Below are 54,021 nucleotides of genomic sequence, written 5' to 3' on the forward strand. Positions count from 1 at the left end.
GCGTCGGACTGGTCGATGCCGACCTGCTGGTCGCGCGTGCCAGCATGGTTCTGTGGTCGACCGACGGCAGCGCCGAATGGCTGCTGCCATGGACCTGGTTCTCCGCCGCGCGATGGGACCGGATCGGAACCGGCATATGAGCGCGCTCGATCCCGAGACACGCGAGTGGCTGGAAAAGACCGGCTTCTCCGTCCAGGACGAAGCGCTGTGGCAAGCCGCGCTCACCCATGGCAGCATGGGCGAGAAGAACGATTACGAACGGCTCGAATTCCTTGGTGACCGGGTGCTCGGCCTGTCGATCGCGCACTGGCTCTATGGCGAGAGCGAAGCGCCCGAGGGCAAGCTCGCCCAGCGTCTCAACGCCATCGTCAGCCGCGAAATGTGCGCCACCGTGGCGCGCGGGATCGACCTGTCGGAGCATATGCGCATTTCCAAGCAGGCGCGCGCCGATGGCGGCAAGGACAGCGACAACATCCTCGGCGACGTGATGGAGGCGCTGCTCGGCGCGCAATATCTCGACAACGGGTTCAAGGCGGCGCGCACTCTCATCCACGTACTCTGGCGCCCTGCGCTCGAAAGCGGTGCCGGCGAGAGCAAGCATCCCAAGAGCGCGCTGCAGGAATGGGCCGCGGGCAACCGCCGCAAGCCGCCCGAATACGAAGTGGTAGAGCGCTCGGGCCCCGATCACGCGGCCAAGTTCACCGTCAAGGTCAGCGTACACAAGGTCGGCGAGGCCACCGCCACCGCCGGGAGCAAGGGCGAGGCCGAAAAGGCCGCCGCCAAGGAATTCATGGAGAAGTTCGGATGACCCTTCGACAGGCTCAGGACGGGTCGGGAACGCGGTGCGGCCTAGTTGCCGTCATCGGTGCCCCGAATGCGGGCAAATCAACGCTGGTGAACCAGCTTGTCGGCCAGAAGGTCGCGATCACCAGCGCCAAGGCGCAGACGACGCGCGCGCGAATGCTCGGCATCGCGCTGCATGACGATACTCAGATGGTGTTGGTCGACACGCCGGGTATCTTCTCGCCCAAGCGCAAGCTCGATCGCGCCATGGTCAGCGCAGCGTGGGACGGGACGGAAACCGCCGACGCCGTGCTGCTGATGGTCGACCCGATCAAGCAGCGCCGCCACGAACTCGACCCGCTGGTCGAAGCGCTTGCCAAGCGCCCGGAACGCAAGATCCTCGTCCTCAACAAAGTCGACGCGGCGAAGAAGGAGCCGCTGCTCGCACTGGCGCAGGAGCTGGGCGAGAAGGTCGCGTTTTTCGAAGTGTATTTCGTATCGGCGCTGACCGGCGATGGCGTGCCTCAACTGAAAGAGGCGCTCGCGGGAATGATGCCCAAAGGTCCGTGGATGTATCCCGAGGACCAGGTCTCCGACGCCAGCGAACGCCTGCTCGCCACTGAAATCACCCGCGAACAGCTCTACAAGCAGCTCCACGAGGAACTGCCCTACGACAGCGCGGTTCGGCCCGAGAAGTACATCCAGCGCCCGGACGGCAGTGTGGAAATTCACCAGCAGATCGTGGTCATGCGCGACAACCAGCGCGCCATCGTGCTCGGCAAGGGCGGCAGCCGGATCAAGGCCATCGGCCAGGCTGCGCGCGAGGAACTCTCCGAGCTGTTAGGCCAGAAGGTCCACCTCTTCCTCCACGTGAAGACCGATGAACGCTGGAGCGAGGATAAGGAGATCTTCGAGGAACTGGGCCTGGAGTGGAAGGGCTAGTTAGCGCTTCTTCGCCACCTTGATCTTATTCTTCTTGGCGAAATCCTTCGTCGATTCCTCGCTGCGGTTCAACGCCTTGGCAATCTGCTTGAGGCCCTGACCCTTGGCGGCGAGGGTGCGGAGCTGGCCCGCCTCCTCGCCTGTCCAGGGTTGCTTGTGACGCTCGAAGCGTTCCTTGCCCATCAGTCGGCCTTCTTCTTGGCCGCGGGCTTCTTCTTCGCCGCCGCCTTCTTTGCCGGAGCCTTGCGCTTCTTCTTCGCCGGCCCCTTGGCCGCGCGGGCATCGATCAGTTCGATCGCCTGCGCCTCGGTCACGTCCTCGGGCTTCACGTCCTTGGGGATCGTGGCGTTGGTAGTGCCATCCGTGACATAGGGGCCGTAGCGGCCCGGCATGACCTTGATCTCGCCGCCGCTGGTCGGGTGTTCGCCGAGCGTCTTGATCGGTTCGGCCTTGCCGCGTCCGCCGCCCTTGCGGTTGGCCGCTTCGGCGAGCAGCGAGACGGCAGCATTCATACCGGTCTCAAAGACATCGCGCGTACTGGTCAGCTTGGCGTATTTTCCGTCATGGCGCAGGTAAGGACCATAGCGGCCGATATTGGCCTCGATCTCCTTGCCCGTTTCGGGATGCGCGCCGACGATGCGCGGCAGGCTGAGCAGCTTCAACGCCCATTCGAGGTCGAAATCGTCGAGGTCCTTGGGGATGCTCGCGCGCTTGGCGTCCTTGCCCTCGCCCAGCTGGACATAGGGTCCGAAGCGGCCCGTCTTGCGCTCGACCGGGAGGCCGGTGTCCGGATCCTCGCCCATGACGCCGTCGTTCGCGCCATCGTCACCCTCGCTGCCGGGCTTGGCGAACTGGCGGGTGAACTTACATTCGGGATAATTGGCACAGGCGACAAAAGCGCCATAGCGGCCACCGCGCAGCGCGAGGCGTCCGCCTTCGCGGCCCTCGGTCTCGCATAGCGGGCAATGACGTGGGTCCTTGCCGTCGGCGCGTTCGGGAAAGAGGTAGTCGGAGAGGAAATCGTCGAGCACCTCAGTAACTTCCGAGGGCTTCTTCTCCATGATCTCTTCGGTCTTCGGCTTGAAGTCCTTCCAGAACTCGGCGAGCAGCTTCTTCCACTCCTCGCGCCCATCCGACACCGTATCGAGTTCGTCCTCCATCCCGGCGGTAAAGTCGAAGGACACGTAGCGCTCGAAGAACCGTTCGAGAAACGCCGTTAGGAGACGCCCCGATTCCTCTGCAAAAAAACGGTTTTTTTCCATCCGCACATAGTTGCGATCACGCAGCGTCTGGAGCGTCGAGGCATAGGTCGACGGCCGCCCGATGCCGAGCTCTTCCAGCCGCTTCACAAGGCTCGCTTCGCTGAAACGCGGCGGCGGTTGGGTGAAGTGCTGGTTGGCTTCGACCACCTTCTTCAGCGGGCTGTCACCCTTGTTCATATTGGGCAGCAGGCCGTCCTCATCGTCCTCCGAAGGCTCGTCGCGGCCTTCCTGGTAGACGGCGAAATAGCCGGGGAATTTCACCACCTGGCCGGTCGCGCGCAGCTCGTGCTTCCCGGTCCCGTCGCGCAGGGTGATGGTGGTGCGTTCCAGATTGGCCGAGGCCATCTGGCTCGCCATCGCGCGCTTGAAGATCAGGTCGTAGAGCTTCGCCTCGTCACCAGAGCCGGCGCGGTCCTTCCTGAAATCGGTCGGACGGATCGCCTCATGGGCCTCCTGCGCGTTCTTGGCCTTAGTCGCATAGAACCGCGGCTTGTCGGGCAGGTAATAGGCGTCGTAGCGGTCGGCGATGGCTTTGCGGCAGGCATCGATCGCGCTTGGGTCCATCTGCACACCGTCGGTACGCATATAGGTGATGTGGCCCGCCTCGTAGAGCGACTGGGCAAGGCGCATGGTGTGGCTGGCCGAATAGCCGAGCTTCCGGGCGGCTTCCTGCTGCAGCGTCGAAGTGGTGAACGGCGGCGCGGGGCTGCGCTTCAGCGGCTTGGTCTCGATTTCTTCAACTGTGAAGCGCGCATCCTCGACCGCTTTCTTCGCGGCCTTGGCGCTGCCTTCATCGCCCAGCGTCAGCTTCTGCAGCTTCTTGCCGTCGAACTTGACCAGCCGCGCGTCGAACTCGGTCCCGTCCTGCTCCAGCTTGGCAAGGACCGACCAGTATTCATCCGCCTTGAAATGCTCGATCTCGATCTCGCGGTCGACGATGAGGCGAAGCGCCACCGACTGCACGCGGCCCGCGCTCTTTGCACCCGGCAGGCGGCGCCACAACACTGGCGAAAGCGTGAAGCCGTAAAGATAGTCCAGCGCGCGGCGGGCGAGATAGGCGTCGATCAGGTCCTGATCGAGTTCACGCGGGGCCTTCATCGCGTCGGTGACGGCCTGCTTGGTGATCGCGTTGAAGGTTACGCGGTCGACCTTCTCGGGCAGTGCTTTGCGCTTTTGCAGCAACTCGCGAACGTGCCAGCTGATGGCTTCGCCTTCGCGGTCAGGGTCGGTCGCGAGAACAAGGCGGTCGGCCTTCTTGGCGTTGTCGCTGATTTCCTTGAAGCGGCTCTGTTTGTCCCGATAGAGCTCCCAGTCCATCGCGAAATCCTCGTCCGGGCGCACGCTGCCATCCTTGGGCGGCAGGTCGCGGACATGGCCGTAGGAGGCGAGGACCTTGAAGTCCTTGCCGAGGTATTTCTCGATGGTTTTCGCCTTTGCCGGCGACTCTACGATGACCAGTTGCATGAGGTGGTAAAACGTCCCTTACGTGTGCGTATGCGTATACGCGCGAAAATGGGGACCGCTCCTGAGACCCGTCAAGCGACAAAAAACCCGGAGCGGCCCGAGGGCACGCTCCGGGATAAAGGAAAAGGACTTGCTCGAAACCGATCAAGCCCTTCGGGTCGCAGAGCCTGCCTAACCGGCCCTGCCCCTCAGGACCCCACCCAATTGGGTGGGTTTCGAAAGATTATCCCGCTTTGTCCCGATTTGAGCTTTGCGCGAAGTCGGGCGGGAGGATGCATTTGCCGGCATCGTACTCGCCGACCGCGCGGATGACCTCGTTCTTCTCCGGCTCGATCCGGCGGCCCGAGATCTGGCTGTCGATCACGCGGCGCAGGAGCTGGTCGAGGCGGGTGACGAGGTAGCAGTCGATCGCCGGCTTGGCATGCGGATTGCCGATGCCGCTGTCGTCGGTGAGGAAGGTGTAGCGCGACTGGGTGGCCGCAGCCATCGCCCGCATGACGTATTCGGCCACGTCCGCCACACCCGAAGCGCCGACCGGCACAACATGTACGCGCTCGGCGCGTAGATGTTCGGCCGCGAGCCAGGTCTGCGGGATATCGCGATCATGCGGCGGGGCGTCACCTACCAGTAAGAGCGATTTCACCGCGTCGTCGCGCCATTCGAGCTGGGCGGCGCGCACCAGGGCATCCTGCATCGCTTCTTCGTAGTCGCCACCGCCGCCGGCGTGTTGGGCCGCGAGACGGGTCTGCGCGCGGGAGACATCGCTGTCGAAATCGAAGGTCTGGGTAATGAAGTCATCGCCTTCGTCGCGATAGAAGCTGAAAGCGACGCGAATATCTATGTCGCGATGGCGCGCTTCGAGTTGGTCGATAATCGAGCGCAGTTCCGCCTGGAGGTAGCGCAGCTCGTCGCCCATCGAGCCAGTGACGTCGACCACCAGCGCGAGGTCGAGCTTGCGCACGGCTTGCGCGGCCCGGTCGGAACGGATGGTGACGCTCTGCGCGCCCTCGTCTGCCGACAAGCGCACCATGCGCCATTCGCTGCGTCCGGCGCGGACCCACACGGTATCGCTCAGCCGGTCCAACGCGGGGAAGAACACCGCGCTGCCATCGGCGACCGAGTTGAGGGTGATCGAATTGCCATCCTCGCAGCGCAGTTCGATGGGCATGAAGGGCACGGCCTGCCCGCGCGCGTCCTTGGCCTCCACCCGCAGGATGCGGGAGGTGTCGAGCACGGGAAGCGCGGCAATCCGCTGGCCGAGGTCGGACTTGCGGACATAGTCGGCGTAAAGTTCGGGGTTGAGCAGATCGTCATGCTCGCCCGCAGTCAGGAGCCCGCTTTGCGGACGCGGCTGCGGCGGGCGCGGCGGATAGGGCGGCGGCGGATAGCTGGGCATAGCACTGCTGGCCGGTGGAGGCGGAGCGACGGCAGGCGGTGCAGCGCGCGCGGCATCGACGGTTGTGACAGGGCTGGCGCTCTCCATGGTCCCGCGCTTGATGCGCGAGCCGGTCACGACGATGCTTTCGCCCTCATCTGCGACCGAGGCGGCGGGCGGAGGTGGCGGAGCCGGCGCGACTTCCATTGCGACCGGCGGCGGCGGAGGAAGGCGGCGGAGATGTTGCTGCTGATCGACCAGCGCTTCCTTCCCGAGATCGGGTAGAGGTGCCGGGGTGCGGCAATAACCGAGATCGCGCAACGGCGGCGGCACACTGGTTCCGGCTTCCGCCTGCTCGCCCTGCGCCTGCAAAACGGCTGGGCCCGGAGCCAACAGAGAAAGGGCACAGGCCCCGGCAATCATCTTCTTCATCACGACTCTCCCCGATCGAACGCGAAATGATACTGCATCACATTTGATCGAGGAAGAAAGATGAACGGTTGCTGACGGGGGATGATCTGTTAGGCATATCCAATCAATTTTATGCCAACCCTAAAGTGGCGCGTGGGTTTCCGGCGACTTCAAGCCGACCTGGAAGTTGGCAATGGTAGGCAGTTTGGAAAAACATGAAGAGCCGTTGACGCCTCGTCCGGTCGAAGTCAGGTTTGCAAAATGAGTGTTCAAACGCCAACATCGCAGTTGCTACCTTTGCTAGTAAGCAGCCAAATTTTAATAGGCTGCTTGCCAGTTGAGGAAGGGAAAGAGGTCGAGACAGACGTTGCGAAGGAAGCGGTTGCAATGGGTGAACAGCTCTCGGGCGCGATGCTTGAGCAATTAATCGTCGGCAAAGTCATCTCCAATCGTGAACTTACTAAACCGAATTTTGTGATGTTCGGTGAGAGGTTCGAAGTTGACGGCACTTGGTTCGCCGCGTTCCAAACACGCGGGCCGACTCAACTGACCGGACGATGGAGGATCATAAACGACGAGCTGTGCATCGAGCCTAAGGGGGGCGCTGAGCAATGCCGAATTGTTCGTGTCGGTGACGAACCCGGTGTTTATGAGATTACAAGTAGCTTAGCCTCGTTCGACAACGATCGAGTTCGGTTTGAGATTTTTGATCACTGACTTATCCGCGCCAGATGTAGGGATCTTCGTTCAGGCTGGGGTCAAAGTCACCCGCCCCGCCGCATGCCGCTCCAGCCGCCCGGCAATTTCCAGCTCAAGCAGCGCCAGTTGCACCGCGGCCGCGCTTTCGCCCGATTGCCGGATGAGTTCGTCGATGGCGACCGGTGCGGTGGTCAGGAGCGAGGCGATGTCGGCCGGTTCGGCCTCCGCCATCTCGGAAGGTTCGAAGTCGAATTGCTCCGAGGGTTCGCGGAAGGTCGAGCGCGGGCTGCCATCGAAACCGGTGAGCAGTTCGGCGACATCCTCAGGCGATTGCACCAGCACGGCGCCTTCGCGGATGAGGTGGTTGCAGCCGTGGCTGCGCGCCTCCAGCGGGCTGCCGGGGATCGCCATGACCTCCCTCCCCGCCTCGCCGGCCAGCCGGGCGGTGATGAGACTGCCGGACTTGACTGCCGCCTCGACCACCAGGGTGCCTGCGGCGAGCCCGGCGATGATGCGGTTGCGGCTGGGAAAGTGGCTGCCGCGCGGTTCGGTGCCCGGCGGCTGCTCGGCGATGAGCAGGCCGTCGCGCGCGATCCGCTCCTGCAAGTCGCTGTGCTGCGGCGGGTAGGCGATATCAATCCCGCTGGCGATCACGCCGATGGTCTGCGGAAATGCACCCTCATGCGCCGCGCCGTCGATCCCGCGCGCCAGTCCCGAGACCACCGTGAACCCGGCCTCGGCCAGCCCCTGCCCGAAATCGCGCGCCAACTTGACCGCTGCCGCGCTGGCGTTGCGCGCACCGACCATGGCGACGCAGGGCCTGGCGGCCAGCGAGAGGTCGCCTCGCCAGGTCAGGATCGGCGGGGCGCTGTCGATCTCGCCGAGCAGGCGCGGATAGTCAGGCTGGTCGTGGAACAGGTATTTCGCGCCCGCAATGCGCACGCCGTCGACCTCGCGCTCGATCTTATCGCGGGGCGCAGCGCGATACTGCCGCCCGCCCTTCTTTCCCAGCTCCGGCAGCGCCTCCAGCGCCTCAGCCGCGGTGCCGAAGCGCGCCAGCAGCATGGCGTAGCTGACCGGGCCGATATTGGGCGAGCGCAGCAGGCGGATGCGGGCAAACGCCTCGTCCTGCGTGAGCGTGGCCGGCGCGGGGTGGACCGCCTCGTTCACCCCTTGGAGCCGACCTTCGGTTCGGTCCCGGCGGCGAGGCGCTTGATATTCTCGCGGTGCAGCCAGATCACCAGCACGGCGACCAGCGCCAGCGCCTTGGCGAAGGTCCACCAGCCAAAGAACACGGCGGCCAGCGCGGCGGCCACGACCGCGCTCATCCCGGCAAGCGAGCTGATCCGCGTGATTGCGAGCATACCGAGCCAGACCACGGCGTAGACCGCGCCCAGCGGCCAGGCGAGGCCGAAGCACACACCCGCATTCGTCGCCACGCCCTTGCCGCCCTTGAAGCCGAGCCAGACGGGGAAGCAATGGCCGATCACCGCGAACAGCGCGGTCCAGCCCACTTCCTGCCAGAACAGGTTCCATGCGATCAGGACCGGTACCAGCCCCTTGGCAAGGTCGAGCAGGAGGGTGGCAGCGGCCAGCCCCTTGCTGCCGGTGCGCAGCACATTCGTTGCCCCGATATTGCCGCTGCCCTGCTGGCGAATGTCGCCCTTGCCCGCCAGTTTCGCCAGGATCAGGCCGAAGGGGATCGAGCCGAAAGCATAGCCCAGCAGCGCGGCCCAGAGGACAGTGATCGAAAAGTCGGTACCGAAATCCATGCAAAACCCCAAATTCCGTTCGGACTGAGCTTGTCGAAGTCCGGCATTTTCTTCTAGCGATGGTCTTAAGGTGAAATACGGCCCTTCGACAAGCTCAGGGCGAACGGAAGGTCCAGTTTGAACTCATCTTCCCCCATACTGATGTTCGATTCCGGCGTCGGCGGGCTGACCGTGCTGGCGGAACTGCGCAAGCTCATGCCCAAGGCGCCGGTCATCTACGCCGCCGACATTGCGGGCCTGCCCTATGGCGCGAAAAGCGAGGCGGAAGTGGCCGCGCGCGTCGCAGGGCTGCTGGGGCGGATGGCAGAGCGCTACGACCCGCGGCTGATCTGCATCGCCTGCAACACGGCGAGCACGATTGCGCTCGGCATGGTGCGCGAGGTGCTGGAAACGCCGATTGTCGGCACGGTCCCCGCGATCAAGCCAGCCGCCAAGGTCACCAAGACGGGAGTTATCGGCCTCCTCGGCACCGAAGCGACCGTGCGGCAGGGTTATGTCGACGATCTTGCGCGCGAGTTTGCAGACGGAAAAACACTGCTGCGCCACGGGTCGAACCAATTGGTTGCGTTGGGCGAAAAGAAGCTGCGCGGCGAGACTGTCAGCGTGGACGAGGTCGCCAAGGCCGCTTCGGGCCTGATCCTCCAGCCGGGTGGGGAAAATCTCGATACGGTGGTGCTGGCTTGCACCCATTTCCCGCTGCTGGAGCCAGAACTGCGTGAAGCCTTCGGCAAGGATGTCGCCTTTATCCACGGCGCAGCGGGTATTGCGCGGCGGATCGCCCACCTCCTCGAAGGCCAGAGCTTCGGCTTCTTTGCCCGGAGCTTCGCCGTCACCACGGGCGAGATCGACGATTTTAAGCGCCTTTCCGGCGCCTTCGAGCGGCACGGCATCACCCGCCTGCGCAAGTTCTGACCCCTTCCGCCGAGGCTTGCACCGCGCGGCATAGGCCTTGCCAAATACGGAATTGAGAAGCCGCGCCGCATCGCGTATGGGGCGCCCACACGCCGTATTACGACGGATATAGAACCAATGGCCAATGGCGGCCCTAGGCAGTTTCCGATACCTCAACAGGCATAGGGGATTGCCGCTAGGGATTGAGCGGCTATAGGCGAGGGCATCATGAACTACGGACAGGTTTTCGACGAAGCGATCGGTCGTCTTCACAAGGAAGGCCGCTACCGTGTGTTCATCGACATCATGCGCAACAAGGGGGCCTTCCCCAACGCGCGCTGCTTCCACGGTCACAACGGCCCCAAGCCGATCACCGTGTGGTGCTCCAACGACTATCTTGCCATGGGCCAGCACCCCAAGGTCATCGAAGCGATGGAAAACGCGCTTCACGATGTCGGCGCAGGGTCAGGCGGCACCCGCAACATCGGCGGCAACACGCACCTCCATATCGAGCTGGAACGCGAACTCGCGCAGCTGCACGGCAAGGATGGCGCGCTGCTGTTCACCAGCGGCTATGTCTCGAACGACGCGACGCTGTCGACACTGGCCAAGCTGCTTCCGGGCTGCGTGATCTTCTCCGACGAATTGAACCACGCCAGCATGATCGCCGGCATCCGCAATTCGGGCTGCGAGAAGCGCGTCTTCCGCCACAACGATCTCGAGCATCTGGAACAGCTGCTCGCGGCCGAGGATTTCGACACGCCGAAGGTCATCGCCTTCGAGAGCGTCTACTCGATGGACGGTGACGTCGCCCCGATCCACGCGATCTGCGACCTTGCCGAGAAGTATAACGCGCTGACCTATATCGACGAAGTCCACGCGGTCGGCATGTATGGCGACCATGGCGGCGGCATTTCGGAACGTGACGAGGCTGCGCACCGCATCGACATAATCGAAGGCACGCTGGGCAAGGCATTCGGCGTGATGGGCGGCTATATTGCTGCCGATACCCGCGTGATCGACTGCATCCGCAGCTACGCACCCGGCTTCATCTTTACCACTTCGCTCAGCCCCGTGCTGGTCGCAGGGGTGCTCGCCGCGGTGAAGCACCTGAAGTCCTCGAGCGAGGAACGCGACGCCCAGCAGGCTGCCGCTGCCCTGCTCAAGGAAAAGATGCGCAAGGCCGGCCTGCCGGTCATGCCCTCGGTCACGCATATCGTGCCGCTGATGATCGGCGATCCGGTGCGTGCCAAGCAAATCAGCGACATCCTGCTCGCCGAATACGGCGTCTATGTCCAGCCGATCAACTTCCCCACCGTGCCGCGCGGTACCGAGCGCCTGCGCTTCACGCCGGGCCCGGCGCATACGGCGGAAATGATGGACGAGCTGGTCACCGCGCTGGTCGAGATCTGGGACCGGATGGACATGGATCTGGCCAAGGCGGCCTGACCCCTTCCCTACCGCAGAAAATTCGCAAGACCGGGCTTGTCCGGCCTGCGCTTCCCGCTAGTCTCCCCGGCGAGAGAACTTCGTCCGAGGGGGATGCCTTGCCTAAATTGTTACCTTCCATCGCCGCACGCCTGCTGTGCGTCGGGGCTGCGCTGATCGCTGCGCCGCAGCTCGCCGCGCAGGAACGCCCCATCGCCTTTACCGGGGCGACGATCATGCCCATGTCGGGCGCGCCGATCGAGAACGGCACTCTGGTGATCGAAGACGGCAAGATCCGCGCAGTCGGCGCCGATGTACACATCCCGTCGGACGCGGAACGCCGCGATGCGAGTGGCATGGTGATAATGCCCGGCATCGTCGATACCCATTCCCACATCGGCCAGGTTCAGGGGGCCGATCGCAGCGCCCCGATCCAGCCCGAAGTGCGCGCGATGGATTCGATCAATCCGCGCGACCACAGCCTCGACAAGGCGCGCGCAGGCGGTGTCACCTTTGCCAATGTCATGCCCGGATCGGGCCACCTCATGGCGGGCCAGACCTTCTACATGAAGCTGCGCGACGGCGAGACGATCGAGGATGTCGCCATCTTCTCGCGCGACGGGCGCATGATGGGCGGCATGAAGATGGCCAATGGCACCAACCCGATGGGCTGGGTCAGCGGCGGCCCCGGCACGCGCGCCAAATCGGCGGCGCTGGTACGGCAGGCTTTCATCGAGGCGCAGCCCTATTGCCGCGGTAAACGCGAGAAGCGCGACCTTGGCAAGGACGCGCTGTGTGAAGTTCTCTCGGGCGACAGGCTGGTCCACCACCACACGCACCGCGCCGACGACATCATGACCGTCCTGAGGCTCCAGCGCGAGTTCGGGTTCCGCCTATTGATCCAGCACGGTATGGAAGCGGGTGATATTGCCGACCGGATTGCGGCCGCCAATGTGCCGGTGTCGCACATCCTTGTCGATGCGCCGGGCGGCAAGCTGGAAGCGCAGAACTCGCGCATCACTTCGGCGGCCGATCTCGAACAGGCCGGCGTGCTCGTTTCGCTCCACTCCGACGATCCCATCGTGGATTCGCGCATGATGCTGCGGCAGGCGGCGCTGGCCGTGCGCGGCGGCATGACCCGCGACGGGGCGCTGCGGGCACTAACCATCAACGGCGCGAAACAGGTCGGTCTCGACAGTCGCATAGGCTCACTCGAAAAGGGCAAGGACGCCGATTTCATCCTGCTCGATGGCGATCCGCTGTCGATCTACACCAAGGTCATGGAAACCTGGGTCGAAGGGTCGCTGGTCTTCGACCGCAGCGATCCGGAGGATGCCAAGTTCGCCACCGGCGGCTTTGGTACCGCCAGCGACGGGCGCGCCGCCCACCACCATCTCGACAAGGAAGCCGCCAGCCTGGAGGGAGCACGATGACCCCTATCGCCAAATCGCGCCGCGCCTTCGCGGCCCTCACCGCCAGCCTCGCCGCCACTCTTGCTCCCGCGCTTGCCGCGCAGGATGTCGCCGTGCGCGGGGAAACCGTCCACACCATGGCCGGCGCCCCGATCAGCGACGGTGTGGTGGTCATCGAGGACGGTGTGATCACTGCCGTCGGCCCCGCCGCCACGACAGCCATCCCCGAAGGCATGCGCGTCCTCAGCGCGCCGGTGGTGACGCCCGGCCTTATCGATGCGCATTCGACGGTCGGCCTTGCCGGCTATCTCAACCAGGACGGTGATCAGGACCAGCTCGAAAACTCGGCCCCGATCCAGCCGCACTTGCGTGCAATCGACGCCTACAACCCGCGCGACCGGCTGGTCGAATGGGTGCGCGAACTGGGCGTCACCACGCTCCACACCGGCCATGGTCCGGGCGCGCTGGTCTCCGGCCAGACCATGGTCATCAAGACCCACGGCGCGACGGTCGAGGACGCGGTCCTCGTCGAACGCGCGATGATTGCGGCCAATCTCGGCGAGACTGCCATGGCCGACGGGCAGACCGCGCCCGGCACGCGCTCGAAGCAGATGGCCATGCTGCGCAGCGCTCTGGTCGAGGCGCGCAACAACTTGGCGAGCCTCGAAAATGTCGACGGCGACGGGGAGAGCGACGACAAGCCTGCCAGGCGCGATCTCGTCAACGAGGCGCTGCGCGATGTGCTCGCCGGCAAGGTGCCGCTGATGGTCACCGCCTGGCGCGAACGCGACATCCTCAACGCCCTGCGCCTTGCCGAGGAGTTCGACATCCGCGTGGTGATCGACGGGGCGGCCGAGGCCTATCTCGTCACCGACCAGCTGCGCGAAGCGGGTGCTACCGTGCTGCTCCACCCGCCCCGCGCGCGCCAGTACGGCGATCTCGAAAACGCCAGCTTCGACACCGCGGCCAAGCTGCGCGCGGCAGGCGTGCCTTTCGCCTTCCAGTCGGGTTACGAGGGCTATGTCCCCAAGACCCGCGTGGTCCAATGGGAAGCGGGCGTTGCGGCGGCCAACGGTCTCGGCATGGAAGCCGCGCTGGAGGCGATCACCATCGATGCCGCCCGCGCGCTGGGCGTCAGCGACCGGATCGGCTCGCTCGAAGTCGGCAAGCATGGCGATGTCGCGCTGTTCGAAGGCGATCCCTTCGAGACGGTCAACCGCACCCTCGGCGTGGTCATCGACGGCGTCGTTGTCAGCGATCAGCCGCGATGAGCGACCCCGTCTACGGTTCGCCCGAAATGACCTATGAAGAGGTGGTCCGCTCGCGGCGCTCGATCCGCGGCTATCTCGACAAGCCTGTCCCGCGCGAGCTTATCGAGGAGGTGCTCGAAATGGCCATGCGCTCGCCCTCCTCGATGAACACCCAGCCCTATCACTTCCACGTGATCACCGGTGAACCGCTCGACCGCATCCGCAAGGGCAACACCGAGCGTATCCTCGCCGGCGAGCCCGACAGCCGCGAATTTCGCCGCGGAGAGGCCTTTGCCGGCAAACATCGCGACCGCCAGATCGCCTGCGCGGTGCAACTGTTCGAAGCCATGGGCATCGAGCGCGACGACAAGGAGAAGCGGCAGGACTGGGTCCTGCGCGGCTTCCGCCAGTTCGACGCGCCCGTCTGCGTCATCGTCACCTACGACAAGGAATTGTCCGGAAGCGACGATACGCCGTTCGACTGCGGCGCGGTCACCACGGCGCTGGTCAACGCCGCTTGGAGCCGTGGGCTCGGCTGCGTGATCAACTCGCAAGGGATCATGCAGTCGCCGGTCGTGCGTGAAAACGCGCATATCCCCGATGACCAGGTGATCATGAAGGCGGTGGCGATGGGATGGCCGGACGAGGATTTTCCCGCCAACCCCGTCCGGATAACGCGCCGCTCGGTGGAGGATGCGGCCCGCTTCGTCGGGTTCGACTAGGGGCAAGCAAACCCGAATTTAACCTTCGACATAGCTGCAAACGGGTCAGTTTCGTCCCACCGCATCCTCCCATCGGCTCGCCGAACTAACCTTGCCTCTTGATGCCGAATTAAGGCCGGTAGGCGAGGTAGCCGAAGGGCGCGCAGCTAGGGCGCGTCACGGCTCGATGGAGGGTTACAATAATGAAGAAACTGAAACTGGTCGCACTGCCCGCGGCGTTCGGCCTCGCGATCGCAGGCCCCGCGCTGCTGGCGCAAGAAGGCGGCGACGGGAAGGATACGCCCGATGGCACGGAAACGGAAACCGAGGTCGTCGAATCGAACGGCGCCGTGGTCACCCGCACCGCGATCACAGAAGAGGTCGCCGTGGTCGACGAGAACGGCGAGCCCCTGCTCGACGAAAATGGCAATCCGACTTACGAAACGGTCGAAACCGGCGGCTGGGTGCAGACGATCGAAACCCCCTCGGGCAATCGTCACACCATCACGAAGGAAGAGGGCCAGCGCGCCATCGTGACGCATGAGCGTGCCGAGCGCACCGAACGCGTGGCGCGTGCCGAAAAGCCCGAAAAGCCCGAGCGCCCGGAAAAGCCGGAGCGTCCCGAAAAGCCCGAACGTCCGGAGAAGCCCGAACGTCCCGGCCGCGGCGGCTGATCCGCTGACTTTCCGGCGCGTGGCCTCCCGGTCGTTCAGGAGACCGGAGCAGGCGGCGCGCCTCCCCATTCAGGAATGACCACAATGAACCGCTTGATTGCCGGTGCATGCGCCGCATGCGCCCTCGCCCTGCCCCACGCTGCTTCGGCGCAGGATTACGTCCAGCTCAGCACCGGCGTCGACTATTCGAGCGGCGATTACGGCGCGGACGAAGACACCACCATGCTGGCCGTACCGGTCGGCGTGAAGCTCAAGACGGGCGATCTCAGCCTGCGCGTCTCGGTTCCGTGGGTCACGGTCGACGGCCCGAGCGGCGTGATTCCCGGCGATGGCGGCGTGCGCGGCGGTGGTCGGGGCGGCGGTGGTGGCGATCCGGTCGAAACCGTCTCGCGCTCCGGCCTTGGCGATATCGTGGCGGCGGCGACCTATTCCTTTGCCCTGTCGGACGCGACCTATTTCGACCTCACCGGCAAGGCCAAGCTACCGACCGCTTCGGTCGAGAAATCGCTCGGCACCGGGACGACCGACTTCACGCTTCAGGGCGAGGTCCTGCAGGTCTTCGGCGATGTCAGCGCCGCCCTGCGCGCCGGTCGCCGCTTCAACGGCGAGAGCGACGATTTCGCGCTCGACGACGTGTGGCTGGGCGGCGCGAGCCTGTTCTACGTCAACGGCCCCACCACCTGGGGTCTCGACTACGACTGGCGCGACGGATCGCTGCCCACCGCGCCCAATCGGAGCGAAGTGACCGGCTCGGCGACGCACAAGCTCAGCGATGCGATCCGCCTCCAAGGTTACGCCTATACCGGCCTGTCCGACGGCAGCCCCGATCTCGGCGCAGGCGCGCAGGTGCTCTATCGATTCGGCAGCAACTGACGGTCCGCCTGCATTGCCGAAAATGGCGAAAGGCCGGGGGCGACCCCGGCCTTTTTCTTTTCCGGCCACGGCTCATCGCAAACGGCCTGGCAGCGAGCGGTTGCGTCCCTGCGACGGATGCATTTTGCATTAATCTGGAATTCACTCCCGGAGGCCGACCGCCTTTTCATCGAAGCCGGAAAAGCCCCCGTTCCGGCCCAGAGTGGAGACACCCATGAAGATAAATATCCTTCTCGTCGCAAGCGGCTCGTTCCTGGCACTGTCCGGCGTATCTGCGGCTGCACAGGACGCTCCTCCCGCCGAAGTCGAAACGGCCGCACCCGCATCCGATGACTCTGCAACGAAGGATGCTTCCTCGCCAGCACTAGACGAGGTTGCCAGCGAGCTCGACGCCATGGACGCGGAAGAAGGCTCGAAGAACGACGCGGTCATTGTCGCTGCCGAGGCCTCTACCGATGCCTCCCTCGACCACGACAAGATAGACCATGCGCCGCAGGGCGAGGAAATCGAGCCGGATGCCGACGACGCAGAAGCCGATCCTGACGACGACGATTGAACACGGCTGACATTTAGCCAAAGCAACAGACCAAGGCGCCTGCCCCCTCTCCCCCTAAACCCCAAGCAGGCGCCAACGCCGGTAACTTTCCGGCTTGCGGCCCGCGCCCTGTGCGCGGGCCGTAATCGTTTGACGAATGGCGATCGGAGGCGCTCGCCGGGAAAGAACATCGCGGAGAATGGTTCGCTATGCAGGAGGACCGCTATGGCTGGTGCGATGACGAAGATTGGTGAAGATTTCTGGCGGCTGGACGGCGACTTCCGCATCGGAGGATTGCTGAACGTCGGTACACAGGCGTCCCTTGTCCGGCTGGGCGACGGGCGTTTCGTTTTCCTCGACAGTTACACCCCGTCGGACAGCGTGAGGGCCGAGGTGGACCTTTTGACCGACGGCGGCAGCAAGCTAACGGCGATCCTCAACCTGCACCCCTTCCACACGCTCCATTGCGAATGGATGCACCGTGCCTATCCCGAGGCGGCGCTCTACGGGACGGCCCGTCACCTGCGGAAGCTGCCAGATTTGCCGTGGCAGGACGAGCAGTGCGAAAGCGGTGTGCTGGCCGAACGCTTCGGGGCGGATTTTGACTTTGCAATTCCCGAAGGCGTCCCGCTGGTGTGCGAGGACGAGAGCGTGCATTTCTCCTCCATCCTCGCGCTGCATCGCAAGAGCGGGACGATCCATGTCGACGACACGCTCGTCTATCTCGACAAGGGCTTTCCCTTCAGCCTCCTACCGCTGAACCAGCGCGTCGATTTCCACCCGACGCTGGCCAAGGCGCTGGAGCCGCGCGCCGGTGCAGCCGAAGAATTTCGCGAATGGGCGATTGCGCTGGGCGTCGAATGGGCTGGTGCCAAGCGGATAGCCGCCGCTCACAACGCGGTGCGCGATTTGGGACCGGAAGAATTTCCGGACCTGATCGGAGCGGCGCTCGGAAGGGTAAAATCCGTGCTCGACGCGCATAAGGCCGAGCACGGATAAAAGATCAGCGCAGGCTCACCACATTGTCCGCTTCGGGGCGGACGCGGCTTCCGTCGTAAAGGCTTGCCATGGGTTCATCGGTGACGATGATGCGTTCGGCGGCGCCAAAGCCGTTGAAGTCGGTCTTCATCGCCGCGCCATAGGCGCCGAGCATGCCGATCTCGATATAGTCGCCGGCCTGGATATCCTCGGGCAGGCCGAAGGGACCGGGCATGTAATCGGCGTCGTCACAGGTCGGGCCGTAGAAGGCGAAGTCCATCTCCGGCTTGATCAAGTCGTCCTCCAGCGCGCGGACCGGGAATTTCCAGTCCACATGCGCGGCATCGAACAACGCGCCATAGGCGCCGTCGTTGATGTAGAGCTCTTCGCCGCGGCGCTTTTCGACCTTCACAGCAAGGCTGCTGTATTCGGCGCACAGCGCGCGGCCGGGTTCGCACCACAGCTCGGCGTTATAGGCCACAGGCAGCGCGTAGAAATGCTGGTGGATGATCTTGAAGTAATCTTCCAGCGGCGGCGGCTCCATGCCCGGATAGACGCTGGGGAAGCCCCCGCCCACGTCGATCATGTCGATGACGACCGAAGCCTCCGCAATCGCCGCACGCGTCCGGTCGAGTGCCTGCACATAGGCGAACGGGCTCATCGCCTGGCTGCCGACGTGGAAGCACACGCCGAGCCAGTCGGCGTACTGACGGGATTCCTGCAGCAGCGCAGGCGCTTCGGTGAGGTCGCAACCGAACTTCGCAGCAAGGCTGAGCGCTGCATGCTCGCTCGAAACGCGCAGGCGCACGCAAAGGCGCAGGTCGGTGGCTGGCTCGCCATCCTCGCCGCGGGTCGCCTCGACAATCTTCAGCAGTTCTTCCGACGAATCGAGGCTGAACGTCTTCACGCCATGCTGAAAATAGGCTTCACGGATGGCGCCGGGCGATTTGACCGGGTGCATGAAGCACAGCGTCGCATCGGGCAGGACCGAACGGACCATGCGCACTTCCGCAATCGAAGCAACGTCGTAATGCGTTACACCGTTATCCCACAGGATCTGCACGAGATCGGGCGAAGGATTGGCCTTCACCGCATAGAGCGACTTGCCCGGAAACTTCTCGACGAAGAAACGCGCCGCGCGCGCAGCGGCGTGCGGTCGGTTCAGAATTACGGGTTCGTCCGGCGCGAGAGCGCGAACTACGGACCGGGCGTCAGGGAAATGCTGCAACTCAAGGGACCCCCTAAACAGTCCTTGCGGACCATGAAACGACAAGCTGCCTTGCGGTTAGGAAGTCCCCTTGGGGCAGCAGGAGCAGCGCAAATAGAAGGATTCGGTAAGAAAGCAAGCCAAATCGGCGGTGCAAATGCTCCGGACTTGCTTAGTCAAAGACTGGCGAAACCGCCTGTTCCCACCTTCCGTCGCCGGCCTAGCTCAACCGGTCGCGAAAGGTGTCGTAACCGAACTCCTTCACCAGCTCGAGCTGGTCGGTTTCGCTGTCCCACATGTAGATGCCGGGCAGCTGGACACCGTTGAAGGTGTTGGTCTTCACCATCGAATAATGCGCCTGGTCGAGGAAGGCGAAGCGCTTGCCCACCTCTGCCCCGCCCTGAATGCGGTAGTCGCCGATCACGTCGCCTGCGAGGCAGGAGGGGCCGCCGATGCGGACTTCGGGCGTCTCGTGGTCGCTCGCCTCGCCCAGCATGGCGGGGCGGTAGGGCGCCTCGATCACGTCCGGCATGTGGCAGGTCGCGGAAACGTCCGCGATGGCGACGGGCAGGCCGTTGAAACCAATGTCGAGGATGGTGCCGACGAGGATGCCTGCGTCGAGCGCCACGGCCTCGCCCGGCTCGAGATAGATTTCCGCGCCGGTATCGTCCTTCGCGTCCTTGAGGAATTCGATCAGCTCCTCGCGCTGGTAATCGGCGCGGGTGATATGGTGCCCGCCGCCCATGTTGATCCACTTGAGCTGGCCGAACCACGGCTCGATTGCGTCGAACACGCGGTCCCAGGTCTGGATCAGCGGCTCGAGGTCCTGTTCGCACAGATTGTGGAAGTGGATGCCCTCGACACCTTCCATGATCTCCGGTGTCAGCTGGTCGAGCGGGAAGCCGAGACGGCTGCCCGGACTGGAGGGATCGTAGCGGGGAACTTCGCCGGTCGGCACCTGCGGATTGATGCGCAGGCCGACTTCGAAATCCTGGCCGGAGGCGCGCGCGTTGTCGAGAATGAGAGCCGCGCGCTGCATCTGGCCGGGCGAATTGAAGATGACATGGTCGGACAGGCGGCAGACTTCGTCCAGTTCCTCCGGCTTGTAGGCCGCGCAATAGGTGCTGATCTCGCCATCGTAGAACTCGGATGCCAGCCGCGCTTCCCACAGGCCCGAAGTGCAGACCCCGTCGAGATATTCGCCAATGATCGGCGCCGCGCTCCACATGGAGAAGGCCTTGAGCGCGGAGAGCACCTTGATCTCCGCCTCGTCGCGGATTTCGGCGAGTATCTGGCAATTGGCGCGCAGCTTGGCCGCATCCACCACGAAGGCGGGGCTGTCGACGCGGTTCAAATCGAAATGGGCAAAGGCGCCCGGATCGCCGGCTTTTGTTTCCATGGCAGCGCATCTAGGCGCGCCGGCGCCGATGCGAAAGGGGGGAGATGTCAGTCGGGGTCCGCCTCTTCCACCCCGGCACGGGAGAGGTCGAACTTGATCACCCGGTTCGCCCTGTTGTCGACCATATAGGCGCTGCCGTCGGGTCCGATGGCGACATCGTGGCCGAGGCTGGTTCCCGTGCGCGGATCGACGCCTGCATCGAACACCCGCTCAAGGCCGCCGTCGGCGCGATAGATGCGCCCGATCGCCGTGTTGCGCCCTGCCCGGTCGCGTCCCTCGATCACCAGCGCATAGCCGCTGCCGATTGGCTTCACCGCGTAAGGGTGGCCCGTGCCGTCCTGCCGCCACTGGGCGAGCGGCTCACCGTCGAGCGAGAAGACCTGCACCCGCGCATTCTCGCGGTCGGCGACATAGATGCGCTCGCTATCGGCGGCGATGGCGTGGGGCAGGTCGAACTCGCCAGCATCCTCGCCCTCCTCGCCCCATTGTTCGAGGAAATTGCCCGAGCGGTCGAACACCATGATGCGGCGGTTGAGATAGCCATCGGCGACCAGCACGCGGTCGCCGACAAAGGTTACATCGGCAGGGCGCCCGAAGTGGCTTTCGTCCTGCCCGGTCTCGTCGCGCGTGCCCAGCACCAGTTCCTCGGCACCCTCATGGCTGAAGCGCAGGACCTGTTCGCGCGCGACGTCGGTGATCCAGACCCTGTTGTCGTCATCGATGGAAAGGCCGTGCGGCATCACCAGTTCGCCAGCGCCCCATTTCCCCAGCAGCTTGCCGTTGGCGGCGAACATAAAGACGGTCGGCTCGGGAATCGGATCGGTCGGGAACGGCTGTGTCCATTCGCGCCCCGCGCGGTGCAGCACGAAGATGTGCCCGTGGCTGTCGACATCGACGGCGGTGGGCTCGCCGAACACCGCGCTCTCGGGAATGTCGGGCCAGCTTTCGTCGATGGCGACGGGCGGAGCCTCCTCGCGCGCGGGCTTGCCGCCGCTACAGGCGGTCAGCGCCAGCGCAGCCGCAGCAAGGATCAGTCGACGCACAGCCCCGCCTCGATGGTGCCGTCCTCGACGATGCCGAAGCAGCCGAACAGGCGATCGTCGCGCTGACAGATGCCGGTGACGGGTTCTCCGGGAGGCGAGCCGACCTGCCCTTCGGCGATGCAGCGGCCTTCGCACTGGTCGCCATCGGTGCAGGCCTTGCCCGCATCGGCATAGGGCGTGACGCACTGCTCGATCTGCGCCATGCCGCGCTTCTCGACCGTGCCGCCCTGCTCCTCGCAGACGCGGCGGTCCTCGGCGGATAGGGCGCTACCGGGCAGAAAAGGCATACCCTTTGATACCGTCGTGGGCTCGTTCACCGTTTCGTCCTGCGCGCCCGCTTCCGGCTCGGGCACGACGCAGCCGGACAGGGCCAGCGGCGCTACCAGGACGAGACCGGTCAGCCGCATCAGAAGTCGACCGGGCCGTCCATTTCCTTCACCTGCCACGGCAGGCCGTGCTCGTTGAGCATGTCCATGAAGGGATCGGGGTCCATCTCTTCCATGTTGAAGACACCGTCGCCCGACCATTTGCCGGTGACCATCATCGCCGAACCGATCATCGCCGGCACGCCGGTGGTGTAGGAGACGGCCTGGTTGCCGGTTTCCTCGTAAGCCGCCTCGTGGCTGCAGATGTTATTGATGTAGAAGGTCTTATCGCCCGATCCATCGAGCGCTTCGCCGGTGGCGATCACGCCGATGTTGGTGTTGCCCTTGGTGGTTTCGCCCAGCGTTTCGGGCTTGGGGAGCACGGCGGCGAGGAACTGCAGCGGGATGATGTCCTTGCCCTGGTAGCGCACCGGGTCGATGCGGGTCATGCCGACGTTCTGCAGCACGGTGAGGTGCTTGATGTATTCATCGCCGAAGGTCATCCAGAAGCGCGCGCGCTCCAGTTCGGGATTGAACTTGGCGAGGCTTTCCAGCTCCTCGTGATACATCATGTACATGTTCTTCGGGCCTACGCCTTCGAAGTCGAATTCGACCTTCTTGCCCATCGCCGGGGTCTCGACGAATTCGCCGTTCTCCCAGTGACGCGCGGGCGCGGTCACTTCGCGGATATTGATTTCGGGGTTGAAGTTGGTGGCGAAGGCCTGCCCGTGGTCGCCGCCGTTGCAGTCGAGGATGTCGAGCTGGCGGATGGTCTTCAGCTTGTGCTTCTTCAGCCACATAGTGAAGACGCTGGTCACGCCCGGGTCGAAGCCCGAACCCAGCAGCGCCATGAGGCCGGCGTCCTTGAAACGGTCGTGATAGGCCCACTGCCAGTGGTATTCGAACTTGGCCTCGTCCTTGGGCTCGTAATTCGCCGTGTCGAGATAGGACACGCCCGCTTCGAGGCAGGCGTCCATGATGGGAAGGTCCTGATAGGGAAGCGCGAGGTTGACGACGAGGCTCGGCTGGACCTTGCGGATGAGGTTCACCATCGCAGGCACTTCTTCAGCGTCGATCTCGTAGGTTGAGATGTCCACGCCGGTGCGCTCCTTCACGCTCTTGGCAATGGCGTCGCACTTGGACTTGGTGCGGCTGGCGAGATGGATATCGGTGAAGATGTCCTTGTTCATCGCCATCTTGTGAACGCAGACCGAGCTGACGCCGCCCGCACCGATGACCAAAACTGTCGACATGAAGAAACCTCGTATGTGAATTCGAATCTTGCGCGCCCTCTAGCGAAATGCACTAGGCTAGCCAAATGGTCCGGGACGATATGAGAAAGCCGACGCGGCAGGGCGTGCTGGACGCCGCCGCATCGATCGGCGCGATCCTCCCCGCAACACCGCTGCTGCCGGTCGAGATTGGCGGGGTGCGGCTCCACGTGAAGGCGGAGAGCCTGCAACCGGTGGGCGCGTTCAAGATCCGCGGCGGTTGGTGGCGGCTCTCCAACCTGTCGGATGAGGAGAAGGCGCGCGGCGTGGTCGCGGTGTCTTCGGGCAATCATGCGCAAGGCGTCGCCTGGGCCGCGCGGCGGCTGGGGATCGACGCGGCCATCGTGATGCCGCGTAACGCGCCCAAGGTGAAGCTGGAAGCCACCCGTGCGCTGGGCGCCGAAATCGTCCTCTACGACCGTCCCGGCGAAGACCGCGACGAGGTGGCGGCGCGCGAAGTGGCGGCGCGCGGCGCGACGCTGGTCCACGCCTTCGGCGATCCGTGGGTGATCGAGGGACAGGGCAGCGCCGGTATCGAGATCGGACGCCAGCTCGGCCGCGCGCCCTCGCGGCTGGTCGTATGCTGCGGAGGCGGTGGTCTTGCCGCAGGGCTCGCCCTTGCCTGCCCCGACAGCGCGATTCATGTCGTCGAGCCGCAGGGGTGGGACATGGTCGGACAGGCGCTTGAGGCCGGCGAGATCGTGCGCGTGGGCGCCAATCCGCCCTCCACCATTTGCGACGCGCTCCAGCCCGATGCGACCAAGCCGATCAATCTTGATGTGCTCCGGGACCGCGCCGAGCCGGGCGTGACCGTGACCGACGAAGAGGTCCGCGCAGCCCAGCGTTTCGCTTTCACGCATCTCAACCTCGTCGTCGAACCTGGCGGCGCGGCGGCGCTGGCGGCGGCGCTGGCGGGCAAGGTGCCGCTCGACGAGGACACGGTGATCATGGTCACGGGCGGCAACACCGATGCGGATAGCTTTGCCGAGACGCTGCGCGCGAATTGACACCAGCCAGCGCGCAATTATCGTCGCAGCGCAGAAGAAGAGGGGAATTCCATGCAGGCTCAATTGCTGGCACCGGCCGCCGTGCTCGTGCTCTGGTCGCTCATCATGCTTTACTGGATGGCCTTCACGCGCCTGCCCGCGCTCAAGAAGCTGGGCGGCGGTGGCGGCCTGCGCGACGCCAAGCCCGGCGGGCGCGGACAGGATCTGGAAGGCGTGATTCCCGACCAGGTGCAGTGGAAAGCCCACAATTACGCGCATCTGATGGAGCAGCCGACCATCTTCTACGCCGCCGTCCTGATCCTTGCGGTCATGGGGCCGGGATCGTGGGACGTGCTGCTGGCGTGGATCTACGTCGGCCTGCGCATTATCCACTCGGTCTACCAGTCGACGGTCAACGTCGTGAAGGTCCGCTTCCTACTGTTCCTTGTCTCCAGCCTCGCGCTCACCATCCTTGCCGTGCGTGCCGTGATGGCGACGTTGCTGCACGACCCTTCCCTCGCCCCCGCCTAAGCGAAAGACGATAGATCATGATCGAAGCCGAAATCCTCCAGCCGGTCGTCGTCCTGCTAGCCTGGACCATGGTGATGTGGGTGTGGATGTACGCCACACGCATCCCGGCAATGAGCAAGGCGGGCATCCAGCCCGACGATGCGCGCCAGACCAAGGGGCTCGACGAGGCCCTGCCCGCAGAAGTCCAGTGGAAGGCGCATAATTACAACCATTTGCACGAACAGCCGACCGTCTTTTACGCGGTCTGCCTCGTGCTAGCCATGGTGGGCATGGGCGATGGGATGAACGCCCTGCTCGCGTGGATTTACGTGGGCCTGAGGATCATTCACTCGATCGTGCAAGTCACGGCGAACAAGGTGATGGTCCGCTTCGTGCTGTTCGCCCTGTCGAGCCTCGTTCTGATCGCGCTGATCTTCCACGCCGTGATCTGGGCGTTCGACATTCACATCTAAGGACACCGGGGCTCGTCAAAGGCGAGCCCCGTTTCCGACCCTTACTCCGCAGCCTCGGCCGCGTGGGCGTGGCCGTCGGCGTCGATTTCGAGGTTCGCAAGGAAGCGTTCCGCATCCAGCGCGGCCATGCAGCCCATCCCCGCAGCGGTGACCGCCTGGCGGTAGACATGATCGGTCACGTCGCCCGCAGCAAACACGCCGGGAATATCGGTCTTGGGCGAACCCGCTTCGGTTAGCAGGTACCCACCCTCATCCATCGGCAGCTTGCCCTTGAACAGCTCGGTGGCCGGCGCGTGGCCGATGGCGACAAAAGCCCCGTCGGTCTCCAGCGTGCTGCTTTCGCCCGTCACCGTATCGCGCAGGTTGAGATGGTGCAGCGCGCCGTTGTCGCCGGCCTCGAAGCTGTCGACCGTCTTGTTCCAGATCACCGTGATCTTGGGGTGGTTGAGCAGGCGTTCCTGCAAAATCTTTTCCGCGCGAAGTTCGTCGCGGCGGTGGATGAGCGTGACGTCGTCCGAATGGTTGGTGAGGTAGAGCGCTTCCTCGACCGCGGTGTTCCCGCCGCCGATCACCGCGACCTTCTTGCCGCGATAGAAGAAACCGTCACAGGTGGCGCAGGCCGACACGCCCTTGCCGCCAAGTTCCATTTCGCCCGGCACGCCCAGCCACTTGGCCTGCGCGCCGGTGCAGATCACCAGCACATCGGCAATGTATTCGTCGCCGCTGTCGCCAATTGCCTTGAAGGGCGAACCGCCCGCCACATCGACGTCGACGATCGTGTCCCACATCATCCGTGTGCCGACATGCTCGGCCTGCTTCTGCATCTGCTCCATCAGCCAGGGGCCCTGGATGACGTCCGCAAAGCCCGGATAGTTCTCGACATCGGTGGTGATGGTCAGCTGGCCGCCGGGCTGCAGGCCCTGCACGACGATCGGCTCCATCATCGCGCGCGCGCCGTAAATGGCGGCGGAATAGCCAGCGGGGCCGGAGCCGATGATGAGCATCTTGGTGCGATGGGTAGCCATGGTCTGAATCTCTTGGGGACGTAATGCGAATAAGTGTGAAGCGGCTATATGGGGACTGCCCCCGCCAGAGTCACGTCAGGTAGCGCGCGCGCAGGGCGTCCTTCAACAGCTCGTCCACACCTATGGCGTTTTCGAGCCAGGAATCGAGGCTCCCGTGGTCCTCCTCGACCTCGTGCCAGAAGGTGTGGAGGTAATCCTCGTGGACTTCGAGCAGCGCCTTCACCGCCTCCTCGTCCAGCTTGCGTCCGAGCCGCGCTTCGATCCCGGGGACGGACTGCGCGGCGAGGACTTCGAAGGTCGGCGCTTCGTTGGTGCGCAGGAACTCGGCCATCTGCCGTTCGCGATCGACGCCGAGGATGTGGAGCAGCAGCATGGCGGCGACGCCCGTGCGGTCCTTGCCGGCAAAGCAATGGACGAGGCTTGCGCCTCCGCGTTCCGCGAGCAGCGTGAGATAGCGCGAGAACATCGTGGCCATCGCCGGATTGCGCGGCATCCGCGTATAGACCGCCATCATCCGCTGGCGCGCGAATTCGGCCGTGGTGATGGCCTCGTCCACATCCATATGCGGCGGGCTCGAGGTAGTTTCGCCCTCGTAGAAATGGACTTCGCCTGCAAAGCCGTCGGGCCGCTTGCACGGATTCCTCTCGCGCTCGGACAGGCCGCGCAGGTCGATGACGGTGCGGATGTCGAGCGCGTGGACGGCAGCAAGGTCCGCCTCGCTGGCGCCCACATGCTGGCCAGAGCGCCACAACAGGCCGGTCTTAACCTGCCGTCCGTCGGCTGTCTCCCAGCCGCCGTAATCGCGGAAATTGTGAATGCCTTGGGTGTCGAGGAAGGGATCGCGAATCATGGGCGGCAGCGTGGCAGCGGGCCGCTCTAGGGGATAGCCCTTATTGCGCCGGAAACCGCCTTTTCTAACCTTGTACCCTACTCCCGACACGGGTCGGAGGGACAAGCCTGGAGCCGAAGAAATGCCGCATATCCTCATCGTCGACGACGACGAAATGATCGCCCAGCTGGCCAGCGACGTGCTGATGGACAGCGGCCACGCCTGCGGTTGGGTGGGCGACGGGGAGAAGGCGCTGGACCTCTTGCGGTGGCGGCGGCCCGATTTGCTGCTGCTCGACCAGGACATGCCCGGCCTTACCGGCGCGCAGGTCCTTCGCTCGCTGCGCAGCTCGGCCCAAACCTACGACCTTCCTGTCGTCATGTTCACCGGCATCAGCGGTGTCGAGGATGAGCATGTTGCTTATCATAACGGGGCGCAGGCATACTTGCGCAAACCGTTCGAAGCCGAGGCGCTGATCCGCGTAGTCGACGAAGTTCTCACCCCGCGGTCGGAGCGGCCACAGCATGTCAGCCTGATGGATCATCTCGAACAGGCCACCGGGCGCTGGCGCGATGCACCGACCCGCCGCGCCGTATCCTAACAGCCGGGAACGCAGTCGAGGTCGGTCAGGAAAGTCTCCGTCCAGTCCTGCACATTGTCGTCCCGGACCGTGACGATGAGCGCCTCATAACGGCGCTTGCGTTCTTCCAGCGGCATATCGAGCGCGGTGCGAATTGCGTGGGCGAGATCGTCCGGACTGTGCGGATTGACCAGCAGCGCGTCCTGCATTTGCGCCGCCGCGCCCGCAAAGCTGGAAAGGATCAGGACGCCGGGATCCTCCGGATCCTGCGCCGCGACATATTCCTTGGCGACGAGGTTCATGCCGTCGCGTAGCGGGGTGACGAGTCCGATCTTCGCCGCGCGGAAGAAACCGAACAGTTCGGCATGGCTGTACCCGCGGTTCACGTAGCGCACCGGCACCACGTCGACTTCGCTGCGCGCGCCGTTGATCTGGCCGGCCTTCTGCTCGAGCGTGGCGCGGATCGCCTGGTAGCTGTCGACATCCTCGCGGCTGGGCGGTGCGATCTGCACGAAGACGAGGTCGCGGACCCGTTCGGGATGCTTGTCGAAAAAGCGTGAAATGCCGTCGAGCCGCTCGGGCAGACCTTTGGAATAATCGAGCCGGTCCACCCCGATCATCGCCGTACGGCGCCGGGTCGAGCTCATCAGTCGCTGCTGCGCCTGCCGGGCATCGCCGGTTTCGCCCAACGCGCTGAAATGGTCCCAGTCGATACCGATAGGATAGGCGCGCGCGATGGTGGTGCGCCCGTCCAACGTGACGCCTCCGCTTTCCTCGTCCACTTCGGCGCCCAGTTCGGTGCGGCAATAGTGGAGGAAGCTGTCGAGCCATTCCTTGGTCTGGAAACCGACGAGGTCGTAATGCAGCATCGTGCGCACCAGCCGCTCGTGATAGGGCAGCGACACGAAGAGCCTCGTGGCAGGCCAGGGGATGTGTAGGAAGAAGCCGATCCGGTTCTTCGCCCCGCGCGCCCGCAGCCGCTCGCCGAGCGGGATCAGGTGGTAGTCATGGACCCACACCACATCGTCGTCTTCGAGCAGCGGAGTGACCAGTTCGGCAAAGCGTTCGTTAACGCGCTCATAGCCCTTGCCGGTCTCGCGCTCGTACTTTGCAAGGTCGAGGCGGTAATGGAACAGCGGCCATAGCGTCGAATTGGCGTAGCCGTTGTAATATTCCTCGACGTCGCGCTGTGACAGATCGATGGTAGCTGTTGTAACCCCGTCGCTCGTTTGCGTGGCGATATTGCCGGTGCGGCCGCTCTCGCTTTCTTCACCGGACCACCCGAACCAGAGGCCCTTGCGGCTCTTGAGGGCCGAATGCAGCGCTCCTGCAAGCCCGCCCTGCGCCCCCGCCGCGCCGCGCGCCTTGGGCACTGCGACACGATTGGAGATCACGACAAGGCGGGCGTCGGTGCTCACCGCACCTCGCTCCAGCTTTTCGAAAGATGACCGGCTGAGTTAATGATACCTACCAGCGAATAGGTCTGGGGGAAGTTCCCCCACAGCTCGCCCGTGTCGTAATCAAGGTCCTCGCTCAGCATACCCGAACGGGTGGCGTGGCTGAGCATGGAAGAGAAGAGCTCGCGCGCTTCCTCGCTGCGACCGGTCAGATGCAGCGCCTCGATCAGCCAGAAGGTGCAGACGTTGAAAGCGGTTTCGGGCGCGCCGAAATCGTCCTCGGCCGCATAGCGCAGCATGTGTTCGCCCCGGCGCAGGTCGCGTTCGACTGCCTCGAAGGTCTTCAAGAAACGCTCGTCATCGGGCTTGAGGAAGCGCAGTTCGACCATCTGCAGCAGGCTCGCGTCGAGATAGTCGCTTTCGAAACTGGCGCCGTAATGCTGGCCTTCCTCGTTCCAGGCCTCGCTCTCGATCTTGGCGCGGATCGCTTCGGCGCGATCCTTCCAATAAGTGACACGGTCCCCCTTACCCAGCCGCGCGGCGACATTGGCGAGCCGGTCGCAGGCCGCCCAGCACATGACCGCAGAATAGGTGTGAACTTCCTGCCTCGTACGGAATTCCCACAGGCCGGCGTCGGGCTTGTCGTGCTTGTCCCATGCGGCCTCGCCAACCTCTTCCAGATGTTCAAAATCGCGCTCGTCGGCCATGCGCAAAAGGCGCGTGTCGAAAAATGCCTGTGCGGTCGGCATCACGATCTGGCCGTAGCAATCGTATTGAACCTGCTTGTAGGCCGCATTGCCCACCCGCACGGGTCCGTTGCCGCGATAGCCGGCGAGGTGCTCCGCCTCGAATTCGTGCAGCTCGGCATCGCCCATCACCGAATAGAGCGGCTGGATCTGCCCTCCGCCCGCACGGTCGATGATGTTGCGCAGGTAGGCGAGGTACTTCTCCAGCACGTCGAGCGCACCGAGGCGGTTAAGCGCCTGCACGGTGTAATAGCTGTCACGTATCCAGCAGTAGCGATAGTCCCAATTTCGCTGGCTGCCCGGGGCCTCGGGAATGGATGTCGTCAGCGCAGCCACGATCGCGCCCGTCTCCTCGTGCTGGCAGAGCTTCAGCGCGATGGCGGCGCGGATGACCTCTTCCTGCCATTCGAGCGGGATGTGCAGCCCTCGCACCCAGTGCTGCCAGTATTTCTTCGTATTGGCCTCCATCCGCCTCAATTCGCTGCGGATATTGCCGACAAAGGGCTCGTCGGGGCCGAGGAAAAAGTGCTGGTCGCTCTCGACCCGGTAACTGCGACCCTCGAGGATATAGCCCACCGGAGCATCGGTGGAGAGCCGCATGGCCTGCTCGCCGACCAGATAGCGAATGTGATTGGTGCCATTCGTCGTCGCCGCAGGTTTCTCGCCGTAATTCGTGAGCGGTGCGAGACGGACCTTGAGGCGCGGAGCCCCGGCTACAGGCCGGACGATGCGGATATAGGCGACCGGGCGGTACATCCTGCCCGAGCGTTCGAAACGCGGCGCGAAATCGTGAATTTCCAGCGCGCTGCCGTCTTCTGCCTCCAGCCGCGTAACAAGGATCGGCGTGTTGCGGATATAGTGCTGGGTGGCGGACACCTGCCCTTCCAGCTCGAAGCGCCACACGCCTTCGTCCCGCTTGTCGCCGTTAAGCAAAGAACAGAAGACCGGATCGCCGTCGACCCGCGGGATGCAGCCCCAGACGAACCCGCCTTCCTCGTCCACCAGCGCGCTGACCTGGCAATTGCCGATGGGGGAGAGTTCAAGGTTCGCTTGCGTCATATGTCCAGCCAATCGTGCACTGCCTCTACGTTCGGTAAGTGATAGCGCGCAGCCTCGCTAACCCGTTCCCCGACGGCAATGCCGAAGCCTGAGAATTCGATTGCAGCGCGCATTCCGTCCTCGTCAGTCACGTCGTCGCCGACGAAGATGGGCGTGCTGCCGGAGAAGGGCGCAATCTCCATAAAGGCGTGGAGCGCCGCGCCCTTGTTGGCGCCCGGCCGCACGAGTTCGGCCACGCCCTTGCCGCTGGTGACATCGAGGGAATGCCGCGCCGCCACTTGCCGGGCGAAGGCGAGCGTCTGCTCGGCCTTGTCCGCTTGGCCACGAAAATGCAGCGCGCCGCCATGGCTCTTGGTTTCGTAGAAGAGGTCGTGCTCTTGCGCGTAGGAGCGCAGCTCCTCGACAGCCTCATCCGGCAGGCCCTCGGGCGCGCGTCCGAACCGGCTTCCATCGGCGAGGAAGCGCGAGGCGCCGTGCGAGCCCGCGCGGGCAATAGCGACCGGACCGAGATGCGTTTCCAGATCGTCCAGCGCCCGGCCGCTTACCAGGGCCAACCGGCCATCGAGGCGGCTTCGCAATTGGTGCAGGCGCTCTGCCAGATCGGCAGGCACGTGGATATCGCCCGGTCGCGGGGCGATCCCCACCAGCGTTCCGTCGAAATCGAGGAACAGCGTGTGCGGCCCCTCCTCGAGGAGCTGCGCCAGATGTGGCGGAGATGGGAGCGAAGTGGGGCCTGCCATCGAGGCCCCGCCTTAGCGGCTAGGCGCCGCGCGTCAAAGCTTCACTGTGCCGCAACCCTTCCGGGCGTGAGGATCAGGTCGCCATTGGCAACGCGCCAGCCTTCGAGCCGTGAGAGGAAATTCATGCCCAGCACATTCGTTTTACCGAGGTTAGGCGCAATAACCGCGTCGATCCCCTCGGCCTCGATATTGCCGAAGCTGAGGTTCTCCACCGTGGTCAGGTCGGCGGTCACGGTTCCGTTCGCCGTGTTGAGCATGACGGGCAGGCCGCCGGTGCGCGGAGCAAGCCCGGCCGCCTCGGCGCTGGCGGTAGAGAATGCGGTCAGCGTGGCGCCGGTATCGACGAGAAACCGCGTTGGCACGCCGTTCACCTCGGCCACGAGCCAGTAATGCCCATCGGGCGCGAGCGGGATGATCGTCTCCTCGCCCACGATCTTCTGTTCGGGCATGCCGAGATCGGTGACCACATCGAGCCGCGGGTCGAAGCGGGCGAGCTGGAGGAATACGGTCAGCAGGATCCCCATCAGCGCCAGCGTGCTGACGGTCCGCACCAGACGGCCGCCGGCGACTTCCTTGCGCAGCATCAGCGCGCCGATCCAGCCGAGCACCAGCGCGCCAATCGTACCGGCGAGAAGGCCCGAACGCGGGATCGCGCGGATCACTTCAGCCAGGGCATCGAGAGCGCTCTGCGGGTCCATCAATCTGGATATAGGAAGCTATGCTCCGCCCGTCGATGAACGGCGCGAAAAAAGTCAGGGCGCGTCGCGCTTCTCGGTCGCCTCGGCAAGGATCAGCGAAAAGAGGCCCTTCTCGTCCGTCCAGCGCGCCTGCGGAGTCCAACCGCCCGCCAGCAACAGAGTGTTGGCGCTGCGGCGGGTGAACTTGTGGCTGTTTTCGGTGTGGATCGTCTCGCCCTTGCGCATAGAGAAGCGACGACCGGCGACTTCGAAGTCGATGTCGCGAATGGCCTCAAGATGCATCTCGATACGGGCGAAATCGTCGTTCCACGGTGCCTTGTGGCGCAGGGCATCGACCGGGATCGTGCCCGACAGCTCGCGATTGATGCGGCGGGCGAGGTTGAGATTGAATTCGCCCGTTACGCCCTTGGAATCATCATACGCCGCCTCCAAGACCTCACGGTCCTTCACAAGGTCCATGCCGATCAGCAGCAGGGGCTTTTCGCCATGCTCCGCACCCAGGGTCGCGCGCATCGAGCGCAGCAGGTCGACCGCCGTCCGGGGCACCATGTTGCCGATCGTCGAGCCGGGGAAGAAGCCGAGCTTTTTCAGGCTATGCACCTTCTCCGGAAGGTCCACCTCGCGCATGAAGTCGGCCTCGACCGGGTAGACGTCGATGGCCGGGAACTTCTCCGCCAGAGCTGCCGCGGACTGGCGCAGGAAGTCGCCTGAAATATCGAGCGGGACATAGGCTGTGGGATGGATCGCCCGCAGCAGCTGCGGTGTCTTGACCGAGCTGCCCGAACCGAATTCAACGACCGCCCTGCCCTCGCCGATCAGCCTGGAGAATTCTTCACCGCGCGCGTTGAGAATTTCGGTCTCGGCGCGGGTGGGATAGTATTCGGGAAGGTCGGTGATGTCCTCGAACAGCTGCGATCCGGAATCGTCGTAGAGCCAGCGCGCCGGAATGGCCTTCTGCTTCTGCTTCAGTCCGGTCAGCACATCCTCGCGAAAGGCGCGGTCGACGCCATCTTCGTCGCGGTCGACAAGAGCAATTCCCTGTTCGGTTTTCATAGGTCTTTCGCCAGTCTCAGCCCGGTAAATTGCCAGCGCTGGTGGGGGTAGAAGAAGTTGCGATAGCTGGGACGCGAATGGCCCCGCGCCGTGGAGCAGCTCGCGCCCTTTAGGACGAACTGTCCGCTCATGAACTTGCCGTTGTATTCGCCCACCGCGCCGGCCGCCGGCTCGAAGCGGGGATAGGGGAGATAGGCGGACCGGGTGAACTGCCAGCAATCGCCGAACAGCCCTCTCGATCCGCACGGCAGAGGCGGCGCCGCCCCATCGAGCTGGTTGCCGCCGGAAGGATCATGCGCAGGAGCCTCGCCCTCCTGCCCGCGCGCGATGGCTTCCCATTCCAATTCAGTCGGCAGGCGACGCCCCGCCCAGGTCGCGAAGGCATCGGCCTCGTAATAGGAGATATGCGTGACGGGTGCGTGCGGATCGCGCTCCTGCCATCCTTGATGGGTGAAGTGGCGGCCCTCTTCCCAATAGGCCGGGGCGGCGATGCGGTTCTGCTGCACCCAGCTCCACCCGTCGGACAGCCAGTGACGCGCTTCTTCATAGCCACCGTCGGCGATGAATTCGGCCCATTCGGCATTCGTTACCAGCCTCGAAGACAAGGCGAAGGGTTCCAGCAGGACGCGGTGTGCCGGTCCCTCGTTGTCGAAGGCGAACCCTCTTTCCTGATGACCTATGCGCGCAACGCCGCCGGGATGCGCGTGCCAGTCCTGTTCGGAGGAAAAGGCGCTCTCGGGAGTGCCATCCCACATGGCTGGTCCAAGCGGGTTCTGGAACAGCGCGTGCTTGATGTCGGTCAGCAGCAATTCTTGATGCTGTTGCTCATGCGCGAGCCCCAATTCGACCAGTCCCGCAAGCTCCTCGCGTTCGAGGAGCGGCTGTATCGCCTCGTCCACCGCCGCGCGCCAAGCGAGGATATCGCTCACTGTCGGACGTGAGAGCATGCCGCGGGAAAAGCGAGCGATCCGCTCGCCCTCGGCCTCGTAATAGGAATTGAAGACGAAGGGCCAGTCCTCGTTGTGCAGGGTATAGCCGCGAAGATGGTCGCGCAGCAGGAAGGTTTCCCAGAACCACGTCACATGGGCGAGATGCCATTTCGCGGGCGAGGCATCTTCCATCGACTGGAGAGTGGCGTCGGCTTCGGAGAGCGGCGCGACGAGCTCTTCGGTCAGCGCGCGTGTGCGGGCAAAGCGCTCCGGGCGATTGCCCACGCTTTCCAATGGCTTGGCCTGCAGCTCGGGCATTGCCCTGCTCTCCCCTTGCGGAACCCGAACTCGGGCATCCACCGCATACAATGGCGCATTCGCATGACAGTTTAAAGGGGGCGGCGGGAAAAAGCGTTTAGTCTATCATATGTTACGTTCGCTCAGGCCGCCTGAGCCACCCGATTGCGCCCTTCGCGCTTGGCGGCATAAAGCGCCTCGTCCGCGCGAGCGAACAGCGTGAGGGCGGCATCGCCTTGCTCCATTTCCGCATGGCCTGCGCTGATGGTGATCGAGGGGATCGGCGCGCTGTGCGTGCCCGCCTCTATCGCCCACCGCAGCCGCTCGGCCGCGCGCAGAGCAGAGCACGCGTCGCAACCCGGCATAAGCCAGAGAAATTCCTCGCCCCCGATCCGGCCCAGGCAATCCCTTTCGCGCGCCTGCCGTGCGGCGATGCGTCCGACCTTGGCGATCACGCGGTCGCCAACGAGATGGCCGTGGCGGTCGTTCACCTGCTTGAAGTGGTCGATATCGAAAACAATCAGCGACACAGGCTGCCCGCTGCGCCGCGCGACCGCCACCGCCCGGTCGAGCGCGGCCATGGCACAGCGCCGGTTGGCGAGACCCGTCAGCGCGTCGGTATCCGCTTCTTTGCGCGCCAGTCGAGCCGTCTCGAGAGCCACATTGCGATCGCGTTGAAGCAGATATTTCTCCGTCACATCGCGAATCACCATGAACACTTGCTCGCGCTCTCCCTCGGGGAAAAGGCGTTGCGGGCCCGTGCGCGCAGAACTCGACTCATTGCGCCTTGGACGCAGACTTCGAATTCGATCTCGAACGGCTCCGGATCGGTCGCATGGACCGCCATTCCGAGTTCGAGCTGCCGCAGGCCTTCTGGCATGATCTCTTCCAGCAATTCCTCGCTCGGCGCCGTGCCCTCGGGCAGTCCAGCCAGCCCGCACATCTCGGCGGACCAAAGATGGCGGCGCGGATGGAGTTCAATGCACCACAGGCCGTTCCCTGAAAGGTCTTGCGCAGTCTTGAGAATTGTCACGCTCTGCGCCGATTGCTCGGCCTTGCGGCGAAAATACCGCGCCGCGCGGCGCGTACACCACGCATGCCCGCTCACAAGTGCGAAGGAGATGGCGAGTAGGAGAACCCCGGTCACTGGACGGGGGCTGAAAACTGCCATCGCCGCCAGCAGTCCGGCACAGGTCCAGACAGCCAGCGTCAGGGATCGTTCCGATGGCATTCTGACGCAACACACGTGGGGCTCTCCTGCTCTGGGAGAGCCTTGCACCAGCCGCAGGAAAGAAAGCGTCGCGCGACGCTTACGCGATGCTACCTAGGCGGCGTCGGCCTGCTGCTGCGCCTGCTCGGCGTTGAGCGTTTCGGCGATCAGGAAAGCGAGCTCCAGCGATTGCGCCGCGTTGAGGCGCGGGTCGCAATGGGTGTGATAGCGATCCTTCAGCGCCTCGTCGGTGATCGCCACGGCGCCGCCGACGCATTCGGTCACGTCCTGCCCGGTCATCTCGACATGGATGCCGCCCGGATGCGTGCCTTCGGCGCGGTGTACGGCGAAGAAGCCCTTCACTTCCGACAGGATGCGATCGAACGGCCGCGTCTTGTAGCCGCTTTCCGACTTCACGACATTGCCGTGCATCGGGTCACAGCTCCAGACCACCGGGTGCCCTTCGGCTTTCACGGCGCGCACGAGGCGCGGCAGGCCTTCCTCGACCTTGTCGTGCCCGAAGCGGCTGATCAGCGTGATCCGGCCCGGCTCGCGCAAAGGATTGAGCGTGTCGAGCAGCTTGAGCATCGCATCGGTCTCGAGGCTCGGCCCGCACTTCATGCCCAGCGGGTTGCCGATGCCGCGTGCGAATTCGACATGCGCGCTGCCTTCGAAGCGCGTCCGATCGCCGATCCACACCATGTGCGCGCTGGTGTCGTACCAGTCTCCTGTCAGGCTGTCGCGGCGTGTGAGCGCCTGCTCGTAAGGGAGCAGCAGCGCTTCGTGGCTGGTGTAGAAGCTGGTGCCCTGCAATTGCGGCACGGTAGCCGGGTCGATGCCGCAGGCCTCCATGAAGTCGAGCGCTTCGCCGATACGGTCCGCCGTTTCGGCGAACTTGTCGGCCCAAGGGCTGCGGCCCATGAAATCGAGCGTCCACTGGTGGACCTGCCGTAGGTTCGCATAGCCACCGCCGGCAAAGGCACGCAGCAGGTTTAACGTGGCCGAGGCCTGGAAATAGGCGCGGACCATGCGCTGCGGATCGTTGGTACGGGTCGCCGCGTCGAACTCGATCCCGTTGACATTGTCGCCGAAGTAGCTCGGCAGCGTCACGTCGCCCTGCGTCTCGAATTCGGAGCTGCGCGGCTTGGCGAATTGCCCCGCCATGCGGCCGACCTTCACCACCGGCTTCTTGCTGGCGAAGGTCATGACGACCGCCATCTGCAGCAGCACACGGAAGGTGTCGCGGATATTGTTGGGGTGGAATTCGGCGAAGCTTTCGGCGCAATCGCCGCCCTGCAGCAGAAAACCGTTGCCCGCCGCAACTTCGGCGAGATCGGCTTTCAGCGCACGCGCTTCGCCCGCGAAGACCAGCGGGGGATGGCTTGCCAGAGCACCGGTAGCCTCGTCCAGCGCCTCGGCGCTGTCATAGCGCGGCAGGTGCTTCGCTTCGAAGTTCTGCCAGCTATCGGGTGCCCATTCGCGTGCCATTACCAAGTCCAGTTCAAATCAATTCGGGCAGGAATCCAAGCCCAGCCGCCATTTTAGCGCAAGCAGCATAAACTTGGACCCGCCAAAAGAGCGATTGCGGGCGGGTGCTTTTACCGGCCGCTCTGCGCCCTCGCCCGCGTGGAGGAGGTAGCCAGCTTCTGGCCTTCGGGAATCACCGCCATGCGCCATCCTGAAGTGCCGCCGAAATACTCGCCTGCTAGCGAGAGCATGGCTTCAGGCGTAGTCTGCGAATAGTCGGTGATCAGGCCGCGCAGGGCGCGCATCCGGCGCGGATCCTGTGTCGAGCCTTCGAGTTCGAGCAGGTAGAAGTAATTGCCACTCGAAATACGCTCGTAATAATTGCGCAGAGGTTCGGTGGCGCGGGCGAGTTCGTCAGCGCTCGGCGGCGTTTCGGTCAGCTCGCGCGCGATCCTGTCGGCCTCGGCGAAGAAGACCGGCACATCTTGCGGCTGCAATTGCGCAAACCCGGTGATCGAGCCGCCGCTTTCGACGTCGCTCGGCCAGTCGAGCCGCACCGAGGGAGCGTAGCTTGCCCCCGCCTTTTCGCGCATGGCATCGAGCAGGCGGTTGCTGAACACTTCGGTCAGGATGGCAAGCTGGCGCGATTTGCGAATTTCGCCCATGCCGCCACCCGCCGGCCATGCGATAACCGCTGCAGCCTGGTTCGCTTCGCCCTTGTGATGGCGCACCACGGTCTCGCCTGCGGGCGCAATCTCGAGCGTGCGGGCGAGGACTTCTGCCGGGATCGGCTTGCGGTCGGGCAAGGCGCCGAAGGTGTTCGCGAGCGTCTGCACCGCTTCCTCACCATCGAAATCGCCGAAGATCAGCACTTCGACCGGGCCCTGGCCAAGGATCGGTTCCCACACCTTGCGGAAGCCCTCGACCGAGGTCGCGGCCAGTTCGTCGGGCGTGGAGGTCTCAAAGATCGGGTTCTGGTCGTAAATGTAATATTCGAGATCGCGGTTGAGCACGCCGCCGGGGCTGGCTTCGTAGCTCTGGTAAGCAAGCCGACCCGCCGCTTTGGCGCGCGCGACCGGGTTCGGGTCCCAGCGCGGCATACCGAGCTTTGCCGCGAAGAGGTAAAGCTGGTCGGCAAGGTCTTGCCGCCGCGTCTGCGCGCCGAAGGTGAAGGTGCCTTCCTCGATCGTGAAATCGAAGCCCATCTTGCGGCCCGTCGAGATACGGTCGAGCTCTTCCTGTCCGAGCTCGCCGAGACCGGACTGGATCAGCGCCGCCTGACCGAGGCCGATATAGGGCGCATCTTCGGGCGCGAAGGCGCGCAGGCCCGCCCCGAACCGCACCTTGACCGCCACCCGGCCGGGCTCGTGATCGTTCGCCATCAGCAGCGCGGTCACGCCGTTGGCGAACTCCACACGCTCGACAGCGCCGATGCCGTGCGGCTCGCGGGCAATGATTTCGCCCGGCTCGCCAATGGCCGGCTGGTCTTCGAAGCTGACGGTCTGCGCGGCAAGGCGCGCGTTGGCGTCGGCGTCGACGCGTTCGAGCAAGGCGGTCTTCAGTGCAGCTTCGTCGGCCTCCTCAGCATCGGGCGTGATGTAAGTGGCGCGGATCACCTCGCCGCCGAACAGCTTGCGCGTCTCCGCCAGCACGGTCTGCGGCGTGGCCTTCGCCTTCATCGAATTGAAGACCATCAGGAAGGTCTCGGGCGCTGCAATCGCCTCGCGAATGTCGACCGCGTTGACGAGGTCATCGGCGTAATTCGAGCCTGCGAGGACCGAGCGCTGTTCGACCATATTCGCAAAAGCGACTTCCATCTCGGCCAGTTCGCGGTTCATTTCCTCCTGCGTCGGAGGGTTGGCGATCGCATCCCCGATCACCGCGCGCACGTCGGTCAGCGCGGCCTGCCAGTCCTCGGTCAGCGGCGCGAATTGTACCAGAGTTGCGTGGGTCGAGCGGCTGATCTTGTCTTCGCTGACCTGCGCATAGAGATAGCTGCCGCCGCCGCGCGCACGCGCTTCGAGACGGCGATTGATGAGCTGCAAGGCCAGCGATTCCCGCAGGCGGCCTTCGTTGTAGACAATCGTGTCGTCGACCTGCCGCCAGGGGCGGAAATAGCCATAGGTGAAGGCGCGCGGGAGCGAGGGTTCGACGATGACCGCGACTTCGCCGACCGGGTTCGCCGGATCGGCGCCGCTGGGCGCCACGGGATCGCCGAAGTCGGGGGCTGGTGCCGTGGTACCGCTCACTTTCCAGTCAGCAAAATACTTTTCGAGCGTCGCGGCGAAGAGGATCGGATCGAGGTCGCCGACGACCGAAATCACGGTGTTTTCAGGACGGTACCACCGGTCGTAGAACGCCTTCACCGATGCGCCACTCGCGCCCTGGAGGCTGTCCTCGGTGCCGATGGTGATACGTTCGGCCAGTCGTTGACCTGCGAACAAGGTTTGCAGCGTCTGCTCGCTGACCCGTTCTCCAACGCCGCCACGCTCGCGCTTTTCCGCCAGCACGATCGGCACTTCGGTCCGCACGTTCCCATCGGACAGGACCGGCGCGCGGACCATGCCCGACAGCAGCTTCATGCTCTCGTCGAGCTTGGCCGCATCGACGTCGGGAATATCCAGCTTGTAGACCGTGTGAGTGGGACTGGTCTCGGCGTTGGTGTCGCTGCCGAATGTCGCGCCAAGGCGCTGCCAGGTGGGGATGGCTTCCGCAGGGCCAAGGTATTTGCTCTCGCGGAACAGCAAGTGCTCCAGCAAATGGGCATAGCCCAGCTCGTCGTCATTCTCGTAGAGCGATCCGGCATCGATGCGGACGCGGATCGAGACCTGCCCCGGCGGCACGCCGTTCTCGCGCACACCATAGCGCAGGCCGTTGTCGAGTTCCCCGAACAGCCATTCCTCGTCGCGCGGGACATCGCTGTTCTCGTAGATCCACGGCGTTTCGCTTTCCGCCTGCAGCGATTCCGGCCGTTCCGCTTCCTGCGCAGGCAGGGTCTGCGGAACCAGCAGAAGGAGGGGGAGAACTAACGCGAGACGCCGTGCGGCGCGCAAAGGATCGGTCATGGCGCGGCATATAGGAACGGTGGGTCTGAAGCGCCAGTGAATGGCGAGCCGGAACAAAGGAAAACCCTCAGCCTGCGAGGCAGGAATGGGTTGTAGCCCGCCCCCCTCGCGCCTACATCACGGCCATGTTCATCGAGACCGAAACCACGCCCAATCCCGCCAGCCTGAAATTCCTGCCCGGCCGCCCGGTCATGGGCCAGGGCACGCGCGAATTCGCCACCCCCGAAGCGGCCGAGGCCAGCCCGCTCGCACAGGCGATCTTCGATACTGGCGAGGTCGTGAATGTCTTCTTCGGCGGCGATTTCATTACCGTAACCGCCGCGCCCGGCGTCAGCTGGAGCGATCTGAAACCGCAGGTCCTCTCGATCCTGCTCGACCATTTCGTTTCCGAAGCGCCGCTGTTTGCTCCCGGCACCGCGGGCGGCATCGCCGTCCCTGCAGAGGACGAGGCGCTGCTGGTCGAGGAAAGCGAGGCCGACGCCGATATCGTTGCGCAGATCAACGAACTGCTCGAAACCCGCGTCCGCCCGGCCGTTGCCGGCGATGGCGGCGACATCCAGTACCGCGGGTTCAAGGACGGCGTGGTCTATCTCCAGTTGCAGGGCGCCTGCTCGGGCTGCCCCTCCTCCACCGCGACGCTCAAGCACGGGATCGAAGGCCTGCTGAAACATTACGTCCCCGAGGTCGTTGAAGTCCGCGCAGCCTGACTTCAAACCTCACCTTCAAGGACTTCCATGACCAAGCAATTCCACGACAACCACCTGTCGGCCGACGCGCTCGACCAGATCTTCCGCGAAGCGCGCAGCTACAACGGCTGGCACGACAAGGAGGTGAGCGAAGAACAGATCGAGGCGATCTACGAATTGCTCAAGATGGGGCCGACCTCGGCCAATATGCAGCCGGGCCGCTTTGTCTGGTGCAAGAGCCAGGAATCGCGCGACAAGCTGGCCGAGTTCGCTTCGGATGGTAACAAGGAAAAGATCAAAACCGCGCCTGTCGTGGTCGTGATCGGTTACGATATCGACTTCCATGAAGAGCTGCCTTGGCTCTTCCCGCACACCGACGCCAAGAGCTGGTTCGAGGGCGACGAGGAAGGCCGTAAGGAAGGCGCCGCGCGCAATTCCGCGCTTCAGGGCGCATACCTGATGATCGCGGCGCGCGCGTTGGGCCTCGACTGCGGCCCCATGTCGGGCGTCGATCTCGACAAGGTGACAGAGCATTTCTTCGCCGACAGCCCCCGTCACCGCGCCGACTGGGTCTGCGCCATCGGCTATGGCGACAAAGAAACAATCTTCGGCCGCTCGCCTCGTCCCGATTTCGACAAGTTCAACCGCATCGACTGACTTGATGCTGGAAGCGGTCTGAGGCAGGGCGCTGCCATGCGCGTGCTTGTCATCGAAACCGCTACCGAAGCCTGTTCCGTCGCCCTGTTCGAGGGCGGCGAGCTGGTCGATGCGCACCACGAAGTCCTCGGACGCGGCCATGCCGAGCGGCTTGTCCCGATGATCGAGAGCCTGCCCAGCAAGGGCCGGGCCGAAGCCATCCGCGTCTCGCTGGGGCCGGGCAGCTTTACCGGCGTGCGCATCGGCCTTGCCGTCGCGCGGGCACTGGGCCTTGCTTGGAAGGCCGAGGTGCGCGGCTATCCGACGCTGGCGCTGGTAGCCGCGATCGCGCAAGGCCGCCCCGAGACGGGCGACGTCACGGTCTGCATGAACGGAGGCCACGGCCAGTGGTTCGTCCAGAACTACGAAACCGACGGTCTCCCTGACGGGGATGCGGCTTCACTCCTCCCGGACGAGGCAGCGAAAGGTCTCGTACATCATCTCATCGCCGGAAATCGGGCGCAGGAACTGGCGGAAATGCTCGCGCCCTCGGCTCACGGACCGCTCGAAACCTTGCCCGATGCGCGGCACGCCCTGCGCCTTCCCGAGCCGCTGCTGACTGCGGACCTCTCCCCCATCTACGGCCGCGCCCCGGACGCAAAGCTCCCAGCATGAACGACGACCTGGACCGGCTGATGGCCGTGATGGAGGCCAGCTTCGACCCGCATTACCGCGAAGCGTGGACGCGCAAACAGGTTGCGGACTCGCTTGCATTACCGTCGACCTACATGATCTTGGCCGGCCCAGACGGAGAGCCGCCCGAACTCGATACCTGTGCTGCCGGGTTCGTGTTGGCGCGTCAGGCTCTGGATGAAATTGAATTACTTCTGATCGCAATCCATCCGGACCATCGTGGCAAGGGAACAGGCCGAAAACTGCTCCGCCGTTTCTTCCAGAGTGCCAGCGACCGTGGTGCCACAAGCGTATTTCTCGAGATGCGCGCCAACAATCCGGCGGAACATTTGTACCGCTCCGAGGGATTCGAGCAGATCGGCCATCGGCGTGACTATTACCGAACCCAGATGGGCGGCACGATCGACGCTATTACCTTCGGAAAACGTCTCTAGCGGGCACCAAAACCGTGACAAGTTGTAGCCATGCGACAAAATGGCGGGAATCTACAATTGATAGTAGACATCTCTAATATGTCCGAATAGGCATCCTTAAAAGGTGGAGTCTGATCTATGGAAGAATTCGAAACCGATATGACCGAGACGCTGATTACGCTGACCTCAGATATCGTTGCTGCCCATGTGTCCAATAACAGTGTCGCTGTCGACGACGTCCCGGCGCTGATCTCTAACGTGTATTCTGCGCTGGCAGGCCTCGGCGGAACGAGTGTGGCCGAAGAATCGCGCCCCGATCCGGCCGTATCAGTTCGCGCATCGGTCAAGAAAGACCACATCATCTGCCTCGACTGCGGCAAGAAGATGAAAATGCTCAAGCGTCACCTGTCGACCGAACACGACATGACGCCCGACGAATATCGTCAGCGGTGGGACCTGCCTTCGGATTACCCGATGGTCGCCCCCGAATATGCCGATACGCGGCGCGATCTCGCCAAGAAGATCGGTCTCGGTCGCAAGCCCGGCCAGAAGCGGGGTCGCAAGAAAAAGGCAGCGTAAAAGCGCTCCTTGGCAAAAGCCCTTTGGTTCGCCTTGAGATAGACGCCCCGGCCCGATAAGGGTGCGGGGCGTTTATTCATCCAGGAAGCCGAATTGCACCAGCGTATCGATCTCGAACAGCTCTGCGCCGACAAGGGCCTTCGCATCACCGAGCAACGCCGCGTGATCGCCAAGGTCCTGTCCGAAAGCGACGACCATCCCGATGTGGAAATGGTGCATGAGCGCGCAAACAAGATCGATCCGGGCATTTCGATCGCCACGGTCTATCGCACCGTGCGCCTGTTCGAAGAGGCCGGCATTCTCGACCGCCACGATTTCGGCGATGGCCGCGCCCGGTACGAAGCCGCGCCCGAAGCGCATCACGATCACCTGATCGACGTGGAATCGGGCAAGGTCGTGGAATTCGTCGATCCTGAGCTCGAGGCCCTGCAGAAACAGATCGCCGAAAAGCTGGGCTACCGCCTCGTCGACCACCGCATGGAACTCTATGGCGTCCGGCTCGACCGCGAAAGCTGAGCGCAGACTCGCTCGCTATACCGAGAAACGCCTCGCGGCCGCGCGGGGCGAGAAGGTCCCGCTGACGATTGCCGGATGGGTCCGCTTCGTGTTGCGGACCATCGGCATTCTGGTGCTGCTGCTGATCTTCGTGCCGCTGCATTACGCCTATCGCCTTTTTGCTTATGGCTCGCCCTTCCCCATGCTGTTCCTGCGTTACACGGCCCGCGTGGTTGGCGCTCGGGTGGAGGTGCGCGGGACGCCGCTGAGGCGCGACGTCTTCTTCATCGCCAATCACATTTCCTGGATCGATATCCTCGCCATGGCCGGCGCCAGCGGGACGGCCTTCGTCGCCAAGTGGGAGTTGAGCCAGGTGCCGGTGATCGGCTGGCTGTGCGGCCTCAACCGCACGGTTTTCGTGAAGCGCGAACACCGCATGGGCGTGGCCGAACAGATCAACGCGCTGAAAGAGGCCTTACAAGACAATTGGTCGGTTACGGTGTTTCCCGAAGGCACAGTGACGGACGGTCATTCGCTGCTGCCTTTCAAGTCCTCGATGATCTCGGTCCTCGAACCGCCGCCACCCGGAGTGATGGTGCAGCCGGTCGTGCTTGACTACGGGGAGAATTCCGAAGAAATTTCCTGGATCGGCGAAGAGAGCGGCCTCCACAACGCCATGCGCATCATGGCGCGCCGGGGCACGTTCCGCCTGCGCATCACCTATCTCGAACCGTTCAGTCCGGAAGAGCATCGGGGTCGCAAGGCCATAGCCGCCAAGGCGCGCGCGGAAATCGTCGAGCAGCTCGAAGCCAATCTCGGCAAACCGCTGCGCGATTACCAGCATGTGGTCGAGGCAGTGCGGTACAACCCGCCCGGCGCCTGAGCGAGGGTCAGAGGCCCGCGTTCACCAGCCAATCGTGGAACAGCCGGACCGGGCGCTCTTCCAGCGCGGTCGGCTTGCAGATGAACCAGTAGCTATAGGGACTTTCGACTTCCACGCCGAACAGGTCGGTCAGGCGCGTGTCGCGTGCACGCCGCAGATGGTCGTCATGCATGATGGCGATGCCGAGCCCTTGGGCTGCGGCTTCGAGCATCAGCTGGCCGGAATCGAAATGGTCGATGGCCGCCGGTTCGAGATCGTGGAGGTTGAGCTCGTCCTTCCACGCGCGGAAGCTTTCGGGAAGCTCGTTGTGGATGAGGAAGGTCTGCTTGGCGAGAATTGCCGGATCTGGCTTTTCACCCAGCTTGTCCGCCACTTCCTTGCTCGCGATGGCATGGACCATGTTGAAGTCCAGCCGCACGGCGTGAAGGCCGCTGGCGGGGCCGCGCGAAAGAATGATTGCCGCATCGAGCGTGTCGCCCACGCGGTCTTCCAGATGGGGGCCGGTGTCGATGTCGATGTGCAGCAACGGATGGCGCGCGCGCAATTCGCCGAGCTTGGGAAACAGCCGCTGGCTACCGAAAAGCGGGAGGACGCCGAGATGGAGCCGCAGCACCGAAAGGTTCTCTGACTGGCTTTCCACCGCCCTCGCCAAGGCTTCGAGCTGCGGATTCACCGCCTCGTAGAAAGCGTGGCCGTCATCGGTCAGTTGCATCGCCTGACGGGCGCGGGTAAAGAGCTTCTTCCCGACAAATTCCTCAAGATTGCCAATGCGCCGCGAAAGCGCCGAGGGGCTCAGCCCCAGCTCGTCCGCCGCAGCACGGGCAGAGCCCAGCCGGACGGTACGGACGAAGGCTTCGAGAGCCCTTAGGGGAGGTAGACGCCGGGTGGCCATGACCTTGGCCTATGCAGCTTGCGCGGACCTGTCGAGGGCGAATGTGCGATTTCGCGCAACTGTCGCCATCAGGCCTCGCTCTGTACCTCTTCAGGGGCGTGAAGGCGCAGGCGGGTCACATGGGTTTCGTCGCCATCGGTGACCTCGATCCGCCAGCCGCTCGGGTGTTCGAGCATCTTGCCGACAGGGGGCACCTGCTCCGCCAGCACGAAGGCAAGACCGCCCAGCGTATCGACCGATTCCTCCACTTCCGCGAGGCGCGGGTCGATCTTGTCGGCCACGTCGTCCAGCTCGGCGCGCGCGTCGCAGTCCCACATGCCTTCGCCGATGGACGCGATCCATATCTCGGGCGCGTCATCATGCTCGTCCTCGATTTCGCCGACGATTTCCTCGACCAGATCCTCGATGGTGATGATCCCGTCGGTGCCGGAAAATTCGTCAAGCACGATGGCGAGATGCATCCGCTGAGAGCGCATATCGGCCAGTACGTCCAACGCGTTGCGGGTCTGCGGCACGTAGAGCGGCTGGCGCATCAGCGTGGTCCAGTCGGCGGGCGGTGCCTTCTTATCGGCGAGGAAGGGGAAGATGTCCTTGATGTGGATCATGCCGATCACATCGTCGAGCTGCCCGCGATATACGGGCATGCGCGAATGGCCATGTTCGGAGAAAGTCGCGACGACCTCGTCCCAGCTGGCCCCCGCATCCACAGCGATGATCTCGCCGCGCGGCACGGCGACATCGTCGGCGTCATGCTCGCTGAAATGCAGCAAATTGCGCAGCATCTGCCGCTCGACGCCCGATAGATCACCCTTGGCGGTATCCTCGGTATCTTCGGAGCCGTTCTCGCCCTCGTGCTCGTCGATGGCTTCTTCGAGCTGGGCACGCAGGCTCCGCTCGCCACCTTCGGCGTCGAACAGTTTCTTGATGGCGGGCCAAAGCCCGCTGCTACTCTCCGCGTCTCCGGCGGGGGGTGAGGAATTGGCCATGGGCCGGGTCGTAAACTCCTAAATTTCAGCGGTCCCCATATGGGTCCGCTATACCCAGTTTTGCAAGCGCTTCGATCTCGAGTTTTTCCATCGCCGCCGCCTGCTCGTCGGAATCGACATGATCATGCCCTGCAAGATGCAGGAAACCGTGAACGAGAAGGTGCGCGGTATGATCCCGCAGGCTCACGCCCTTCTCCTCCGCTTCGCGCTGACAGGTCTCGAAGGCGAGCGCGATATCGCCCAGCATTTCGGGCGGCCCGCCCTCGCCCAGTTCCAGCAATTCCTCACGCTCGAGCATGGGAAAGGAAAGCACGTTGGTCGGCTTGTCCTTGCCCCGCCATTCCTTGTTGAGCGCGTGGACCTGGCTGTCGCTGGTGAAAAGGACGCTCGTCATCAGCCGCTCGCTCGCCAGCGCCGGTTCCACATCCGAGACCGCGGCGTGCACACGCTCGGACAAATCGGCCCAGAGCGTTTCCTCGGGCCAATCCACGATATCGATGTCGAGTTGCACTTAGGCCGCCGGTCCCTCGTAAGCCTCGACGATACGCCCCACGATCGGGTGGCGCACCACGTCGGCGGCGGTGAAGCGGATGGTGCCGAAGCCTTCGACGCCCTCCAGCTTGCCGACGGCATCGGCAAGACCGCTCATGCCGTCGCCGCCGGGGATGTCGACCTGCCGGGGGTCTCCGCACACCACCATCCGGCTATTTTGGCCGAAGCGGGTGAGAAACATCTTCATTTGCTCGCGCGTGGTGTTTTGCGCCTCGTCGAGGATGACGAAGGCGTCGGCTAGCGTGCGGCCGCGCATAAAGGCGATGGGCGCGATCTCGATCTCTCCGCTCGCCAGCCGCCGCTCGACCTGTTCGGGCGGCATGCAGTCGTAGAGCGCGTCGTAGAGCGGACGCAGGTAAGGATCGACCTTGTCTTTCATGTCGCCGGGCAGGAAGCCGAGCTTCTCACCCGCTTCCACGGCGGGACGCGAGAGGATCAGCCGCTGGACACTGCCTGTGATCAGCTGCGCGACGGCCTGCGCCACGGCGAGGTAGGTTTTGCCGGTACCTGCCGGACCAAGCGCGAAGATGATGTCGTCGCGCACCAGGCTGCGCATATAGGTCGCCTGCATGGCACTGCGCGGCACGATGGTCTTGCGCCGCGTGCGGATCATGATGGGCGGGCCGCCCTTCGCCTCGTTCAGCTTGCCGTCGACGATGCCGTCGAAAGTCGGCTCGTTCGACATGGCGATCAGAGATTCGATGGCGCCCGCGTCGAGGTCCTGCCCCATGGCGAGGCGGTCGTACATTTCGTTGAGGACGTCACGCGCACGTGCCACGCTGTCTTCGGGCCCTTCGATATGGAGCGCGTTTCCGCGGGCGGAGATGAACACGCCCAGCCGGTTTTCGACCTGCACCAGATTGGCATCGAACTGTCCGAACAGCGCGCCTAGCAGGCTCTGGTTTTCGAAGTTCACATCGACCTGCGCGCGGCGAACCTCGCGCTGGGGTGCTGGCGGTTTGGTCAGGGCCGGTTCGGCCTGTCCGGGCTGCCTCTTGGCGGGTTTGCGAGCCATCTGCTCCTTTCGCATTAGCTATCGAGTCGGAAGGTTACTCTTCAACGCATATCAAGCAAGAAGGGGGCCGTGTGATGGCGGTGGAAAGTAACCGGCTTGTCATCCGATCGCCTCGCGCCCAGACTCCGCCACCGACTCGAAGCCACCGGGAGATCAGCATGGTCCGTACGCTTGTCCTTGCCGCCTCGCTCGTTTCGCTGGCAGCCTGCTCGCCGGCTGAGGAAGCCGAAGCGCCAGCCGGAGACACGGCTGCATCGGATGCGCAGGCCGCGCCTTCCCCCGCTCCGGAAGACGACATCCGCCACTTCCTGATGCAGGAATATCCCGACGGCCTGCCGATGCGCTATGCGCTGGCGTGGAGCGATCTGGACGGTGACGGTGCGGATGAGGCGATCGTTCACCTGGTTGGCTCCTATTTCTGCGGCACGGGCGGCTGCCCCACCCTCGTCCTGACCCCGGCGGGCCCGATGTGGCGCAAGGTGGCCGACATCAGCGTATCGCGCACGCCCGTCACCGTAATGGACACCAGCACCAACGGCTGGAAGGACATTACCGTCGCCATTTCGGGCGGCGGCGGCGAGGCGGGCGACGCCCTCCTCAGATTCGATGGTGAGGCTTATCCTTCGAACCCCACGGTCCAGCCGGCGGAGGTCACCGGTGTGACCGGAACCGTGCTGATCGCCGAGGAGCCCGACTTCACCGACCTCGCAGCCGAAGACGGCTCAGGCGGCTGAAAGCGCCGGTTCGAGCAAGCGCCCGGCCAGTGAGTTCGGCCCCGCCTCGACCAGTTCGGCCTGCACGAGGTCGCCGATGGCCGCGTCGCCTTCGAACCACACGCTCTGGAGCCAGGGCGACTTGCCGAGCCACTGGCCGGCGTGCTTGCCCTTGCGCTCGACGAGGACTTCGCATGTTCTTCCGACGCTCGCCTCGTTGAAGGCCAACTGGTCGCGATTGAGGGCGGCCTGGAGGCGCTGGAGGCGGTCATCCATGACCTCTTTCGCCACCTGCCTTTCCATCGTGGCGGCGGGCGTGCCGGGGCGCGGCGAATACTTGAAGCTGAAGGCCTGCGCGTATTTGACCTCGTCGACCAGCGCGAGCGTTTCCTCGAACTCGGCATCGGTTTCGCCGGGGAAGCCGACGATGAAGTCGCCCGACAGTGCGAGGTCCGGTCGCGCGGCGCGGAAGCGTTCCAGCAGCTTGAGATAGCTCTCAGCCGTGTGGCTGCGGTTCATGGCCTTCAAGACACGGTCGCTGCCCGCCTGCACCGGCAGGTGGAGGAAGGGCATGAGCTTGTCCACCTCGCCATGCGCGGCGATCAGATCGTCGTCCATGTCGGCCGGGTGGCTGGTGGTGTAGCGAATGCGCGCGAGGCCATCGACCTTCGCAAGGTCACGGATCAGGCCTGCGAGGCCGACGCTGTGGCCCTTTTCATCCTCGCCGCCCCAAGCGCTGACATTCTGGCCGAGCAGCGTGATTTCCTTCGCGCCCGCGTCGACCAGCTTTTTCGCTTCGAGGACGAGGTCTGCATAGGGACGGCTGATTTCCGCGCCGCGGGTATAGGGCACCACGCAATAGGTGCAGAACTTGTCGCAGCCTTCCTGCACGGTGAGGAAGCTCGCCGGATTGGTGCGGCGACGCTCGGGCAATGCGGCGAACTTGGCAATGGCTGGCATGTCGGTATCGGTCGCCCGCTCGCCCTTCACTGCCTTGTCGAGCATCTCAGGCAGGCGATGGTAGGCCTGCGGGCCGACGACCATGCTGACCGCCGGAGAACGCTTCATGATCTCCTCGCCCTCGGCCTGCGCGACGCAGCCCGCGACAGCGATGAGCGGCTCCTTGCCCGCCTCGCGCCCCGCCTTGGTCAGGCGGCCGATGTCCGAATAGACCTTCTCCGCAGCCTTCTCGCGGATGTGGCAGGTGTTGAGCACGACGAGGTCGGCATCCTCGCCCTCGGGCGCAGGCACGATGCCCTGCTCGCCCAGCATCTCGGCCATGCGCTCGCCGTCATAGACGTTCATCTGACAGCCGAAGCTCTTGACCCTGTAGGTCTTGGGAGTGGTGGTCGGTTTCATGGGTGGCAGGCCCTTAAATCTTTCCGCAACCGACTTCAATATGGAGTTCAGGACGTGCGCTTCACAGCCTCGAATCCCGGTCAACAAGTCTATTTCGACTTTTTTACAGTTATCCCCCTTGCGACTCATCGCTTCGAGCGCGCACAATAGCGTCAATTCTACGGGTTCAAACGTGGATCAGAAGAGGGAAGTCGGGGCGGGCTGTCACCAAGTTCGGTCCCCTTCCAAAAGGGATCGAGGCACCACTTCCCTCTTCGAATTTCATTCTACACTGGGTGTAACACAACTCCAGTGCAAAGTTCGCAAATTGCGAAGCCTCAGCGAACTACCTTCAGCCAACAGTCGCCTTCACGATCTTGCCCGGATTTGCCGGCGGCTCGCCCTTGGGCAGCGCGTCGACGTATTCCATGCCGCTCTCGACCTGGCCCCAGACGGTGTACTGGCCGTCGAGAAATTCGGCGTCGTCGAAGCAGATGAAGAACTGGCTGTTGGCGCTGTCGGGCACCTGGGTGCGGGCCATCGAGCAGGTGCCGCGGGTGTGCGGTTCGCTGTTGAATTCGGCCTTGAGGTCGGGCTTGTCGCTGCCGCCCATGCCGGTGCCGGTCGGATCGCCGCCCTGCGCCATGAAGCCGGGGATCACGCGGTGGAAGACTACGCCGTCGTAAAAGCCCTCACCCGCCAGCGTGGTTATACGCTCGACATGGCCGGGGGCCAGATCGGGGCGCAGCTTGATCACCACGTCCTTGTTTTCGCCGTCGCCGGTGTCGAGGGTGAAGGTGAGTTTGTCGGCCATGCGGCGAATCTCCAGTATCTGGTTTGAACTTACGCCGGCCCACATAGGTCGGCAGCCCGCATATGGCTAGGCCGCCGACCCGGGAGTGCGCCTACTCCTTGGCTTCGCTCATCTGCGCATCGGCCGCGATTTTCCGTTCGCGCACCTCGGCAAGCAGGGCGTCGAGCGCCGCGCGGTCGCGAACCACGCCGCCCTGCACTACCGCTGCGATGGCCTTGGTGTTCGCAATGTCGAGCGTCGGGTCGGCATCCAGCAGGACGAGATCGGCCAGCTTGCCTTCCGACACCCCGCCGAAATCCCCTTCGCGCCCCAGGTATTGAGCAGGGACGCTGGTGGCGGTCTGCAGGGCTTCCATCGGTGTAAGGCCGGCGCGGACCATGAAGCCCAGTTCGTCATGCAGGCTGAAACCGGGGAAGACCATCGTGTCGTTCGCATCGGTGCCCGCCATGATCTTCACCCCTGCCGCGTGGGCCATGCCCGTAGTCTTGAGGGCAAGGTCGAAGAAGTCGCTCAGCGCTGCGACCTCTTCCTCCGAAGCCTGCACGGTGCGGTCGAGGTCACGCGTCCAGTCGGCCACCTGCATCTCGACGAGATAGGCCAGTCGCGCGTCCTTTCGGTAGGCCTCCTCACCAGCGCGGAAGTCCATCTCGCGGGTCAGGTGGGTGGGCACGTACCAGGTGTCATTGGCCACCATTGCCTCGAGATGCGGAGTGCACAGAGCCTCGTCGAAGCTGTCGCGCACGCCAGCCGGGCGCTTGGAGCGATCGGGCCAGGCGACATCCTCGCCGCGCAGCTTGCGCATGATCTGGTCGCGAAATCCCGAGCCGAAGGCCGAGCAATCGAGCGGCAGGTCGCGGGCATGCTCGATCGTGTCCATGCCCATGCCCGCCACATCGGCGATGCTGAACATCATGGGGACATGGCCGCCGACCCTTACGCCGCGCGCTTCCGCCTCGGCCATGAGCGCGGTGAAGGCGTCTGAGTGGATTTCCTGCGACACCTTAATCAGGTCCGGCCCACGCGCGGCCAGTCCGGCAACGGTGGCGCGGCCATCCTCGGCGTTGAAGGGCGCATAGAGGATCTGCCCTTCGCTCGCATCGGGACGGCGGTTGCTGTCGACCTTGAGGGTAGACAATGCCAGGAGGCGCGGGCCGACCATCTCGCCGGCCTCGATCTTCGCAGCGCTCTCGCGCATTTCGCCGAGGCACATGTAGACGGTGTCGGGATCAACGCAGTCGCTGCCCATCTCGCGCACGCCGGTCACGCCGTTTGCGGTCATCAGCTTGAGCGAGCTTTCATGGACCGGACGGATGCTGGTGTGGACATGCATATCCATGAGGCCGGGGATCACGTATTTGCCCGAACCATCGACACGGCTGTGCGCTTCGAATTCGCCCGAACCGGTTGCGACCACGGCGACGATGCGGCCCTCGTCGATCACCACATCACGCCCCTCGATCCGGGTCTCATGCTGCGGGTCGATTACGGTGACATTGGCGATGAGAAGATCGACTTCCTCGGCGGCCAGTGCCGGGGCCGACACGGTTGCCAAGAGGGCCAAGCCCGATACGAACGTCCTCAGCTTCATGCTGTTCTCTCCTCCCAAAGTGATGCCGGGCCGCCTATGTGTATTGCTGATATAATACAATAGGCAAGTTCGGGAAACTTGCTTTTCGCCCCATCGCTTATAGAGCCGCGAACATGGCGGAGGACGAGCGCACCCTCGACGGCGAAGACACGGTTCTGGCGGATGCGCCGGAGGAAGGCGCGCGCCCGGACGACCGCATCGACGACGAGCGCATGGACGAGGAGAACACGCTCAAGCGCGAGTTCGTCCGTTCGGTCGAAGATGCGCTGGAAGCAGGCGCAAGCGGCGAGCTCTACGACCTCGTCGAGCCGCTCCACCCCGCCGACGTGGCCGACTTGCTCGAATTGTTCGAGCGTGAAGACCGCCACCGCCTCGCGACCGAGATCACCGATTTGATGACCTCGGAAGTCGTTGCCGAACTCAACGACTACGTGCGCGAGGAGATGATGGAGGCGCTGCCCGCCGATGCAGTGGCGCAGATCGCGGAACAGCTGGAAACCGACGACGCCGTCCAGCTGATCGAGGATCTGGACGAGGACGATCAGAAGGCCATCCTCGCCGAACTCGATCCCGAAGACCGCATCGCGATCCAGACCGCGCTCTCCTACCCCGAAGAGACCGCGGGCCGCCTGATGAGCCGCGAGTTCGTGGCCGTGCCCGAACACATCACCGTGGGCGATCTCATCGATTTCCTGCGCGACGGGCGCGACCTGCCCGAAGATTTCTTCGAGGTCTTCGTGGTCGACCAGCGCCTGCACCCGGTCGGCACCTGCCAGCTGTCCTGGGTCCTGCGCACCCCGCGCGACGTGGCGCTGGGCGACGTGATGAAGCGCGACCAGACGCTGATCCCGGCCGAACTCGACCAGGAAGAGGTCGCGCTGATGTTCCAGAAGTACGGCCTGATCAGCGCCGCCGTGGTCGATGACGACGGGCGGCTGGTCGGCCAGATGACGGTCGACGACATCGTCCACATCATCTCCGAAGAGGCGGGCGAGGACGCCCTGCTGATGTCGGGTGCAGGCGAAGGCGACATCAACGAGCCGATCCGCGAGGCCTATTCCAGCCGCGTGCGCTGGCTGGTTGCGAACCTCGGCACCGCGCTGGTCGCCAGCCTCATCATCGCCGCCTTCGGGGCCGCGATCGAGCAGCTGGTTGCGCTTGCCGTGCTGATGCCCATCGTCGCCAGCATCGGCGGCAATGCGGGAACCCAGACCATGGCGGTGACCGTGCGCGCCATCGCGATGAACCAGCTCACCCGTTCGAACACGGGCCGCATCCTGATGCGCGAGCTGCGCGTGGCCGCACTCAACGGCGTGACCATCGCCGTGCTGGTCGGCCTTGCCACCGCTGTCATCTTCAGTCCCATGCTGGGCGCGGTCATTGCCGCGGCCATGGTGGTCAACGTGATCACCGCAGGCCTCGCCGGCGTGCTGGTGCCGGTGGCCTTCGACCGATTGGACCAGGACCCGGCGGTCGCCTCCAGCGTCTTCGTCACCATGATCACCGATTCGATGGGCTTCTTCGCCTTCCTCGGCCTTGCCGTGGCAAGCGGGATCGTCGGCTAGCTTCCTACAGCTTGGAGCACATGGAGCACGGTCCTGGGAGAAAACGCTCCGGGGGCGGTTTGCGGCTGCGAAGTGGCGGATTTTTGCGGTTTCGAGAATAGCGCGGGATAGCATCCTGCCGGTCTGCAACACCGGGCGATCTGTAGGAAAGACGTTTCGCCAGCGACTTCATCCACGTCACCCCGGCCCCCGAGCCGGGGTCCCACTGCTTTTCGCTCTCGCGCCCCGCCAGAAGTAAGCGGGACCCCGGATCAAGTCCGGGGTGACGTCGGGATTAGGGCGTTCGGTTGCTCTTTCGCGGCAAGCCCCTATCTCCATCTCATGCCGCTTCACCTGACCAAGATCGCCTTCGGCGCGCAGAGCTTTGCCGATAT

At 64.2% G+C, this 54,021-nt stretch carries 56 protein-coding genes (2 of these 56 cut by a window edge); 28 read left to right on the top strand and 28 right to left on the bottom strand.

Annotated features, from left to right (window positions below; all coding sequences use genetic code 11):
- The 3 genes in view from lepB to era are tightly spaced (each overlapping or abutting the next) and all read left to right on the top strand, a layout consistent with a single transcriptional unit that may run on beyond the window.
- Positions 1-140, top strand: the final stretch of a protein-coding gene (gene lepB, locus K3148_RS00550) for a signal peptidase I (protein WP_221425416.1). 712 nt of this gene lie to the left of the window's left edge; 140 of the gene's 852 nt are visible here — the last part of the coding sequence; its start codon lies off the left edge, out of view; the stop codon is at positions 138-140.
- Entirely contained in the window at positions 137-808 is a 672-nt protein-coding gene (rnc, locus tag K3148_RS00555; RefSeq protein WP_221425417.1) for a ribonuclease III, read from the top strand. Before lepB ends, rnc begins: the two co-directional genes overlap by 4 nt.
- Positions 805-1,725, top strand: a complete 921-nt coding sequence (gene era / locus K3148_RS00560) for a GTPase Era (protein ID WP_221425418.1) — start codon at positions 805-807, stop codon at positions 1,723-1,725. The genes rnc and era overlap by 4 nt, the downstream gene beginning before the upstream one ends.
- On the opposite strand, the gene K3148_RS00565 is transcribed toward era, so the two are convergent.
- From K3148_RS00565 to K3148_RS00575, 3 genes are all read right to left on the bottom strand, one after another.
- Entirely contained in the window at positions 1,726-1,908 is a 183-nt protein-coding gene (locus tag K3148_RS00565) for a hypothetical protein (RefSeq protein ID WP_221425419.1), read from the bottom strand. It abuts the gene before it with no gap.
- The gene (gene topA / locus K3148_RS00570; RefSeq protein WP_221425420.1) at positions 1,908-4,451 is read right to left on the bottom strand and encodes a type I DNA topoisomerase; all 2,544 of its coding nucleotides are present in this window, start codon (positions 4,449-4,451) and stop codon (positions 1,908-1,910) included. Before topA ends, K3148_RS00565 begins: the two co-directional genes overlap by 1 nt.
- Positions 4,452-4,674: 223 nt before the next feature.
- Positions 4,675-6,258, bottom strand: coding sequence for a vWA domain-containing protein (locus K3148_RS00575; protein ID WP_221425421.1), 1,584 nt, complete (start codon positions 6,256-6,258; stop codon positions 4,675-4,677).
- Between the two features lie 366 nt (positions 6,259-6,624).
- Between K3148_RS00575 and K3148_RS00580 the strand changes: the two genes are divergently transcribed.
- A complete protein-coding gene (locus K3148_RS00580; protein ID WP_221425422.1) occupies positions 6,625-6,954 on the top strand; it encodes a hypothetical protein in 330 nt (109 codons plus the stop codon).
- Between the two features lie 30 nt (positions 6,955-6,984).
- Here K3148_RS00580 and dprA read toward each other — a convergent pair whose 3' ends face one another.
- Both dprA and plsY read right to left on the bottom strand, forming a co-directional pair.
- On the bottom strand, positions 6,985-8,106 hold the full coding sequence (gene dprA / locus K3148_RS00585) for a DNA-processing protein DprA (protein WP_221425423.1): 1,122 nt from the start codon (positions 8,104-8,106) through the stop codon (positions 6,985-6,987).
- On the bottom strand, positions 8,103-8,708 hold the full coding sequence (plsY, locus tag K3148_RS00590) for a glycerol-3-phosphate 1-O-acyltransferase PlsY (RefSeq protein WP_221425424.1): 606 nt from the start codon (positions 8,706-8,708) through the stop codon (positions 8,103-8,105). The genes dprA and plsY overlap by 4 nt, the downstream gene beginning before the upstream one ends.
- 141 nt (positions 8,709-8,849) lie before the next feature.
- Here plsY and murI point away from each other — a divergent pair, with 141 nt between their 5' ends.
- The 9 genes from murI (at position 8,850) to K3148_RS00635 (ending at position 17,471) form a co-directional block, all read left to right on the top strand.
- Positions 8,850-9,620 carry a glutamate racemase gene (gene murI, locus K3148_RS00595; RefSeq protein WP_221425425.1) on the top strand — a complete coding sequence of 257 codons (771 nt, stop codon included), beginning with the start codon at positions 8,850-8,852 and terminating at the stop codon, positions 9,618-9,620.
- A 207-nt stretch (positions 9,621-9,827) separates the two neighbouring features.
- Positions 9,828-11,048 carry a 5-aminolevulinate synthase gene (gene hemA, locus K3148_RS00600; protein WP_221425426.1) on the top strand — a complete coding sequence of 407 codons (1,221 nt, stop codon included), beginning with the start codon at positions 9,828-9,830 and terminating at the stop codon, positions 11,046-11,048.
- A 98-nt stretch (positions 11,049-11,146) separates the two neighbouring features.
- Entirely contained in the window at positions 11,147-12,460 is a 1,314-nt protein-coding gene (locus tag K3148_RS00605) for an amidohydrolase family protein (protein ID WP_221425427.1), read from the top strand.
- Entirely contained in the window at positions 12,457-13,710 is a 1,254-nt protein-coding gene (locus K3148_RS00610; RefSeq protein ID WP_221425428.1) for an amidohydrolase family protein, read from the top strand. The genes K3148_RS00605 and K3148_RS00610 overlap by 4 nt, the downstream gene beginning before the upstream one ends.
- The gene (locus K3148_RS00615) at positions 13,707-14,411 is read left to right on the top strand and encodes a nitroreductase (protein ID WP_425594644.1); all 705 of its coding nucleotides are present in this window, start codon (positions 13,707-13,709) and stop codon (positions 14,409-14,411) included. The genes K3148_RS00610 and K3148_RS00615 overlap by 4 nt, the downstream gene beginning before the upstream one ends.
- 182 nt (positions 14,412-14,593) lie before the next feature.
- Positions 14,594-15,064, top strand: a complete 471-nt coding sequence (locus K3148_RS00620) for a hypothetical protein (RefSeq protein WP_221425429.1) — start codon at positions 14,594-14,596, stop codon at positions 15,062-15,064.
- Between the two features lie 84 nt (positions 15,065-15,148).
- Positions 15,149-15,937, top strand: a complete 789-nt coding sequence (locus K3148_RS00625; RefSeq protein WP_221425430.1) for a transporter — start codon at positions 15,149-15,151, stop codon at positions 15,935-15,937.
- Between the two features lie 214 nt (positions 15,938-16,151).
- Positions 16,152-16,493, top strand: coding sequence for a hypothetical protein (locus tag K3148_RS00630; RefSeq protein ID WP_221425431.1), 342 nt, complete (start codon positions 16,152-16,154; stop codon positions 16,491-16,493).
- Positions 16,494-16,697: 204 nt separating this feature from the next.
- The gene (locus K3148_RS00635; protein WP_221425432.1) at positions 16,698-17,471 is read left to right on the top strand and encodes a hypothetical protein; all 774 of its coding nucleotides are present in this window, start codon (positions 16,698-16,700) and stop codon (positions 17,469-17,471) included.
- 4 nt (positions 17,472-17,475) lie between these two features.
- Here K3148_RS00635 and K3148_RS00640 read toward each other — a convergent pair whose 3' ends face one another.
- From K3148_RS00640 to K3148_RS00660, 5 genes are all read right to left on the bottom strand, one after another.
- On the bottom strand, positions 17,476-18,678 hold the full coding sequence (locus K3148_RS00640; RefSeq protein WP_221425433.1) for a type III PLP-dependent enzyme: 1,203 nt from the start codon (positions 18,676-18,678) through the stop codon (positions 17,476-17,478).
- A 199-nt stretch (positions 18,679-18,877) separates the two neighbouring features.
- Positions 18,878-20,056 (bottom strand): carboxynorspermidine decarboxylase, encoded by a 1,179-nt coding sequence (locus tag K3148_RS00645; RefSeq protein ID WP_221425434.1) that lies wholly within the window; start codon positions 20,054-20,056, stop codon positions 18,878-18,880.
- A 47-nt stretch (positions 20,057-20,103) separates the two neighbouring features.
- Positions 20,104-21,099, bottom strand: coding sequence for a peptidyl-alpha-hydroxyglycine alpha-amidating lyase family protein (locus K3148_RS00650; RefSeq protein ID WP_221425435.1), 996 nt, complete (start codon positions 21,097-21,099; stop codon positions 20,104-20,106).
- Complete coding sequence (locus K3148_RS00655; RefSeq protein WP_221425436.1) at positions 21,087-21,506, bottom strand: hypothetical protein; 420 nt, start codon at positions 21,504-21,506, stop codon at positions 21,087-21,089. The genes K3148_RS00650 and K3148_RS00655 overlap by 13 nt, the downstream gene beginning before the upstream one ends.
- On the bottom strand, positions 21,506-22,717 hold the full coding sequence (locus tag K3148_RS00660) for a saccharopine dehydrogenase family protein (RefSeq protein ID WP_221425437.1): 1,212 nt from the start codon (positions 22,715-22,717) through the stop codon (positions 21,506-21,508). The genes K3148_RS00655 and K3148_RS00660 overlap by 1 nt, the downstream gene beginning before the upstream one ends.
- A gap of 80 nt (positions 22,718-22,797) precedes the next feature.
- On the opposite strand from K3148_RS00660, the gene K3148_RS00665 reads away from it, so the two are divergent.
- From K3148_RS00665 to K3148_RS00675, 3 genes are read left to right on the top strand one after another with little or no spacing between them, the layout of a single operon-like run.
- Positions 22,798-23,742, top strand: a complete 945-nt coding sequence (locus tag K3148_RS00665; protein WP_247711600.1) for a threonine ammonia-lyase — start codon at positions 22,798-22,800, stop codon at positions 23,740-23,742.
- A 51-nt stretch (positions 23,743-23,793) separates the two neighbouring features.
- Positions 23,794-24,252, top strand: coding sequence for an MAPEG family protein (locus K3148_RS00670; RefSeq protein ID WP_221425439.1), 459 nt, complete (start codon positions 23,794-23,796; stop codon positions 24,250-24,252).
- A gap of 17 nt (positions 24,253-24,269) precedes the next feature.
- Positions 24,270-24,704 carry an MAPEG family protein gene (locus tag K3148_RS00675; protein WP_221425440.1) on the top strand — a complete coding sequence of 145 codons (435 nt, stop codon included), beginning with the start codon at positions 24,270-24,272 and terminating at the stop codon, positions 24,702-24,704.
- Positions 24,705-24,745: 41 nt separating this feature from the next.
- Here K3148_RS00675 and trxB read toward each other — a convergent pair whose 3' ends face one another.
- Positions 24,746-25,729, bottom strand: coding sequence for a thioredoxin-disulfide reductase (gene trxB, locus K3148_RS00680; RefSeq protein ID WP_221425441.1), 984 nt, complete (start codon positions 25,727-25,729; stop codon positions 24,746-24,748).
- Positions 25,730-25,799: 70 nt separating this feature from the next.
- Positions 25,800-26,579, bottom strand: a complete 780-nt coding sequence (locus tag K3148_RS00685) for a tyrosine-protein phosphatase (RefSeq protein ID WP_221425442.1) — start codon at positions 26,577-26,579, stop codon at positions 25,800-25,802.
- A 121-nt stretch (positions 26,580-26,700) separates the two neighbouring features.
- Between K3148_RS00685 and K3148_RS00690 the strand changes: the two genes are divergently transcribed.
- A complete protein-coding gene (locus K3148_RS00690; RefSeq protein WP_221425443.1) occupies positions 26,701-27,159 on the top strand; it encodes a response regulator in 459 nt (152 codons plus the stop codon).
- Here the strand turns inward: K3148_RS00690 and K3148_RS00695 are convergent.
- From K3148_RS00695 to K3148_RS00725, 7 genes are all read right to left on the bottom strand, one after another.
- Positions 27,156-28,556: an alpha,alpha-trehalose-phosphate synthase (UDP-forming) gene (locus K3148_RS00695; protein WP_221425444.1), complete on the bottom strand. Its 1,401-nt coding sequence runs from the start codon at positions 28,554-28,556 to the stop codon at positions 27,156-27,158. The genes K3148_RS00690 and K3148_RS00695 overlap by 4 nt on opposite strands.
- Positions 28,553-30,340, bottom strand: coding sequence for a glycoside hydrolase family 15 protein (locus K3148_RS00700; RefSeq protein WP_221425445.1), 1,788 nt, complete (start codon positions 30,338-30,340; stop codon positions 28,553-28,555). Before K3148_RS00700 ends, K3148_RS00695 begins: the two co-directional genes overlap by 4 nt.
- Entirely contained in the window at positions 30,337-31,080 is a 744-nt protein-coding gene (gene otsB / locus K3148_RS00705; RefSeq protein WP_221425446.1) for a trehalose-phosphatase, read from the bottom strand. Before otsB ends, K3148_RS00700 begins: the two co-directional genes overlap by 4 nt.
- A gap of 41 nt (positions 31,081-31,121) precedes the next feature.
- Positions 31,122-31,778 (bottom strand): retropepsin-like aspartic protease family protein, encoded by a 657-nt coding sequence (locus K3148_RS00710; protein WP_221425447.1) that lies wholly within the window; start codon positions 31,776-31,778, stop codon positions 31,122-31,124.
- A 54-nt stretch (positions 31,779-31,832) separates the two neighbouring features.
- Complete coding sequence (egtD, locus tag K3148_RS00715; protein WP_221425448.1) at positions 31,833-32,831, bottom strand: L-histidine N(alpha)-methyltransferase; 999 nt, start codon at positions 32,829-32,831, stop codon at positions 31,833-31,835.
- The gene (gene egtB / locus K3148_RS00720; protein WP_221425449.1) at positions 32,828-34,078 is read right to left on the bottom strand and encodes an ergothioneine biosynthesis protein EgtB; all 1,251 of its coding nucleotides are present in this window, start codon (positions 34,076-34,078) and stop codon (positions 32,828-32,830) included. Before egtB ends, egtD begins: the two co-directional genes overlap by 4 nt.
- Before the next feature lie 122 nt (positions 34,079-34,200).
- A complete protein-coding gene (locus tag K3148_RS00725) occupies positions 34,201-34,770 on the bottom strand; it encodes a GGDEF domain-containing protein (protein ID WP_247711696.1) in 570 nt (189 codons plus the stop codon).
- Between the two features lie 74 nt (positions 34,771-34,844).
- On the opposite strand from K3148_RS00725, the gene K3148_RS00730 reads away from it, so the two are divergent.
- Positions 34,845-35,060 carry a hypothetical protein gene (locus tag K3148_RS00730; protein ID WP_221425451.1) on the top strand — a complete coding sequence of 72 codons (216 nt, stop codon included), beginning with the start codon at positions 34,845-34,847 and terminating at the stop codon, positions 35,058-35,060.
- A gap of 321 nt (positions 35,061-35,381) precedes the next feature.
- Here the strand turns inward: K3148_RS00730 and K3148_RS00735 are convergent, their stop codons facing one another.
- Together K3148_RS00735 and K3148_RS00740 are read right to left on the bottom strand one after the other, a co-directional pair.
- Entirely contained in the window at positions 35,382-36,755 is a 1,374-nt protein-coding gene (locus K3148_RS00735) for a class II 3-deoxy-7-phosphoheptulonate synthase (RefSeq protein ID WP_221425452.1), read from the bottom strand.
- Positions 36,756-36,865: 110 nt separating this feature from the next.
- Entirely contained in the window at positions 36,866-39,799 is a 2,934-nt protein-coding gene (locus K3148_RS00740; RefSeq protein ID WP_221425453.1) for a M16 family metallopeptidase, read from the bottom strand.
- A 125-nt stretch (positions 39,800-39,924) separates the two neighbouring features.
- Between K3148_RS00740 and K3148_RS00745 the strand changes: the two genes are divergently transcribed.
- From K3148_RS00745 to K3148_RS00775, 7 genes are all read left to right on the top strand, one after another.
- A complete protein-coding gene (locus K3148_RS00745; RefSeq protein WP_221425454.1) occupies positions 39,925-40,506 on the top strand; it encodes a NifU family protein in 582 nt (193 codons plus the stop codon).
- Positions 40,507-40,533: 27 nt separating this feature from the next.
- Complete coding sequence (locus K3148_RS00750) at positions 40,534-41,142, top strand: malonic semialdehyde reductase (protein WP_221425455.1); 609 nt, start codon at positions 40,534-40,536, stop codon at positions 41,140-41,142.
- A gap of 36 nt (positions 41,143-41,178) precedes the next feature.
- The gene (tsaB, locus tag K3148_RS00755) at positions 41,179-41,796 is read left to right on the top strand and encodes a tRNA (adenosine(37)-N6)-threonylcarbamoyltransferase complex dimerization subunit type 1 TsaB (protein ID WP_221425456.1); all 618 of its coding nucleotides are present in this window, start codon (positions 41,179-41,181) and stop codon (positions 41,794-41,796) included.
- Entirely contained in the window at positions 41,793-42,248 is a 456-nt protein-coding gene (locus K3148_RS00760) for a GNAT family N-acetyltransferase (protein WP_221425457.1), read from the top strand. Before tsaB ends, K3148_RS00760 begins: the two co-directional genes overlap by 4 nt.
- A gap of 117 nt (positions 42,249-42,365) precedes the next feature.
- On the top strand, positions 42,366-42,806 hold the full coding sequence (locus K3148_RS00765; RefSeq protein ID WP_221425458.1) for a Ros/MucR family transcriptional regulator: 441 nt from the start codon (positions 42,366-42,368) through the stop codon (positions 42,804-42,806).
- Positions 42,807-42,899: 93 nt separating this feature from the next.
- Positions 42,900-43,322 (top strand): Fur family transcriptional regulator, encoded by a 423-nt coding sequence (locus tag K3148_RS00770; protein WP_221425459.1) that lies wholly within the window; start codon positions 42,900-42,902, stop codon positions 43,320-43,322.
- Complete coding sequence (locus K3148_RS00775) at positions 43,294-44,184, top strand: lysophospholipid acyltransferase family protein (RefSeq protein ID WP_221425460.1); 891 nt, start codon at positions 43,294-43,296, stop codon at positions 44,182-44,184. The genes K3148_RS00770 and K3148_RS00775 overlap by 29 nt, the downstream gene beginning before the upstream one ends.
- A 7-nt stretch (positions 44,185-44,191) precedes the next feature.
- Here the strand turns inward: K3148_RS00775 and K3148_RS00780 are convergent, their stop codons facing one another.
- The 4 genes from K3148_RS00780 to K3148_RS00795 all read right to left on the bottom strand — a co-directional run bounded on the left by K3148_RS00780 (position 44,192) and on the right by K3148_RS00795 (position 47,629).
- Positions 44,192-45,076: a LysR substrate-binding domain-containing protein gene (locus K3148_RS00780; protein WP_221425461.1), complete on the bottom strand. Its 885-nt coding sequence runs from the start codon at positions 45,074-45,076 to the stop codon at positions 44,192-44,194.
- A 68-nt stretch (positions 45,077-45,144) separates the two neighbouring features.
- On the bottom strand, positions 45,145-46,062 hold the full coding sequence (locus tag K3148_RS00785) for a hemolysin family protein (protein WP_221425462.1): 918 nt from the start codon (positions 46,060-46,062) through the stop codon (positions 45,145-45,147).
- Positions 46,063-46,087: 25 nt separating this feature from the next.
- Positions 46,088-46,573, bottom strand: a complete 486-nt coding sequence (ybeY, locus tag K3148_RS00790) for an rRNA maturation RNase YbeY (protein WP_221425463.1) — start codon at positions 46,571-46,573, stop codon at positions 46,088-46,090.
- Positions 46,574-47,629: a PhoH family protein gene (locus K3148_RS00795; RefSeq protein ID WP_247711601.1), complete on the bottom strand. Its 1,056-nt coding sequence runs from the start codon at positions 47,627-47,629 to the stop codon at positions 46,574-46,576.
- 158 nt (positions 47,630-47,787) lie between these two features.
- On the opposite strand from K3148_RS00795, the gene K3148_RS00800 reads away from it, so the two are divergent.
- Positions 47,788-48,363, top strand: a complete 576-nt coding sequence (locus tag K3148_RS00800; RefSeq protein WP_221425464.1) for a hypothetical protein — start codon at positions 47,788-47,790, stop codon at positions 48,361-48,363.
- On the opposite strand, the gene miaB is transcribed toward K3148_RS00800, so the two are convergent.
- The 3 genes from miaB to K3148_RS00815 form a co-directional block, all read right to left on the bottom strand.
- The gene (miaB, locus tag K3148_RS00805) at positions 48,352-49,701 is read right to left on the bottom strand and encodes a tRNA (N6-isopentenyl adenosine(37)-C2)-methylthiotransferase MiaB (RefSeq protein WP_221425465.1); all 1,350 of its coding nucleotides are present in this window, start codon (positions 49,699-49,701) and stop codon (positions 48,352-48,354) included. The two genes, K3148_RS00800 and miaB, sit on opposite strands and share 12 nt — an antisense overlap.
- Before the next feature lie 331 nt (positions 49,702-50,032).
- Complete coding sequence (locus K3148_RS00810; RefSeq protein ID WP_221425466.1) at positions 50,033-50,494, bottom strand: peptidylprolyl isomerase; 462 nt, start codon at positions 50,492-50,494, stop codon at positions 50,033-50,035.
- Positions 50,495-50,585: 91 nt separating this feature from the next.
- A complete protein-coding gene (locus K3148_RS00815; protein ID WP_221425467.1) occupies positions 50,586-52,082 on the bottom strand; it encodes an amidohydrolase family protein in 1,497 nt (498 codons plus the stop codon).
- A gap of 113 nt (positions 52,083-52,195) precedes the next feature.
- Between K3148_RS00815 and mgtE the strand changes: the two genes are divergently transcribed.
- Together mgtE and K3148_RS00825 are read left to right on the top strand one after the other, a co-directional pair.
- The gene (gene mgtE / locus K3148_RS00820; RefSeq protein ID WP_221425468.1) at positions 52,196-53,647 is read left to right on the top strand and encodes a magnesium transporter; all 1,452 of its coding nucleotides are present in this window, start codon (positions 52,196-52,198) and stop codon (positions 53,645-53,647) included.
- Between the two features lie 321 nt (positions 53,648-53,968).
- Positions 53,969-54,021 carry the 5' end (the start) of a DUF1489 family protein gene (locus tag K3148_RS00825; RefSeq protein WP_006833620.1) on the top strand. 337 nt of this gene lie beyond the right edge of the window, so the window shows 53 of its 390 coding nt (coding positions 1-53); the start codon lies at positions 53,969-53,971; its stop codon lies off the right edge, out of view.

This window comes from Qipengyuania aurantiaca (genome assembly GCF_019711375.1).
In the GTDB taxonomy this organism is placed as follows: domain Bacteria; phylum Pseudomonadota; class Alphaproteobacteria; order Sphingomonadales; family Sphingomonadaceae; genus Qipengyuania; species Qipengyuania aurantiaca.

What these genes read in the sequence shown, in the direction of transcription:
- K3148_RS00630 (WP_221425431.1), top strand. Translation starts at nt 16,152, where the DNA reads ATGAAGATAAATATCCTTCTCGTCGCAAGCGGCTCGTTCCTGGCACTG.
- trxB (WP_221425441.1), bottom strand. Translation starts at nt 25,729, where the DNA reads ATGGCTACCCATCGCACCAAGATGCTCATCATCGGCTCCGGCCCCGCT.
- K3148_RS00740 (WP_221425453.1), bottom strand. Translation starts at nt 39,799, where the DNA reads ATGACCGATCCTTTGCGCGCCGCACGGCGTCTCGCGTTAGTTCTCCCC.
- K3148_RS00795 (WP_247711601.1), bottom strand. Translation starts at nt 47,629, where the DNA reads ATGGCTCGCAAACCCGCCAAGAGGCAGCCCGGACAGGCCGAACCGGCC.
- K3148_RS00735 (WP_221425452.1), bottom strand. Translation starts at nt 36,755, where the DNA reads ATGGCACGCGAATGGGCACCCGATAGCTGGCAGAACTTCGAAGCGAAG.
- K3148_RS00620 (WP_221425429.1), top strand. Translation starts at nt 14,594, where the DNA reads ATGAAGAAACTGAAACTGGTCGCACTGCCCGCGGCGTTCGGCCTCGCG.
- egtB (WP_221425449.1), bottom strand. Translation starts at nt 34,078, where the DNA reads ATGCCCGAGCTGCAGGCCAAGCCATTGGAAAGCGTGGGCAATCGCCCG.
- K3148_RS00690 (WP_221425443.1), top strand. Translation starts at nt 26,701, where the DNA reads ATGCCGCATATCCTCATCGTCGACGACGACGAAATGATCGCCCAGCTG.
- miaB (WP_221425465.1), bottom strand. Translation starts at nt 49,701, where the DNA reads ATGAAACCGACCACCACTCCCAAGACCTACAGGGTCAAGAGCTTCGGC.
- K3148_RS00645 (WP_221425434.1), bottom strand. Translation starts at nt 20,056, where the DNA reads ATGGAAACAAAAGCCGGCGATCCGGGCGCCTTTGCCCATTTCGATTTG.
- K3148_RS00810 (WP_221425466.1), bottom strand. Translation starts at nt 50,494, where the DNA reads ATGGCCGACAAACTCACCTTCACCCTCGACACCGGCGACGGCGAAAAC.
- K3148_RS00815 (WP_221425467.1), bottom strand. Translation starts at nt 52,082, where the DNA reads ATGAAGCTGAGGACGTTCGTATCGGGCTTGGCCCTCTTGGCAACCGTG.
- era (WP_221425418.1), top strand. Translation starts at nt 805, where the DNA reads ATGACCCTTCGACAGGCTCAGGACGGGTCGGGAACGCGGTGCGGCCTA.
- K3148_RS00775 (WP_221425460.1), top strand. Translation starts at nt 43,294, where the DNA reads ATGGCGTCCGGCTCGACCGCGAAAGCTGAGCGCAGACTCGCTCGCTAT.
- K3148_RS00615 (WP_425594644.1), top strand. Translation starts at nt 13,707, where the DNA reads ATGAGCGACCCCGTCTACGGTTCGCCCGAAATGACCTATGAAGAGGTG.
- hemA (WP_221425426.1), top strand. Translation starts at nt 9,828, where the DNA reads ATGAACTACGGACAGGTTTTCGACGAAGCGATCGGTCGTCTTCACAAG.
- K3148_RS00660 (WP_221425437.1), bottom strand. Translation starts at nt 22,717, where the DNA reads ATGTCGACAGTTTTGGTCATCGGTGCGGGCGGCGTCAGCTCGGTCTGC.
- K3148_RS00780 (WP_221425461.1), bottom strand. Translation starts at nt 45,076, where the DNA reads ATGGCCACCCGGCGTCTACCTCCCCTAAGGGCTCTCGAAGCCTTCGTC.
- tsaB (WP_221425456.1), top strand. Translation starts at nt 41,179, where the DNA reads ATGCGCGTGCTTGTCATCGAAACCGCTACCGAAGCCTGTTCCGTCGCC.
- K3148_RS00655 (WP_221425436.1), bottom strand. Translation starts at nt 21,506, where the DNA reads ATGCGGCTGACCGGTCTCGTCCTGGTAGCGCCGCTGGCCCTGTCCGGC.
- K3148_RS00750 (WP_221425455.1), top strand. Translation starts at nt 40,534, where the DNA reads ATGACCAAGCAATTCCACGACAACCACCTGTCGGCCGACGCGCTCGAC.
- K3148_RS00625 (WP_221425430.1), top strand. Translation starts at nt 15,149, where the DNA reads ATGAACCGCTTGATTGCCGGTGCATGCGCCGCATGCGCCCTCGCCCTG.
- rnc (WP_221425417.1), top strand. Translation starts at nt 137, where the DNA reads ATGAGCGCGCTCGATCCCGAGACACGCGAGTGGCTGGAAAAGACCGGC.
- K3148_RS00760 (WP_221425457.1), top strand. Translation starts at nt 41,793, where the DNA reads ATGAACGACGACCTGGACCGGCTGATGGCCGTGATGGAGGCCAGCTTC.
- K3148_RS00685 (WP_221425442.1), bottom strand. Translation starts at nt 26,579, where the DNA reads ATGATTCGCGATCCCTTCCTCGACACCCAAGGCATTCACAATTTCCGC.
- mgtE (WP_221425468.1), top strand. Translation starts at nt 52,196, where the DNA reads ATGGCGGAGGACGAGCGCACCCTCGACGGCGAAGACACGGTTCTGGCG.
- K3148_RS00710 (WP_221425447.1), bottom strand. Translation starts at nt 31,778, where the DNA reads ATGGACCCGCAGAGCGCTCTCGATGCCCTGGCTGAAGTGATCCGCGCG.
- K3148_RS00670 (WP_221425439.1), top strand. Translation starts at nt 23,794, where the DNA reads ATGCAGGCTCAATTGCTGGCACCGGCCGCCGTGCTCGTGCTCTGGTCG.
- K3148_RS00800 (WP_221425464.1), top strand. Translation starts at nt 47,788, where the DNA reads ATGGTCCGTACGCTTGTCCTTGCCGCCTCGCTCGTTTCGCTGGCAGCC.
- K3148_RS00665 (WP_247711600.1), top strand. Translation starts at nt 22,798, where the DNA reads ATGAGAAAGCCGACGCGGCAGGGCGTGCTGGACGCCGCCGCATCGATC.
- murI (WP_221425425.1), top strand. Translation starts at nt 8,850, where the DNA reads ATGTTCGATTCCGGCGTCGGCGGGCTGACCGTGCTGGCGGAACTGCGC.
- K3148_RS00610 (WP_221425428.1), top strand. Translation starts at nt 12,457, where the DNA reads ATGACCCCTATCGCCAAATCGCGCCGCGCCTTCGCGGCCCTCACCGCC.
- plsY (WP_221425424.1), bottom strand. Translation starts at nt 8,708, where the DNA reads ATGGATTTCGGTACCGACTTTTCGATCACTGTCCTCTGGGCCGCGCTG.
- K3148_RS00785 (WP_221425462.1), bottom strand. Translation starts at nt 46,062, where the DNA reads ATGGCCAATTCCTCACCCCCCGCCGGAGACGCGGAGAGTAGCAGCGGG.
- K3148_RS00675 (WP_221425440.1), top strand. Translation starts at nt 24,270, where the DNA reads ATGATCGAAGCCGAAATCCTCCAGCCGGTCGTCGTCCTGCTAGCCTGG.
- K3148_RS00580 (WP_221425422.1), top strand. Translation starts at nt 6,625, where the DNA reads ATGGGTGAACAGCTCTCGGGCGCGATGCTTGAGCAATTAATCGTCGGC.
- topA (WP_221425420.1), bottom strand. Translation starts at nt 4,451, where the DNA reads ATGCAACTGGTCATCGTAGAGTCGCCGGCAAAGGCGAAAACCATCGAG.
- K3148_RS00635 (WP_221425432.1), top strand. Translation starts at nt 16,698, where the DNA reads ATGGCTGGTGCGATGACGAAGATTGGTGAAGATTTCTGGCGGCTGGAC.
- K3148_RS00700 (WP_221425445.1), bottom strand. Translation starts at nt 30,340, where the DNA reads ATGACGCAAGCGAACCTTGAACTCTCCCCCATCGGCAATTGCCAGGTC.
- egtD (WP_221425448.1), bottom strand. Translation starts at nt 32,831, where the DNA reads ATGAAAACCGAACAGGGAATTGCTCTTGTCGACCGCGACGAAGATGGC.
- K3148_RS00765 (WP_221425458.1), top strand. Translation starts at nt 42,366, where the DNA reads ATGGAAGAATTCGAAACCGATATGACCGAGACGCTGATTACGCTGACC.
- K3148_RS00575 (WP_221425421.1), bottom strand. Translation starts at nt 6,258, where the DNA reads ATGAAGAAGATGATTGCCGGGGCCTGTGCCCTTTCTCTGTTGGCTCCG.
- otsB (WP_221425446.1), bottom strand. Translation starts at nt 31,080, where the DNA reads ATGGCAGGCCCCACTTCGCTCCCATCTCCGCCACATCTGGCGCAGCTC.
- K3148_RS00725 (WP_247711696.1), bottom strand. Translation starts at nt 34,770, where the DNA reads ATGGTGATTCGCGATGTGACGGAGAAATATCTGCTTCAACGCGATCGC.
- K3148_RS00745 (WP_221425454.1), top strand. Translation starts at nt 39,925, where the DNA reads ATGTTCATCGAGACCGAAACCACGCCCAATCCCGCCAGCCTGAAATTC.
- K3148_RS00565 (WP_221425419.1), bottom strand. Translation starts at nt 1,908, where the DNA reads ATGGGCAAGGAACGCTTCGAGCGTCACAAGCAACCCTGGACAGGCGAG.